This window comes from Kluyvera ascorbata (assembly GCF_023195735.1).
GTDB lineage: Bacteria > Pseudomonadota > Gammaproteobacteria > Enterobacterales > Enterobacteriaceae > Kluyvera > Kluyvera ascorbata.
Map to the genome: position 1 here is coordinate 4,365,406 of NZ_CP096201.1, position 57,671 is coordinate 4,423,076.

Sequence of the window (57,671 nt, forward strand, 5' to 3'; positions counted from 1 at the left end):
CGCCAAAGTGCGGCTACGCGCCGGGGACGAGATTGCCGATGTGGCCTACCAGAGCGGCTTCGCCGACCAGAGCCATTTCCACAAAACCTTCGTCAGCTACACGGCCGCCACGCCGCGTCAGTACGCGCTGGGTAGATCAATATCAGACAATAATTAACGCCTCTTCAGGCCTACGCTGACCTCACGCTTTTTATTGAGGTCGCTATGGAACAGGTCACCACACTCTTCCCTCCCGCGTTTCCCGCACTGGCACTCGCGCACTTTATGGCGCTGCTCAGCCCGGGGCCGGACTTCTTTCTGTTGGTAGGCTACGCGCTACGCTTTCGACTGCGCGGCAGCGTGGGCGTTTGCCTTGGCATTGCGGCGGGAAACGGGTTCTACATTCTGCTGGTCGTCATTGGCTCCGGGCTGCTGCGCCAGGCGCCGCTGCTTTTCACCGGTATCGAACTAATGGGCGCCGCGTACCTGCTTTGGGTGGGCCGCCAGCTGCTGAATAGCCGCGCCGGAACACGGGAGTGGCAACATACCGCATCGGCGCTGCCCTCGCTCACCCGACAGCTGCTGCTGGGGCTGGGCTCTTCACTGCTGAATCCGAAAAATGCGCTGTTCTATCTGGCGCTGATGACGGCGCTGCTCGGCCCGGATGTCACACTGGTACAGCAGGCCGTATGCGGAGTCTGGATGACCGGCGTCGTGCTGCTTTGGGATCTGCTGTTGATCGTACTGATCGCGCTGCCGCAGGTTCAGCGACGGCTCGGTAATCTGGTCTGGAAAATTGAACGGGCGGCTGGCGGCATATTGATCGGCTTCGGCGGCTGGATCTTATGGCAATTTATGTTGAGCTAAAACGCGGGCGGGCGACGTGTCAGGCACGTCGCCCGTATTTTTAACCCACTTCATCACGGCGCAGCCCAACGTCTTTCAACTGCTCATCGCTCATTCGCCGCAATACACGACGTGTTTGCTGCAAATGCCACCATTTTTTCATAAAGCGCCACAGTTGCACAAAGCCGATAAACGGCTGTTTTGCCCGGTTCTCGTGAAATTCCATACTTTACCTCCTCACCTTGCCAGAGGCTTTATCTTCGCGGATTTCCGGTCCTGCAATACAGATTCAAAAAATACTTTTCTTTAACATACAGATTCGCTAAAACGATATCTGCGTGCGGTTTTTATCGCCTGACTGTACTGGTTTTCTCATCTGTATGGCGATCACTGGGGATACAGCAATGACGCGTTACCAACATCTGGCCAACCTGCTGGCCGAGCGAATTGAACAAGGGCTGTATCGCCACGGCGAAAAGCTGCCCTCCGTGCGCAGCCTGAGTCAGGAGCACGGCGTCAGCATCAGCACCGTACAGCAGGCTTATCAGACGCTGGAACAGCGCCAGCTGATCACCCCACAGCCGCGCTCCGGCTACTTCGTCGCGCCGCAAAAAGCCCAGCCGCCGGTGCCACCAATGTCACGCCCGGTACAGCGCCCGGTGGAGATCACCCAGTGGGATCAGGTGCTGAACATGTTGGATGCCCGCAGCGACAAGTCGATCATTCCTTTCGGCGGCGGCTCACCGGACGTCACCCAACCCACCCTAAAACCGCTGTGGCGCGAGATGAGCCGCGTGGTGCAGCACAATCTCAGTGAGGTGCTGAACTACGATGAGCTGGCCGGCCGCCGCGAGCTGCGCGAACAGATCGCCCGCCTGATGCTCGACGGCGGATCGGTAGTCACCGCCAACGACCTGATCATCACCAGCGGCTGCCACAGCGCGCTGTCGCTGGCGCTGCTGTCGGTATGCCAGCCGGGCGATATTATCGCCGTGGAATCCCCAACCTATTACGGCACCATGCAGCTGCTGCGCGGCTTAGGGCTGAAGGCCATTGAGATCCCCACCGATCCCAACACCGGGATCAGCATCGAAGCGCTGGAACTGGCGCTGGATCAGTGGCCGATCAAAGGGGTGATCCTCGTCCCCAACTGCAACAACCCGCAGGGCTTTATCATGCCCGACGCCCGTAAGCGCGCGGTGTTGAGCCTCGCCCAACGCTACGATATCGTGATTTTTGAAGACGATATTTACGGCGAACTGGCCACCGACTACCCGCGCCCACGTACCATCCACTCGTGGGATATCGACGGCCGGGTGATGCTGTGCAGCTCGTTTACCAAAACCATCGCCCCCGGCCTGCGCATTGGCTGGATAGCACCCGGCCGCTACTACGACAAGCTGTTGCAAATGAAATACGCCGCCAGCGGCACCAACGTGCCGTCGACTCAGCTTGCCGCCTCGAACTTTATCCGTGAAGGCCATTACCACCGCCACGTCCGGCGGATGCGGCAGATCTACCAGCGCAATATGGAGATCTACACCTGCTGGCTGCGCGAGTTTTTCCCCTGCGGGATCTGTGTGACCCGCCCAACCGGCGGTTTTATGCTGTGGGTGGAACTGCCTGAGCAGGTAGATATGGTGTGCGTGGCGAAGCAGCTGTGCCGGATGAAGATCCAGGTGGCACCGGGATCGCTGTTTTCGGCGTCGGGGAAATACCGGAACTGCTTGCGGATCAACTGCGCGCTGCCGCCGATCGACAAGCACCGCGAGGTGATGGTGCAGCTGGGGACGGCGGTGAAGGTGGCGATGGAGCCAGAGTTATAGGGTGTAGCAGTCGGCCAGAAATTCCATCATCTCGGTGGCATCTTTACTGTGGTAGAAACGCACCATTTTACCGTTGAACTCCAGCGCGCGAGCAGCGGGAATGCTGATAGGATTATAGCCATGCATCATCAGCCAGCCATTCATCATATGGCGACTAGTGCGTTTGTTGCCGTCGAAGAAGAACTGGAAGTACGCACCGAACAGGAACATCGCCAGCCCGCCTTCGAACGGCGGCAGCGCTTTAATCTGGCTAACGCCCTCGGCAAAAATGCGGTTCAGCTCTGGTGCACCCGCTTCGGTTGCTGGCGGGAAATGCGTCCCCAGCTCCCCGAGATGGACGCGAGCGTTATAGTGCAGTTCCTCACCTTCCCCACGAAAGACGCCCCATTCCAGCGCTTCGTTACGCGCGATAATGCTATGCAGCAAGGTGAAGGTTTTTTTATCCAGCGCAAAACGCCCGGTTTGCACCAGCTCAATGAGTTTTTTACTGCTGTCGGCCAGATTCAATACCTGTTCGGTATCGCTGACCTTATGCCCACCCACGGTCACGCCGTCGAGAAGGGTTTTCACCTCGACAAAGGTGTACGGGTTGTTTTCCAGCTGCGCGGCATCCCAGACAAAGCTGGCGATATGGGTTTTGAAAGTGAACAGCGCTACGCGGGTGCCTGGATTCTGGACGGCAGGAACTACAGTGCTATCCCAAGTGAGTCCCAGCAGTTCGGTCGTCATGCGTTGAGTCCTTGTAACGGTTTTATGTGACAGTATTCCACAGTTTTGCCACAACGATAAAATAATCGTCAATACGGTGCTGATGGAGAGAGGGGGTTTTATCTGAGGGTTTGAAGCGGATCTTAATACAAGGTGCGTTTTTTTTAACTGGATTAGGCGGGTGTTACTGGTTATATTTACAGGTGTTTTTTTTTATCGCAAGACGCCCGTGGTGGAACACGAGCGCCTCGCTAATCACAATCACTATTCCAGGAGAATAGCAGTCATGACTGATACCCATTCTATTGCAGATCCATGCGTTCCAGAAGTCTCCCCAACAAATAACCGTCACTTAACCGTGAGTTATGCGAGCCGTTATCCGGATTATACCCGCATCCCCGCACTCACCATGAAGGGCCAGTGGCTGGAAGCCGCCGGTTTTGCCACCGGCACAGAAGTCGATGTGAAGGTGATGAACGGCTGTATTGTGCTGACGGCAAAACAGCCGGAGCCGGAACTGATGCAGTCGCTGCAGCAGGTCTGCAAGCTGTCGGCGCGTAAACAGCGTCAGGTGCAGGAGTTTATTGGGGTGATTTCAGGCAAACCGCAAAGACGGGAAGCGTAAATACCGCAGGTGAAAATCGCCGGGTGGCGTTGCGCTTACCCGGCCTACCGTTCGAGCGCTATGAAGCCGCGCTAACCGCCCCGTCCCCATTCGCCGCATCCTGCGGTTTTGACACCGTGCGGCTTTTGCTGCCATCCACCCCAACCGCAATCTCCCCTTCCACCGTTACCCGGCGCACCACGCGTGGCTGGGTGCCGTAGTCGTTGACCGCGTAGTGTTGGGTGCTGCGGTTATCCCAAATCACCACGTCGCCCTGCTGCCACTGCCAGCGCACGGTGTTATCGAGGCGGGTGATGCGGTTTTGCAGCAGCTCGAATAATTGTGCGGACTCCCGCGAGCTGAAGCCCACCAGCCGTTTGACAAAGTGCCCGAGCAGCAGCGCGCGTTCGCCGCTGACCGGATGGACGTGTACCACCGGGTGTTCGGCTTCCCATACCGAAGAGACAAATACCTTCTGGTGATGCGCCAGGCGGTGGCTTTCGACGACAACGCGTTCGGCGCCGTAGTCATAGTCGTTGCTGTGCACCGCGCGCAGGGTGTCGACGAAGCGCTTAAGCGTCTCCGGCAACTGTTCGTAGGCGCGGGCGGTGTTGGCCCACACGGTGTCGCCGCCGTATTCCGGGATAGTGACGCCGCGCAGGATAGAAATTTTCGGGAAGGCGTCAACGAAGGTGACGTCGGTGTGCCAGGAGTCGGCGCGGCCGCCGCCTTTGGAGGCGTCGAGTTCGAACAGTTTGGTGCCTTCCGGCGCAGGGACGGTGGGATGGGCGACAATCTTGCCAAAGCGTGCGCCGAAGGCCTGATGCTCGGCATCGGTCAGGTGACTTTGCTGGCGGAAGAACAGCACTTTGTATTTGACCAGCGCCGCGTCGAGCTGGGCGAAGGTGTCGGCATCCAGGTCGGCGGAAAGGCGAATGTCGCGGATCTCCGCGCCGATATTGCCCGCCACGCGGCGAAGATTTAATAAAGGAAAATCAGTATCAGCAGTGTTCACAGCAGTCATGATGGCGCCCCTTTAACATCGTCAGAAGCCCGAATATAGAAATATTCCAGCGGGTCACAAAGTCGAGTTTGTGATATTGATAGGTCGCAGATGGGATTGCATTATTCGGCATTGAGCCGCCCCGGGGAAAATACAGGAGCCACAATGACCACGGAAATCACCCTTACCCCCGCCGAGCGCGAGAAGCTGCGCGATCGGCTGACCGACTACTGCGCCAAACAGTTCGACCTCGATCTGGAACAGTTCGACGCGGAGTTCTTTATCGATTTTATTATCGAAAATCTGGGGCCGGCCTTTTATAACGCCGGGATTGATGAAGCGATTCGTACCCACTTTGCGTGGAGCGAGCGCATTCAGGAAGAGATGGATCTGAAGAAAATTCTATGAATTCACAGCACGTTATTCGTTCTTTACGCGACCATCCCGAGCAGATGGAGGCGGTTATCGCCTATTTCCAGCAGCAGTGGGCGTCGGAAGAATCAATGATGGTTTACGACGACGCGCTGCGCCGCTCACCGGGAGCGAAAAACCCGCTGCCGCAGTGGTACTGGTTGCAGGACGGCGAGCACATCATCGGCTGCGCGGGGTTGATTACCAACGATTTTATCAGCCGCGGCGAGCTGTATCCGTGGCTGTGCGCGCTGTACATCGAGCCGGAATACCGTCAGCTGGGGTTGGCCCGCCGGCTGATTGAGCATATCGCCCGGCACGCCCGCATGCTGGGGTTTAGCCAGCTGCATCTGTGCACCGACATCGACGGATTTTACGAGAAATCAGGGTTCATATTTAACGGGTTAGGCTACCATCCGTGGGGAGAATCTTCCCGGGTTTACAGCCGAGAGCTGGGGGTATGATCAACAAAACCCTATTTTAGATATGGGTATAATGGCGACTTATTTTATCGTCTCCCGTGTTACGGGGAAGGAAAATCATGTCGCTTATCACCGATCTACCCGCCATTTTCGATCAGTTCTCCGAAGCCCGCCAGAAAGGCTTTCTTACCGTCATGGATCTCAAAGAGCAGGGCACGCCGCTGGTCGGCACCTACTGCACCTTTATGCCGCAGGAGATCCCGATGGCGGCGGGCGCGGTCGTCGTGTCGCTGTGCTCTACGTCAGATGAAACCATTGAAGAAGCGGAGAAAGACCTGCCGCGCAACCTTTGCCCGCTTATCAAAAGTAGCTACGGCTTTGGCAAAACCGACAAATGCCCCTACTTCTACTTCTCCGATCTGGTGGTCGGTGAAACCACCTGCGACGGCAAAAAGAAGATGTACGAGTACATGGCCGAGTTTAAGCCAGTGCACGTAATGCAGCTGCCGAACAGCGCCGCCGACGCGGCTTCCCGCGCGCTGTGGAAGGCGGAAATCCTGCGTCTTCAGCAGGCGGTTGAAGCACGTTTTGGCACGCAAATTACCGAAGCATCGCTGCGCGAGGCGATCGCCCTCAAGAACCGCGAGCGCCGGGCGCTGGCCAACTTCTACCGCGTCGGGCAGCTCAATCCACCGGCGTTAAGCGGCAGCGACATTCTGAAAGTGGTGTATGGCGCAACCTTCCGCTTCGATAAAGAGGCGCTGATTGATGAGCTGAACGGCATGGCCGAGCGCGTGCGTCAGGAGTGGGAAAACGGCAAACGGCTGGATGCCCGCCCGCGCATTCTGATCACCGGCTGCCCAATTGGCGGAGCGGCGGAGAAAGTGGTGAAAGCCATCGAGGACAACGGCGGCTGGGTGGTGGGCTATGAAAACTGTACCGGCGCGAAGGCCACCGAACGCTGCGTGGACGAAGACGGCGACGTCTACGACGCGCTGACCGATAAATACCTCGCCATTGGCTGCTCGTGCATCTCACCCAACGACCAGCGCCTGACCCTGCTCAGCCAGATGGTGGAAGAGTATCAGGCCGATGGCGTGGCCGACGTGATTTTGCAGGCCTGCCATACCTATGCCGTTGAATCAATGGCCATTAAACGCCACGTACGCCAGCAGCACAACATTCCCTATATCGCCATCGAGACCGACTACTCGACCGCCGACATCGGCCAGTTGAGTACCCGTGTCGCGGCGTTTATTGAAATGCTGTAGGAGCGCTTGTGACGTTTTCGATAGGTATTGATTCAGGCTCCACTGCGACCAAAGGCATTCTGCTGGAAGACGGCGTGATTCGCCGCCGCTTCCTCGCACCCACGCCGTTTCGCCCCGCCGATGCGATTGTTGAGGCATGGGAAACGCTGCGCGCCGGGCTGGAAGTGCGGCCATTTTTGACGCTGACCGGTTACGGCCGCCAGCTGGTTAATTTTGCCGACAAGCAGGTGACGGAAATCTCCTGTCACGGGCGCGGCGCACGGCTGCTGCTGCCGGAAACCCGTACGGTGATTGATATCGGTGGTCAGGACAGCAAGGTGATCCAGTTAGATGACGACGGCAACCTCACCGATTTCCTGATGAACGACAAGTGCGCGGCGGGTACCGGGCGTTTTCTGGAAGTAATATCGCGCACGCTGGGGGCCAGCGTCGAGCAGCTTGATGCGCTGACCGCAGGCGTGGAGCCACACATGATTACCAGCATGTGCACGGTGTTTGCCGAATCCGAAGTGATTAGCCTGCGCTCCGCGGGCGTCCCGCCGGAGGCGATTCTGGCTGGGGTGGTTAACGCGATGGCGCGACGCAGCGCCAACTTTACCGGCCGACTGTCGGCACAGGGGCCGCTGCTGTTTACCGGTGGCGTTAGCCACTGCGCGGCGTTTGGGCGGATGCTGTCAGCGCACGTGAACATGCCGGTGCACACGCATCCCGACGCGCAGTTTGCCGGGGCGATTGGCGCGGCGATGATTGGGCAACGGGCGAGAAAATGACGGAGTATCTGTTTTTGTTCCACTCGACGCTGGGCGTGGTGCAAACCCGCAAGGCGCTCCAGGCCACAGAGATATCCTTCCGGGTGGCGGATATTCCGCGCCAGCTTCGCGGCGGCTGCGGGCTGTGTATTTATCTGCATTGCGAGGAAGGCAGCGAGTTACGCTGGGTGATGCCCGGCGCAACGGAGAGTATTTATCGCTGCGGCGAGGGGTTTGTATTGTTGCATACGTTCCCGGGGTAGTGCGGTGTTTTGCCGGGTGGCGGCTGCGCCTTACCCGGCCTACAAACTGCGGCGTAGGCCTGATAAGCGCAGCGCCATCAGGCAATTAACGGCACCACTTCTCCTGCTGAAGCTCCAGCAATAGCAGCATCATCAGCGCCTGGGCGTAGGGCACCGGAGCCATGGCGATATCGCAGTAATATTGCAGGTCCGGCCCGACCATCGTCCCTTTTGATGCTTCCAGTAAGATCCCATCGTCGATCCTGTCGCGCAGTGCATGCCAGGCGCGCATCGCGTGATCGGCCACCTTCTCGTCGAGGATCCCCATTCTTACACCGCGCAGCATGCCGTAGGCGATCCCGGCGGTGGCGGAAGATTCTTGCGGCGATAAAGGATCGTCGAGCAGCGTGTGCCACATGCCGTTGTCGGCCTGAAGCTCGCACAGGGTATTCACCTGGCGCGCGACCACCACCGAGAGGTAGCGCTTCACGCTGGCGTCGAGGCTGTCGCCGAGCAGGGCGATAAATTCCGGGATCGCCACGGTGATCCACGCGTTGCCGCGCCCCCAGAACGCGGCCGAGAAATGATGTTTACCGACAAACGTCCAGCCGTGATACCACAGGCCGCTCGCCGGTTCGCATAGGTAGCGGGTGTGCAGCAGGAACTGGTACGAGGCTTCGTCGATCAGGTCTTTGCGCTTCAGCACCACGCCCGCGGTACCAAGGAACAGACAGGTCATAAACAGCGTGTCGTCCCACAGATGACCGGTGTTCGGCTGCTCTTTCACCACATGCTGGAAGCCGCCCTCTTCGGTTTTTGGCAAGGTGCGTAACAGCGCGTCGGCCCAGTCGTTCACCACCTTCAGCAGATCGTCCCGCCCGGTGTGCCCGGCCACCAGCGCGAGGGTGATCATCGGCGCGGTGGTGTTGATCTGGATTTCAGGCAGCCCTTTCGCCAGTTGATCTTCATACCAGGTGAGGATCGACTGCTGGAGGCGAGCATCATTCTGCTGGCGCGCATACTGCCAGAAGCCGTACAGGCCGACGCCCACTTCCCATTCCCACTCTTCGAAGTGGATCGCAAAACCTTCACCGCCGCGGGTGCCGACTTCACCCATATTTTTCAGGCGGCAGAAGCCCTGAACCACCTGCTCCAGCAGGCCATTTAATGCTGCGTTGTTCATTGCGCGTCTCCTGACACCGTGACCTGAATTTCATTGCCCACCAGCGTCGGGAACGCGGCGGCCTTGCCGTTGTGCTGGCAGTTACCCTGCCCGTCGAGCTGCATAAGCGTGTGCTGGCTATCCATCACCCGCGCGACGTCGCCTTGATGTTCAATGCGCAGCGCCTGAACGCGCTGGCAGAAGGCGCTAAAATCACCCTCGCCCACTTCCAGCCACCACGCCACGCGGCGGCCTTCGGCGCGCACTTCATCGCCGTTGACGGTGAGCGGCTGCGAGCACAGCACGGCGGCAAACGCGTTGCCCGCCCGTACCACCACACCCTGTGCCAGCGAGCGCACCTCATCAAAGGCTTCAGCGTGAAGATGCAGATGTGTCCAGCCGAGCGCATCGCGCTCGTCCAGTTGCCACAGCAGCATCGCCTGATTTTCTACCTGCATCACACGCGGCAGCACGCCGTTGCCCGCCCAGAAGGAGGGACGCGCTTCGCTGCCCGGCGCCACATCACCCGGATGGTTCACCCACAGCCGCGCCTCGGGACGCGCGGCAAACTGCACATCCACCAGATGCTGCTGATGCCCGCGCTCGCCGCTGTGGTGATCCACGCAGCTCGAGAGACAGACCGTTGGCTGCTTCCACGCCACAATGCTGCCGCCACCGCACTGATAGTGGGCGCTGAGCGTACCGTGGGTTAAGCGCGCGTAGCGTGCCGATTCTAACGGCGGCACATAGTCGCTCAGGCAGAAGAACGGCAGCGAGGCGCACTTACGATTGACGTGCCCGCCGCCCCAGGCGACGTGGCCGAAGGCGGAAAGCTCGGTCATCTGGCCTGCCAGCAGCTCTTTTTCATACACCCGGCCCATGGTGCCCGCGGCAATGCCGGACTGATAATGCAGCGAACTGGTCTGCATCAGGCGGTCAATCAAGCGCTGGGCGCGCTGGCGCAGCGTGGCATCGTCGGCTAGCTGGTAGAGCGCGAACAGGCCGATGTAGTCCACCGGGTAGTAAGGCGCGGAGTTCCACTCAACAAAGCCCTGCTGCTCGACCGCATCGAACCAGGCGTTCAGGCGTTGAGCAGCCACCGCCTGTTGTTCGCGGCCCGTGCGGCCAGAAGCAATAAAGCGTTCCTCCGGGAACATCTGACCGGCGAGATACTGGGCGGTGTGGAAGCACAGCGCGTGGTTTTCGCTCCAGTACCACATCACGTCGTTGCCCAATTCGTCGTACCAGTAGCGATAGCCAACGATGGCGGAGCGCACGCGCTTCCACAGCACCGCCGGGAAGTGTTCGCCGTGGAAGTCATGCCAGATCCACAGCAGCGGTACCATCGAAAAATCCGAGCAGTCCTGGCGGGCGCTGATACGTTGCAGGGTGCGAATCAGTAATTCCTGCGCCTGCGGGCCGGTATCGCCCACGTGCAGCATGGCCAGCAAACGCCCGGTGCGCGGTACGCCGTGCTCGGCGATGTAGCTCAGGGCCACGCGTTTACGGGTCTCCAGCACGCCTTCGCCGCCGGGCAGCGCCTCATGGGGCAGCACGGTGACGCTAAGATGGCGACTCATGGTGACATCACCCAGCGAGGCGGTCAGCGTCAGGCGGTAGTGGCCCATGCCGATTGAGGCCGGAAGCGGGAGCGTTAGCTCGCCGCTGCCGGTGGCGAGCAGGCCGAAATCCAGCGGCGTCGTCGGGATGCCATCGTTGCCGAGGCTGTGGACCGCGCCGCGCAGCGTCAGGGTCATATTGGCCTGGCAGCCCAGCATCAGACGCTGGTCGCGGGCGGTGAGGGTCGCGGGCAGCCAGTCCATAAACTGCGCCAGCGCTTCCACATACGCCGTATCCATCGTCGGCAGCCCTGCCTCAAGCGGATGCTCACCAAGATAGATCATGCGAAAAGCAAAAATCGTGTCGCGTTCAAATAGCTCGTCAAGGTGGATCAGCAGCGCGTTCTCCCCCTGCTGAAGCGGAATCTCAACGGCCTGCGTTTGCAGCGTATTGCGCGTGAACGGCGTGAAGCAGGCGACCTGCTCGCTGCCGTTCCAGATACGCACGCCGCCGCAGGTGGCAATCTCGAAAGGATAGCGGCCGGTTTGCGGCGCACGCAGCGTCACGCGCAGCCAGCGCTGGCTGTGGGTGGCAACGGGCTGCACGCCCGAAAAGGTGACGGTATCGCTGTGTCCGGTCCAGGTGACCTCGCTTGCCGGTAACGCCTTCTCTGGTGACACGGCGCGCCTGGCGAAATCGCGACGGAAGATGCGCCGACAGAATGCGTCCTCCGCCGGGCCTTTACCGTTGCCGAACCGATAGTCCATCGGTTCATCGACCGCTTCGCCCGTGAAAAACTCTGCAAACCGCTCATTGTGCGGCAGTGACACCGTAAAACGCGTCAGCGCTTCGCCCGCAACCAGCCTCATCATGCTTTCCTCAATAACCGCTAAGTAATGGCTCGTTATTTTCTGGAAACGGTACGCCACAGGCTATGCGGATAAGCGCGGGGTTTTGCGGAACTGCCCGGTCATTCACAATCCTGACCGGGCGCGGGGATAAAACGTGATGAATATCACATGAGGATAGCTACCAGCCCATGGTGAAACGGGGAAATTCACGTTTTCCGGCAGTAGAGCGCGAAGGTGAAGCGATCGTCATCACACTTTACCCCTTCAACTGCGTCAGTTCGTGGCTCAGGCTGTCGGCCAGCATGCGCACACGGGTTGGATCGAACATCACGTGCAGCCCCGGTGAGGCGTCAGAGTGCTGGGCGCAGAAGCTGTCCATCTCCGCCGCGCAGCGGTACAGCTCCTGAATATTGACCTGGCAAATCTCGCGCATGCTCCAGCTGTTTTCCACCAGCCGCGCAAAGTGGAGAGTGAAGAAGGCTTTCTGGGCGTGGCGGAACAGCAGGCAGTAGAGGTCAAAGCCCTGCCACTCCTCCTGCCAGCGTTTTTGCAGCGAATACGGGAACGCCGCGCGTTCGGCAAAGGCGAGCGCCTGCTCGCGTAGCGTCACCGCCGCCTGCCAGGCACCGTCTTTCTCTTCGGCAATCAGCGACAGGTTGCGCCCGGAGGTCTCAACGTCGCTGGCGCTGAAGAAGATGTCGCGCTCAGAGCCCGGTAGCCAGTGGTTGCGGTTGAGCTGGCCGTACAGGCTCCACACCGCCTGACCGTAGCTTGCGGGTACCTGGCTGTGGCGATGGAAGACGTGGTCGCGTACGTAGATGGCCTGATACAGCACCTGCCCGGCCTGCGCCATCAGCGACTGAAACTCTTCGAACGTTGCCTCATCGGGCCGCCAGCCGTAGCATTCATCCAGCCAGTGGGTCAGCAGCGCCGCGCGGGTCAGATGTTCATCTTCGCGGGCGAGGATCTGACTACAGGCTACCAGGTTGCACTCGCTCAGCGTGCCGATGATCCAGTGGTTATCGACTCCTTCCCAGCTGGTTTTGCACACCGCGCCGTTGATGCTGGTGTTGCCACGGCACCACAGCAGACGCCCCTGTAGCTCGTCGATGCGCGGGAACGGAAACACGCCCCAACCCACCTCTTCGCCCACTAGATCCAGCTCCACCCAGACGTCGCGATTTTCCACGTCGAGCAGCGCCGGGTTATTGGGAAACGTTGGCCAGAAGCGTTCCGGCGTGAGTTTTATCGACACCGACACGCATTCCGGTAGGGTGCGAACCGCCTCCATCACGTTAGCGATATCGTGGTTGCCCGCCGGGAAGGCGCGCAGCACCAGATGTTTATTCTCCCGCATCATCGCCCGCGCCATGGCGCTAAAACACTGGGTGTAACGCGACAGGCTGCGTGGGTCAATATGCGGCGAGGGGTCGTCCTGACCGGTCAATTCCCAGTTGGGACGAGAGACCGGCAGCAGGCCGTCGGTATTAGAGAGCGCCACCAGCAGCCCGCTCATGGCGGGGATTTGCTGGCACAGTAGCGTGAGCTTATCCGCCAGATACTGACACCAGAATTCCACGTCAAAGCGGATGCTGCCGTCTTTATCAATCAGCTGCGGGTGCGCCGCCAGCAGGTCGGCGGGGAAGCTAAGCTCTTTAGCCTGAAGATAGAAACGCAGCCCCTGCTTGTGGCAGTAGCCCGCCAGGCGGTTGAGGTAGACGCAGCGGGCACGCTGCTGGCTGGAGAGGCGATCGTTGTACTGATGCGGCGTGTAGCCCTTTGGCGAGACCAGCTTGTCGAACAGGTCAACCTGCCCGACAATCACGGTATTAAAATCATGGCGGGCCGCCCACTCCACCAGCTCGCAGGCTTTCTCCCAGTTCCAGAACTCTTGATTATTCAGTTCCAGCGCACGCGTTTTCCACATCGTCTTCTCCCTCACGCCACCTCGGCGAGCGGCTATTGTTAGCACAAATAGGGGAGAACATTCAGCGTCCTGAAGTGCGCTACTTCACAATAAAGCGCGTTGGGGCGAAACAGTTGAGCAGGCGATGCAGGATAAACACCATCGTCAGGGTCGCCAGCAGCGAGATAGTCACCGAGGTGGCGCGATACACATCGCTGAAGACCAGGTCACCGTCCGGCTGTAGGTTCTGACCAAACATAATGCCGATGGTGGTGATACTGGCGAATCCGACGCCCGCCCCGACCTTCTCCATCACGTGCAGCCGTGCGCTGAACGCTAGCCCTAAGCCGATAAGCGGCATCATCAACAGCATATGGCTACTGTGATCGTAGAGGATCAGCTGTATCACCAGAATGTACAGACAGGCCAGCACGACGCCCGCTACGCGCCAGATTGAGCTGATCACCGCGCCACGATAGTGCATCGGGAAGAGGATCAGGATCCCCGCCATCAGCGCCGAGAGCGAGTCGCTCAGGTCGCTCACCTGGAAGACGATAAAGATAATCGTCGCCACCGTGCCCGACAGCAGCGATTCATGGCGCACTCGCGCCGCGTCCTTTTCAATCAGCGGCGGCGGCTTACGCGGTTCGGCATCCGGGATCAGGTAATGCATCAGCGCGCTCAATGCCACCGCCATCACGCTGGCCTCAATATTCGAAAACAGCAGCGTGTGCCAGTTCGCGGAAGGGTAGCTCATAAAGTTGAGCATCACGCTCTGGCAGACCACGCCCATCGAGCCAAACAGGAACAGCGGCCCCTGGCTCATAAAACGAAAACGCACCACGTACAGCGCAAACACTACCGCCGTCATGATGACCGGCCATTGGCTGAGATAGCCGATGATCAGTACCATTTCGAGGCAGTTCAACGACGCACTGAAGATAAATTGCTTGGCGACGTGGCGGTTAAATACCGGTACTAAAGACATTAACAGCAGCGGGTAAACGACGAAAAACACGCCGTAGTGAGTATCGTAAAACGTCGAGATACTCAGCGCCACCATACCGGCAAAGGCGATGCGCAAGGTCTGACGGAAATCATTCGCCGTGTAGACGATGTTGCCGTGAGGGGTAAAGACCTGCGCGAGGGTTTTAATAGACATAGTGCAGCCAGCTAATCAGGTGGATTTGCAGCCCTGAGAAGAAGCGGGCGAAGCCGCCCTCGCTGTTATACAGCTGTACCGTGGCGCGCGCGCCGGTCGGCAGGGTTTTATCCAGCGGTTCGTCGAGCGCCACGTGAATGCGCATACGCTGCGCGTCACGCACCCAGCGGGTGGATTGCTCCGGCTGCGACAGCTCACCGTTTACCGCTTCCTGGCCTGCGAGGATCCCCGCATCGCTGCTGGTCACCTTCGCGGCAAACACCTGGCCCGGCAGTGCATCAAACACTACCGCTGCGTCGGTACCCTGTTTGGTATGACGCAGGCTCTTCTCACGGAAGTCGGCCACGATATCGGTTTTCTGATTCACCACCGCCATCACCGCGCTGCCCGCTGAGGCATAAAGGCCAGGGCTGAGCTGGAGGTTACTGACGGTGCCGTCCGCTTCGGCGCGGATTTTCGTCCAATCGAGATTGAGCTGCGCTTCCCGCAGCGCCGTTTGGTACTGCTGAAGGGTAACGTTGCGATTATCGTCACGCTCGCCGCGCTGAATTTGCAGGTTGTGGATAGACGCACGAAGCGCGCTGACCGACTGCTCGCTGGTCTGCCAGGTGGTGCGGACTTTATCGAGGTCCGACTGCGAGACGTTCTGCATGCGGCTCAGGCTCTGGTAGCGATCGTAGGTCACGCGGTCGTTGCGGGCCGTGAGCTGCGCGGTCTTGAGATTCGCTTCAGCTGCGGCAATCTGGGCATCAAGCTGCTGATTGCTCAGCCTGGCCTGTGCCAGCGCCAGCGCGGCGGAATCGACCTTGTTCTGGAACGGCGTCGGGTCCAGCTCATACAGCAGGTCGCCCTTTTTCACCGTGCTGTTGTTATGCACGTAGACCTGCGAAACGTAGCCGGAGACGCGCGAAGAGATAGGCGTCACGACACGCATCACCGTAGAGTCCGGCGTCAGCGGGATCCAGATATCGGCAACGATAAAATAGAGAAACATCAGCAGGAAAGAGGCAATACTGACCCTTACCCAGCGGGCAAACTTCTGTTCTGGCGTCATCATGGTGTTTAGTCGGTTTTATTATTTTCTTCGCGGATATTCCGCAGATTGCAGGCAATTTGATTCAGGGTGTCGCTAAACTTCGCGATGTCGTCGGCGGGAATGCCGTTAGCGACGCGAGTCTGGAAGGCTTCAATCACCTGGTTTAGCCTTTTGAGTACGGCCCGACCTTCGTCGGTGAGCGTCAACAGACGTATGCGTTTGTCGTACGGTGAGACGGTGCGCTGCAGGTAGCCCTGCTGTTCCAGTAACGTGAGCGTACGCATCAGCGGCGGCAGTTCAATGCCCTGCATCTCCGCAAGCTCACTGACCGAAACGTTGTCACCCAACTGATGAAGCTGCATCAGCACCGTCCAGCTAGACTGGGTCAAGCCGGTATCGGTAATCGCGTGATCGATGATTGAACGCCACTGGCGTACCACCATCGCCATACGCATACCCATTGGGCGGCGGGCAAACAGTTCATCTTCGGTCATGACACTCTCCGATCGTTTCGTATCACTACGATAATACTTACCATGATAAGTATCAAGGAACGAAGAGGCTAAACCGCATGGATTGTAAAACGGGGCTATCTGGCCGCCATGTATTCCACGTCCATAGAAACGCAGTTAACAAAGCCAATACGCGCCAGCGACGTAATGGGGCCTCGTGCGGTGAAAGGAACCCGGTACTCTTCATCTTCGATAGTTACCTCACCGAAGCGAAGTTCGGGGGTCATCGTACCGAGCTGGCTTTTTTCCTGATACCAGCGCGGGAAGCGGCCGCGTAAATAGTCCTCTTTCACCCGCAGCAGCGCTTTTCGGGAAAAATCCGGACGACAGGCCGACGTCGTATCGGGGAAGGCTTCATGGACAACGCATATCGTCGAAATGCCCGCAGTCAGCAGGCCACAAAATAGTGCAATCACTAATAATGTCTTTTTCATGCTGAAGGTAGGTTATGTTGAGTTAATGTATTATCACGTCGGAGTATTCTAGAAACATAAGGGGGTATGTAAACCCGCTCGTTGGTATTGTTGCGTAAATATCGAATAAATAACTCAGTAAAAAAGATGAGTTACCGTAATATATTCATACTGATTGTCGATAATCTCCTTTAATTGTTTTATGTCGCCTCCATTCATAATAATTCCATTTATTTTTACACCATCAAAATAACGAAGTCTAATAACTCAGAAAGACAATTTTTATCTATTTCTGGGCACCTGCATTCAGAAATAACGTCGTTTCACGGTGAAGGGGTAGACAGCGCAGGCGGTTTGGTGGCAGGATAAAAAGATGAACACAAACGTGACCGTTATCCGCTCCAACCGTTGGTGGCTGCCTTCATAACAGGCGGCTCGGGTTACGTTATCTTTTTTCAAAGCCGCCGAAAGGCGGCTTTGTTGTTTCTCAGTCTCGTCTTTCGGCTTTATATCTCATAAGGAACGACTGATGAACACCACCCATACTATCCTGACCGGCGACCGTCCTACCGGCCAACTGCATCTCGGCCACTATGTCGGCTCTCTGCGCCAGCGTGTGCAATTACAGCATGAGCATCAGCAGTTTATTCTGATTGCCGACCTGCAGGGGCTGACCGACAACGGCAGCAATCCGCAAAAAATCAGCCACAATATTCTCGAGGTCATGGCCGACTATCTGGCGGTAGGTATTGACCCGAGTCGCACCACTCTCTGCCTGCAATCTGCTCTGCCTGCGCTGGCGGAACTGACCGCGCTGTATATGAATATCGTTACCGTTGCCCGTGTGGAGCGTAACCCGACGGTGAAAAACGAGATTGCGCAGAAAGGTTTCTCCCGCTCGCTACCGGTCGGCTTTATGGCCTATCCGATTAGCCAGGCCGCCGACATTACCGCTTTTAACGCCGATCTCGTGCCGGTGGGTGACGATCAGCTACCGATGATCGAACAAACCAACGAGATCGTGCACAAGATGAATAGCCTGACCGCCAAGCCGGTGCTGCGCCACTGCAAAGCGCTGCTGAGCGACGTGAGCCGCCTGCCATGCATTGATGGCAGCGCGAAGATGTCGAAATCGCTCGGCAATACGCTGACCCTTAGCGCCAGCGAGTCTGAAATCCATCAGGCGGTGAGCGCCATGTACACCGACCCCAACCACCTACGCGTAGCCGACCCAGGGCAAATCGACGGCAACGTGGTCTTCACCTACCTCGACGCATTCCATCCCGATAAAGCGCTGGTCGCGGACATGAAGGCGCACTACCAGCAGGGCGGACTGGGCGACCGACAGTGCAAAAACGTGCTGGAAGCGTGCTTACAGGAACTGCTGGCCCCTATTCGTGAACGCCGTGCGACCGTGATTCAGGATAAAGGCATGCTGCTGGAGCTGCTGCGTCAGGGCAGTGAACGGGCGCACGAGGTCACCCAGCAGACGCTGCACGCGGTCAAACGCGGGCTTGGGCTGCCGGTACTGTTCTGAGCGCCATGAGGGCACGGGAGCTGCCGCGCCCTCTTCTACTTTGATTAATTGTGTTAACGCTTCCGCAAACCCATGTTAACGGCATGGACATAATGAATGTCGGTGTTAGTATGACATTGACAGTAGCTATATTTATGCGTGTTTCATTTACGGCCAGGATTGCTGACGATGACCACATGAGTAGCACTCTTCACAGCATCCTTTCCTTTCTTTCAAGACGAAACGCGCGCACTCAGCAACAGGGAACAAAGCGGGTAGCGTATGGACAAATTCAAGCAGCATTGGGCCTGGTATATCGTCGGTATCGCGGTGGTGATTGCCGCCGTAGCGTGGTGGATGCTTCGCCCGCCGGGGCTGCCGGCAGGGTTCGCTAGCAGTAACGGCAGAATTGAAGCCACGGAAGTGGATATCGCCACCAAGACCGCCGGACGTATCGAGTCGATCGTCGTCAAAGAGGGGCAGTTTGTCCGCCAGGGTGACGTGCTGGCCCGCATGGACACGCGGGTGCTGAACGAGCAGCGCCTGGAAGCCGCCGCGCAAATTAAAGAAGCGCAAAGTGCCGTCGCCGCAGCCAAAGCCTTGCTGGATCAGCGTCAGAGTGAAATGCGCGCCAGCGAAGCCATCGTCAAACAGCGCCAGGCGGAGCTGGACTCCACCGCCAAACGTCACGCTCGTTCCAGCACGCTATCGCAGCGCGGCGCCGTTTCTGCCCAACAGCTCGACGATGACCGCGCCGCCGCCGAAAGCGGCAGGGCTGCACTCGAGTCCGCCCGCGCACAGGTCTCTGCCGCCCGTGCGGCAATAGAAGCCGCCCGCACCAGCATCATCCAGGCGCAAACCCGCGTCGAAGCCGCCCAGGCAACCGAACGCCGCATCATGGCCGATATCGACGATAGCGAACTGAAAGCCCCGCGCGATGGGCGCATTCAGTACCGCGTGGCCGAGCCGGGCGAAGTACTGGCCGCCGGTGGGCGTGTGCTGAATATGGTCGACCTCGCCGACGTCTACATGACCTTCTTCCTGCCCACCGAGCAGGCCGGGCTGCTAGCCATAGGCAGCGAGGTGCGCCTCATCCTCGATGCCGCGCCGGATCTGGTGATCCCCGCCAATATCAGCTTTGTGGCAAGCGTTGCCCAGTTCACGCCGAAAACCGTCGAAACCAGCGATGAGCGGCTCAAGCTGATGTTCCGCGTCAAAGCACGCATTCCGCCGGAACTGCTGGCCGAGCACCTTGAGTATGTGAAAACCGGCCTGCCAGGGATGGCCTACGTGCGTCTGGATAACCAACAGCCGTGGCCTGCCGCGCTGATGGTGAGGTTGCCGCAATGAAACAGGATATCCACCCCGCCGTCGCCAGACTGGAGCACGTCGGCCAGCATTTTGGCGCCACCGTCGCGCTGCGCGATATTTCGCTGACCATCCCCTCCCGCCGCATGGTGGGGCTGATTGGCCCGGACGGCGTGGGAAAATCGAGCCTGCTGTCGCTGATTGCCGGCGCGCGGGTAATTGAGCAAGGCAACGTGATGGTGCTGGGCGGCGATATGCGCGATGCCCGGCACCGCCGCGATGTCTGCCCAAAAATCGCCTGGATGCCGCAGGGGCTGGGTAAAAACCTCTATCACACGCTGTCGGTCTACGAGAACGTCGACTTCTTCGCGCGGTTGTTTGGTCATGATAAAAGCGAGCGTGAAGCGCGCATCGACGAGCTGCTGCAAAGCACCGGGCTAGCACCGTTCCGCGACCGCCCGGCGGGGAAACTCTCCGGCGGAATGAAGCAAAAGCTCGGCCTGTGCTGTGCGCTGATCCACGACCCGCAGCTACTGATCCTCGATGAACCGACCACCGGCGTTGACCCGCTCTCGCGCGCGCAGTTCTGGGAACTTATCGACAGCATCCGCGAGCGCCAGCCGGAGATGAGCGTGCTGGTCGCTACCGCTTATATGGAAGAGGCCGAACGCTTCGACTGGCTGGTGGCCATGAACGCCGGGGAAGTGCTGGCCACCGGCAGCGCGGAACAACTGCGCACCCACACCAATAGCCAGACGCTGGAACAGGCGTTTATCGCCCTGCTGCCGGAGGCGCAACGTAATGCACACCAGCAGGTTGTCATCCCACCGCGCGATACCCGCGAGGAGGAAATCGCCATTGAAGCGCGTGGGCTGACCATGTGCTTTGGCAACTTTGTCGCGGTGGATCACGTGAACTTCCGTATCGCCCGCGGCGAGATTTTCGGCTTTCTCGGCTCAAACGGCTGCGGTAAGTCCACCACCATGAAGATGCTGACCGGGCTGCTGCCCGCCAGTGAAGGGGAAGCCTGGCTGTTTGGTCAGCCGGTCGATCCAAAAGATATCGAGACTCGTCGTCGGGTCGGTTATATGTCACAGGCCTTTTCGCTCTACAGCGAGCTGAGCGTGCGTCAGAACCTGGAGCTGCACGCGAAGCTGTTCCACATTCCGGATGACGAGATCCCCGCACGAGTTGCCGAGATGAGCCAGCGCTTTATGCTCACCGAGGTGGAAAACGCCCTGCCCGCCGCGCTGCCGCTCGGTATTCGCCAGCGCCTGTCTCTGGCGGTAGCGGTTATCCATCGACCTGAAATGTTGATCCTCGACGAACCGACCTCCGGCGTGGATCCGGTGGCCCGCGATATGTTCTGGCAGCTGATGGTCGATCTGGCGCGGCAGGATAAAGTGACCATCTTTATCTCGACCCACTTTATGAACGAGGCGGAGCGCTGTGACCGCATTTCGTTAATGCACGCGGGCAAGGTGTTAGCCAGCGATACGCCGCAGGCGCTGGTTGAAAAGCGTGGTGCGGCCACGCTGGAAGAGGCGTTTATCGCCTACCTGCAGGAGGCTTCCGACCCTGTTCCGATTGCGGAGATGGTGGAAGCCCCCGCTAAACCCGAGAGCGATCCACCGCGTCAGGCCTTTAGCCTTCGCCGTCTGTTCAGCTACAGCCGGCGTGAAGCGCTGGAGCTGCGGCGCGATCCGGTGCGATCGACGCTGGCGCTGCTGGGAACGGTGATCCTGATGTTTATCATGGGCTATGGGATCAGCATGGACGTGGAGGATCTGCGCTTTGCGGTGCTCGACCGCGATCAAACGGTCAGCAGCCAGGGCTGGTCGCAGAACATTGCCGGTTCGCGCTATTTTATCGAGCAACCGCCGCTGCATAGCTACGATGAACTGGATCGCCGAATGCGCGACGGGGAGCTGGCGGTCGCCATCGAAATACCGCCAAACTTTGGCCGCGATATCGCCCGCGGCACGCCGGTGCAGATAGGCGTGTGGGTCGACGGCGCGATGCCAAACCGCGCGGAAACGGTACGCGGCTACGTGCAGGCGATGCACCTTTCGTGGTTACAGGAGATGGCCGGGCGACAGCCTTCTGCCAGCCGGGACACGTCGTTGATTTCTATTGAGACGCGCTATCGCTATAACCCGGATGTGAAGAGCCTGCCGGCGATCGTTCCGGCGGTGATCCCATTGTTGCTGATGATGATCCCAGCGATGCTTAGCGCGCTGAGCGTGGTGCGGGAAAAAGAGCTGGGTTCGATCATCAACCTGTACGTGACGCCCACTACTCGCACCGAGTTTTTACTCGGTAAGCAGATGCCTTACATCGTGCTCGGGATGTTCAACTTCCTGCTGCTCTGCGCGCTGTCGGTATTCGTTTTCGGCGTGCAGCATAAGGGAAGTTTCCTGACGCTGACGCTGGCGGCGCTGCTGTACGTGACTATCGCCACCGGGCTGGGGCTGTTGATTTCCACCTTTATGAAGAGCCAGATCGCCGCCATCTTTGGGACGGCAATTATTACGCTGATCCCGGCCACTCAGTTCTCCGGAATGATCGATCCGGTCGCGTCGCTTGAAGGGCCGGGGCGCTGGATTGGCCAGATTTACCCGACCAGCCACTTCCTGACCATCGCCCGCGGCACTTTCTCAAAAGCACTGGGGTTAGGTGACCTGTGGGCATCGTTTATTCCGCTGCTGATTGCCGTACCGCTGGTGCTGGGATTAAGCGTGTGGCTGCTGAAAAAACAGGAGGGATGATGCGCGGATTACGCAATATTTATAACCTCGGCGTGAAGGAACTGCGCAGCCTGTTGGGCGATAAGGCAATGCTGACGCTGATTGTGTTTGCCTTCACCGTTTCGGTCTACTCTTCGGCAACGGTGATGCCGGGCTCCCTGCATCTGGCACCGATTGCTATCGCCGATATGGATAAATCGCAGCTCTCATCACGGATTATCAACGGCTTCTATCGGCCGTGGTTCCTTGAGCCGGAGCTGATTACCGCCGACGAGATGGACGCGGGGCTGGATGCTGGGCGTTACACTTTCGCCATCAACATTCCCCCGAATTTTCAACGAGATGTGCTGGCAGGAAGGCAGCCGGATTTACAGGTTAACGTCGATGCCACCCGCATGAGTCAGGCGTTTACCGGCAATAGCTATATCCAGAATATTGTGACCGGCGAGGTGAACAGCTTTGTGGCACGGTATCGGGATAACAGCGCGTTGCCGGTGGAACTGGCGGTGAGGATGCGCTTTAACCCGAACCTTGAGCAGGCGCGTTTTGGCGCGGTGATGGCGATTATCAACAACATTACGATGCTGGCGATCGTGCTCACCGGGTCGGCGTTGATCCGCGAACGCGAACACGGCACGGTCGAACACCTGCTGGTGATGCCGGTGACGCCGTTTGAGATTATGCTCGCCAAAGTCTGGTCGATGGGGCTGGTTGTACTGGTGGTGTCGGGGCTGTCGCTGATGCTAATGGTGCAGGGGATCCTGCAGGTGCCGATAGAGGGATCAGTCCCGCTGTTTATGCTGGGGGTTGCGCTGAGTCTGTTTGCGACAACGTCGATCGGCATTTTTATGGGGACGATCGCGCGATCGATGCCGCAGCTTGGGCTGTTGATGATCTTGGTGCTTCTGCCGCTGCAGATGTTGTCCGGTGGTTCGACGCCGAGAGAGAGCATGCCGCAGCTGGTGCAGGACATTATGCTCACCATGCCCACGACGCATTTCGTGAGCCTGGCGCAGGCTATTCTCTATCGCGGTGCCGATTTTGCTATTGTCTGGCCGCAGTTTTTGACGCTGCTGGCAATTGGCGGGGCATTCTTCGGGATTGCGCTGGTGCGTTTTCGTAAGACGATTGGGGAGATGGCGTAAGGTTTGTAGGCCGGATAAGGCGTTTTCGCCGCCATCCGGCAGCGTGCTTTCCTTTTCTACACACGCAAAAAAGCCCATCCGTCAGGATGGGCTTCTTCACTAATTGATGCCTGGCAGTTCCCTACTCTCGCATGGGGAGACCCCACACTACCATCGGCGCTACGGCGTTTCACTTCTGAGTTCGGCATGGGGTCAGGTGGGACCACCGCGCTACAGCCGCCAGGCAAATTCTGTTATCAGACCGCTTTGTGCGTTCTGATGTCATCTGTAATCAAGCTGAAATCGATGTCTCTTCGCCAAAACATCTTCGGCGTTGTAAGGTTAAGCCTCACGGTTCATTAGTACTGGTTAGCTCAATGTATCGCTACACTTACACACCCAGCCTATCAACGTCGTCGTCTTCAACGTTCCTTCAGGACTCTCAAGGAGTCAGGGAGAACTCATCTTGGGGCAAGTTTCGTGCTTAGATGCTTTCAGCACTTATCTTTTCCGCATTTAGCTACCGGGCAATGCCATTGGCATGACAACCCGAACACCAGTGATGCGTCCACTCCGGTCCTCTCGTACTAGGAGCAGCCCCCCTCAATTCTCCAGCGCCCACGGCAGATAGGGACCGAACTGTCTCACGACGTTCTAAACCCAGCTCGCGTACCACTTTAAATGGCGAACAGCCATACCCTTGGGACCTACTTCAGCCCCAGGATGTGATGAGCCGACATCGAGGTGCCAAACACCGCCGTCGATATGAACTCTTGGGCGGTATCAGCCTGTTATCCCCGGAGTACCTTTTATCCGTTGAGCGATGGCCCTTCCATACAGAACCACCGGATCACTAAGACCTGCTTTCGCACCTGCTCGAGCCGTCACTCTCGCAGTCAAGCTAGCTTATGCCTTTGCACTAACCTCCTGATGTCCGACCAGGATTAGCTAACCTTCGTGCTCCTCCGTTACTCTTTAGGAGGAGACCGCCCCAGTCAAACTACCCACCAGACACTGTCCGCAACCCGGATTACGGGTCTACGTTAGAACACCAGCCATTAAAGGGTGGTATTTCAAGGTTGGCTCCACACGAACTGGCGTCCGCGCTTCAAAGCCTCCCACCTATCCTACACATCAAGGACCAGTGTTCAGTGTCAAGCTATAGTAAAGGTTCACGGGGTCTTTCCGTCTTGCCGCGGGTACACTGCATCTTCACAGCGAGTTCAATTTCACTGAGTCTCGGGTGGAGACAGCCTGGCCATCATTACGCCATTCGTGCAGGTCGGAACTTACCCGACAAGGAATTTCGCTACCTTAGGACCGTTATAGTTACGGCCGCCGTTTACCGGGGCTTCGATCAAGAGCTTCGCGTTGCCGCTAACCCCATCAATTAACCTTCCGGCACCGGGCAGGCGTCACACCGTATACGTCCACTTTCGTGTTTGCACAGTGCTGTGTTTTTAATAAACAGTTGCAGCCAGCTGGTATCTTCGACTGATTTCAGCTCCATGAGTAAATCACTTCACCTACATATCAGCGTGCCTTCTCCCGAAGTTACGGCACCATTTTGCCTAGTTCCTTCACCCGAGTTCTCTCAAGCGCCTTGGTATTCTCTACCTGACCACCTGTGTCGGTTTGGGGTACGATTTGATGTTACCTGATGCTTAGAGGCTTTTCCTGGAAGCAGGGCATTTGTTACTTCAGCACCGTAGTGCCTCGTCATCACACCTCAGCGTTAAAAGAAGTCCGGATTTACCTAAACTTCCCGCCTACATGCTTAAACCGGGACAACCGTCGCCCGGCTAACATAGCCTTCTCCGTCCCCCCTTCGCAGTAACACCAAGTACAGGAATATTAACCTGTTTCCCATCGACTACGCCTTTCGGCCTCGCCTTAGGGGTCGACTCACCCTGCCCCGATTAACGTTGGACAGGAACCCTTGGTCTTCCGGCGTGCGGGTTTTTCACCCGCATTATCGTTACTTATGTCAGCATTCGCACTTCTGATACCTCCAGCATCCCTCACAGGACACCTTCGCAGGCTTACAGAACGCTCCCCTACCCAACAACACATAGTGTCGCTGCCGCAGCTTCGGTGCACAGTTTAGCCCCGTTACATCTTCCGCGCAGGCCGACTCGACCAGTGAGCTATTACGCTTTCTTTAAATGATGGCTGCTTCTAAGCCAACATCCTGGCTGTCTGAGCCTTCCCACATCGTTTCCCACTTAACTGTGACTTTGGGACCTTAGCTGGCGGTCTGGGTTGTTTCCCTCTTCACGACGGACGTTAGCACCCGCCGTGTGTCTCCCGTGATAACATTCTTCGGTATTCGTAGTTTGCATCGGGTTGGTAAGTCGGGATGACCCCCTAGCCGAAACAGTGCTCTACCCCCGAAGATGAGTTCACGAGGCGCTACCTAAATAGCTTTCGGGGAGAACCAGCTATCTCCCGGTTTGATTGGCCTTTCACCCCCAGCCACAAGTCATCCGCTAATTTTTCAACATTAGTCGGTTCGGTCCTCCAGTTAGTGTTACCCAACCTTCAACCTGCCCATGGCTAGATCACCGGGTTTCGGGTCTATACCCTGCAACTTAACGCCCAGTTAAGACTCGGTTTCCCTGCGGCTCCCCTATTCGGTTAACCTTGCTACAGAATATAAGTCGCTGACCCATTATACAAAAGGTACGCAGTCACACCCCGAAGGATGCTCCCACTGCTTGTACGTACACGGTTTCAGGTTCTTTTTCACTCCCCTCGCCGGGGTTCTTTTCGCCTTTCCCTCACGGTACTGGTTCACTATCGGTCAGTCAGGAGTATTTAGCCTTGGAGGATGGTCCCCCCATATTCAGACAGGATACCACGTGTCCCGCCCTACTCATCGAGCTCACAACACATGCAATTTTGTGTACGGGGCTATCACCCTGTATCGCCGGCCTTTCCATACCGTTCCACTATCACACATGCTGATTCAGGCTCTGGGCTGCTCCCCGTTCGCTCGCCGCTACTGGGGGAATCTCGGTTGATTTCTTTTCCTCGGGGTACTTAGATGTTTCAGTTCCCCCGGTTCGCTTCATTACGCTATGTATTCACGTAATGATAGTGTGTCGAAACACACTGGGTTTCCCCATTCGGAAATCGTCGGTTATAACGGTTCATATCACCTTACCGACGCTTATCGCAGATTAGCACGTCCTTCATCGCCTCTGACTGCCAGGGCATCCACCGTGTACGCTTAGTCGCTTAACCTCACAACCCGAAGATGTTTCTTTCGATTCATCATCGTGCTGCAAAAATTTGAGAGACTCAAACACACCTCAGTCTGTTCTTATTACGGAGAACAGAGTTCAGTGTGCTGTTTCAATTTTCAGCTTGATCCAGATTTTTAAAGAGCAAAACTTCGCAGTGAACCTTTTCAGGTACACTCTGAAGTTTTCTTGGGTTTGTTGCAGTAAAGGATGGTGGAGCTATGCGGGATCGAACCGCAGACCTCCTGCGTGCAAGGCAGGCGCTCTCCCAGCTGAGCTATAACCCCATCGCAAAATGCTAATCTCTGTACCGACAATTCTTGCGAATTTGGTAGGCCTGAGTGGACTTGAACCACCGACCTCACCCTTATCAGGGGTGCGCTCTAACCACCTGAGCTACAAGCCTGCAGAGATTTTTACTGCTAATTTTCATCAGACAATCTGTGTGAGCACTTCAAAGAACGCTTCTTTAAGGTAAGGAGGTGATCCAACCGCAGGTTCCCCTACGGTTACCTTGTTACGACTTCACCCCAGTCATGAATCACAAAGTGGTAAGCGCCCTCCCGAAGGTTAAGCTACCTACTTCTTTTGCAACCCACTCCCATGGTGTGACGGGCGGTGTGTACAAGGCCCGGGAACGTATTCACCGTAGCATTCTGATCTACGATTACTAGCGATTCCGACTTCATGGAGTCGAGTTGCAGACTCCAATCCGGACTACGACATACTTTATGAGGTCCGCTTGCTCTCGCGAGGTCGCTTCTCTTTGTATATGCCATTGTAGCACGTGTGTAGCCCTACTCGTAAGGGCCATGATGACTTGACGTCATCCCCACCTTCCTCCAGTTTATCACTGGCAGTCTCCTTTGAGTTCCCGGCCGAACCGCTGGCAACAAAGGATAAGGGTTGCGCTCGTTGCGGGACTTAACCCAACATTTCACAACACGAGCTGACGACAGCCATGCAGCACCTGTCTCAGAGTTCCCGAAGGCACCAAAGCATCTCTGCTAAGTTCTCTGGATGTCAAGAGTAGGTAAGGTTCTTCGCGTTGCATCGAATTAAACCACATGCTCCACCGCTTGTGCGGGCCCCCGTCAATTCATTTGAGTTTTAACCTTGCGGCCGTACTCCCCAGGCGGTCTATTTAACGCGTTAGCTCCGGAAGCCACTCCTCAAGGGAACAACCTCCAAATAGACATCGTTTACGGCGTGGACTACCAGGGTATCTAATCCTGTTTGCTCCCCACGCTTTCGCACCTGAGCGTCAGTCTTTGTCCAGGGGGCCGCCTTCGCCACCGGTATTCCTCCAGATCTCTACGCATTTCACCGCTACACCTGGAATTCTACCCCCCTCTACAAGACTCTAGCCTGCCAGTTTCGAATGCAGTTCCCAGGTTGAGCCCGGGGATTTCACATCCGACTTGACAGACCGCCTGCGTGCGCTTTACGCCCAGTAATTCCGATTAACGCTTGCACCCTCCGTATTACCGCGGCTGCTGGCACGGAGTTAGCCGGTGCTTCTTCTGCGAGTAACGTCAATCACTAAGGTTATTAACCTTAATGCCTTCCTCCTCGCTGAAAGTACTTTACAACCCGAAGGCCTTCTTCATACACGCGGCATGGCTGCATCAGGCTTGCGCCCATTGTGCAATATTCCCCACTGCTGCCTCCCGTAGGAGTCTGGACCGTGTCTCAGTTCCAGTGTGGCTGGTCATCCTCTCAGACCAGCTAGGGATCGTCGCCTTGGTGAGCCATTACCTCACCAACCAGCTAATCCCATCTGGGCACATCCGATGGTGTGAGGCCCGAAGGTCCCCCACTTTGGTCTTGCGACGTTATGCGGTATTAGCTACCGTTTCCAGTAGTTATCCCCCTCCATCGGGCAGTTTCCCAGACATTACTCACCCGTCCGCCACTCGTCACCCAAGAGCAAGCTCTCTGTGCTACCGTTCGACTTGCATGTGTTAGGCCTGCCGCCAGCGTTCAATCTGAGCCATGATCAAACTCTTCAATTTAAGTTTGATGCTCGTGAATTAAACTTCGTAATGAATTACGTGTTCACTCAGAGACTTGGTATTCATTTTTCGTCTTGCGACGTTAAGAATCCGTATCTTCGAGTGCCCACACAGATTGTCTGATAAATTGTTAAAGAGCAGTGCAACACGGCTTTCGCTCACTGTTGCGAGGTGGCGTATATTACGCTTTCCTCTTTCAGAGTCAAGCGTTTAATTTCGCTTTTCTCTGTTGAGATTCTCAGGAGAATCTCGCTGACCCGGCGGCTTGCTTGCCGTTGTTCCGTCTCAGTGGGGCCGCATTATAGGGAGTTTCTTCAGCGCCGCAACCCTTAAATTGCAGAAAAATGACTGACTGCTGCAATCCCCAGCAGAACCCCGCCTTATACCCATTTACACACAGAGTTATCCACAAATCTCATCTATTCTTATCGTCTCTGCGTATCTCCCCCCTTCTTTATAGAGAGGGAAACGGCTTATCGCCCCACCCACTATTCAACAATACGCCCCGATTCGAGCTTGATAATCCGGTCCGCAAGGTGGAAATAGCGATCGTCATGGGTGACCGCGATAATGGTTTTCCCTTCAGCCTTCAGCGCCGGGAGGATTTCCTGGTAAAACACCGCTTTGAATTCCGGGTCCTGGTCAGCAGCCCACTCATCGAACAGGTAGATCGGCCGCGCTTCCAGCCAGGCCTGCAACAAAGCCAGCCGTTTGCGCTGCCCCTGAGAGAGCGCCGTCGTGGAGAAACGTCCGTCCGCAAACCGGACCTTATGGCCGAGCTTCAGCCGCTCGAGTAACTCCCCTACCTGTTCCGCCGTGCGTTCATGCACAAACGCCACGTTATCGAAAAGGAAGAAATCATTGAACACCACCGAGAAGCATTGCCGATATGCCTCCTGTTGATCATCGGCAATCAGCTGGCCGTTTAGGCGCAGCGCTCCGCTGTCGGGCGGATAGATCCCCACCAGCAGATTCGCCAGCGTCGTTTTCCCACTGCCGTTACCGCCGACGATAAAGACCAGCTCGCCCGGCGTAAACGTCAGGTCGAGCGGGCCAAGGGTAAAGCGTTCACCATCTTCCCCTTGATATTGATAACTCACCCGCTCCAGCGCCAGCGAGGTGAACGGCCCTTCTGGCAACGGACGCTGCGCCTGCTCCGGCGGCAGCGCCGCCTGAAGCTGCTGCACCCGCTGCATCGCCACCCGCGCGCTGGCGATAGTCGGTAGCGACGACAGCACGCCCTCAACGGGCACAATCATATAAAGGAAGATCATCACGTAGCCGGTAATCGCCGCCGGTTGCAGCGTTAACGCTTCGCGCAGGCCAAACAGCACCAGGCCGATAAACACAAAGAACAGAATGCTGCCCCAGCTCGTCGCCAGCCCATACAGGATATAGCCCCGCGTCCGCTCCCGGCGCACAGCTTCAATATTCTCCGCCAGTTCGCCGTCCACAAAATGCCGCCGACGCGCGGCGTTAAGCCGATATTCACGCCCGCCGTCGAACAACGTTTTGCACTGCTGAATGAGCGTGTCTTCTCGTCGCCGGGATTGTCGCAGTAGCCCAAGCGCACGCCCGTGTGCCGCCTGATACCCCAACGTGCCGAGCGCAATCGCCAGCAGCGCCAACCCAAGCACACTCAGAGACAGCGTCGCCAGGTAAATCAGGCACCCGAGGATCACCGCGCTATAGATGAAGAGATTCGGCAGGTTGACGAAAAAGACCACTAGCGTATCGAGATCCTGCGTCAGCACCGAAATAGTCCGCGCCATTCCGGAACGTTCCAGCTGTAGCCAGCGGGTTTCACTCACCCGATGCGTCAGCTCACTACGCAGCCGCGCTTTTACCTTCTGCCCAAGGTACATAAAGGTGGTTTGCGAGATAACGCGGGTTGCCAGCATCAGGCAGGCCAGCAGCGCAAACTGTATTCCCGGCGCCAGCCAGCCGTGTACAGGCGGCAGATTCAGGCTGTGGTTAATCATCGCCAGCAGCGACGCATTGCTCAGCCCGCTAATCAGCCCGGCAACCACGGCCAGCAGCAGCCAGCCGCCGACCATCCGAAACAACATCAACAACAACGACATGCCCGTTCCTTTTTTATAGTTTGCTTCTTTATTACATCTGATGAGATGACGGTCTGTTTCTGCCACGAATCAGCGGCCAGACCAGCAGCGGTACGCCGATGAGCGATGCCACCAGCCCCACCGGTAGCTGGCGCGGATAGAGCGCATTGCGCCCCAGCCAATCAGCAACGGTCATAATGCAGGCAGAAAGCAGCACCGCGGTGTAGAGCTGCGCCAGTACGCCTTTCACGCCAACCCGGCGCGCCAGATGCGGACCCAGCAGTCCGATAAACGACACCGGCCCCACCAATAAAGTGGCAAGCCCGGTCATCAGCGCCGCCAGCGCCAGCACACCGAAACGGGCACGCGGCAGCGAGATGCCAAGCGAACCGGCCACGCTGCCCATTGGCAGCAGCACCAACCAACGACGAAACAGCGGGGTTATCGCCAGTAGCACCAGCGTGGCGATAAACAGCACCTGCGCCAGAGAGGCGCTGATGTAGTAGGTACTGCCGGTCATCAGCGGCAGCAGCACCGCGCTGGCCGAAAGGTTATTGAGCATCACAATGCTAACGGCGGCCTGACATAGCGCATTCAGCGCCAGCCCGTTAAGCAACACGCGTTGAGGGTTAAACGCGCTGCGTCGGCTATTCCACATCGTCAGTAGCAAACTAATAAGCGCACCTACCAGGCTGCTTAATAGAAGAAAGGCGGTGCCCTGAGTGGGAAACAACAGGATATAGACGGTGACGCCCATCGCCGCGCCGCCGCCGATGCCCAGCACCTCCGGGCTCGCCAGCGGGTTGCCGCTCACGCGTTGCATCAGTACTCCCGCGCCCGCTAACAGCGCCCCGGCGCTGATGGCGGCCAGCAGGCGCGGAACCCTGAGCGGCAGCAACTGCGTCAGCTCCTCATAGCTTGCCCAATGCCAGTGGCCGAGTCCGAGCCCAAGACAGAGTGAAACCACAATGGTGATAAGCAGTACGGCAACGGCAAACCACGGTACCCAGAGGTGGGTTGAGGCATCCGCCGTCAGCGGCGACGGGGAAGTATCCGGAACATGCTGCCGGGCATGGCGCGCCAGCAGGATTAGCAGCGGCCCGCCGGTAAGCGCGGTCAGCATGCCTACGGGCAGCAACTGGCCATTCAATAGCGAAACTCGGGACACGCAGAGGTCGGTAAACCACAGCAACCCCGCCCCGGTGAGCGCACTGTGCAGCATCAGCTGGCGCGACGTGCGTGCGCCGCCAAAGCGGGCAAGATGCGGCGCGGCCAGGCCGATAAAACCGATCACCCCGACGGCATTAACCACCAGCGCGCTCATCACCAGCGCCAGCAACACCGCAGCGCTGCGAATTTTCAGCGGCGACGCGCCCAGGCTACTGACCATGGTTTCCGGCAGTTGCAACAGCTCCAGCGGTCGCCACAAAAAAGCCATCGCCAGCAGGCAAAGCGCTAGCCAGGGCAGCAGCGACATCAGCAGATGGCTGTCCTCCTGCGCCAGCGAGCCGCCGCCCCACATCAGCACGGTCAGCAGAAAACGATCGTTGATGATGGCGATAAGCATCGTCAGCGCGCCGCACCACAGGTTGATCATCATCCCGGCCTGGATCATCACTAAAGGCGAGAGCCGCTGCCGCCAGCTCAGCGCAAGCACCAGCAGCAGTGCGGCCAGCTCGCCCACCACCACCACCGCCATTTTGGCGTCGGTCAGTAATAGCGGAAACCAGAGCGATGTCAGCCCCAGCGCCAGCGTCGCGCCGGAAGTCATCCCGAGCGTAATCGGCTCCGCCAGCGGGTTGCGCAGCGCCCGCTGCATCAGCCAGCCGCAGAGGCCAAGCGTCGCCCCGCCGACAATCGCCATACCCTGCCGCGGCAGCCACATGCTGTGCAGAATAATCGCCGAGGGCTGGAGGTTATTGGCATACAGCAGCGCGCGCAGGCCGCCTTCGCGCAGCACGTCGCTACCGGCGAGCAATAGCGCCGCCAGCCACAGCAGCGTGATGAGCCCCCATGAGAGGCGGCGGGAATAGGGTTCATGCATCGCGCCACCCCGCGACAAAGGGATAGAGGATATCGGCGAAGCGTCCGGCGGTGATGAGCGCGCCGGTATCGCTAATCGGCTGTTCAATCACCGCCATCGGATGCTGCGACGTTACCGGCAGGCGCTGCCACAGCGCGCTTTGCCGCCAGCGGACAACGGCGTCACGCTTGTCGTCATCGACCAGTAAGATAAGCCGGGCATCCACCGTGGCGATACTCGTTAACTCTATCAGCACCGTCCCTTCCGCCCCACGGCTCCCCTGCCAGGCATGACGCAGGCCGCAAGCGGCCAGCACATCGCCGGGCAAACTTCCCGGGACATAGAGCCGCAGATGCAGCGCATCGACGGGCGTGGCGCAGAACGCCGGTTGCCGCACCGTCTGGGCAACCTTGCGCACTCGGGCTATCTGCGATTGCAGATTATTGAGCAACACCTGCGCCTGCGTTTCCCGTCCGAAGACATCACCAAGCTGGCGCGTCGCTTGTATAAAGGAGGTAAGCCCGTGCGTTGGCAGCGTTAGCGTCGGCGCAATTTTTTCCAGCGCGGGCTTCAGCAACGTATGCTGGGGAGTTATCACAATGCGGTCAGGCTTTAAGGCGTACAGCGTTTCGAGGTTCGGCTGAAACAGCAGCCCTAAATCCTGCACCGTGGAAGGCAGCGCAGGCTGCGGGATCAGTTTGCGATACCAGTCGGGCGCCGAGACGCCGGCAGGCGTGATACCGAGAGCCAGGATCATCTCCGTCAGCCCCCAGTCCAGCACCGCCAGCTTCTGCGGGGCCGCAGCGCTCCCGGCCCACGACATCGCGGGAGCCAGCAGCGCTGCGGTTAATAACGTGCGTCGTGAGAGCATCGTTACCACTTGTAGCTAACGGTTGCCGTCAGCTGACGTTTCATCGCGTATTCACAGCCGTTGTTCTGGCAGGTGGCGAGGTAGGTTTTGTTGGTCAGGTTCGCGGCGTTCAGCGCAACGCCCCATTCATGCCAGTCGTAGCCCAGGCGCGCATCGTAGACCGTGGCCGCCGGTACCTTCAGACTGTTGTCGGTATTGGCGTAGCTGCTGCCGACATAGCGCACGCCGCCGCCGATGGAGAAGCCGTCCAGCGGGCCGCTCAGCGCATACTGCGTCCACAGCTTGGCGCTGTTGCGCGCAATGCCAACTGGATGTTTGCCTTCGGTGCCGTCGTTCGCGCTGATCACTTCCGGATCGGTTAACGCGTAGGAGGCCAGAACCGACCAGGCCGGGGTGATGTTGATCTTGCCGTCCAGTTCGATCCCGCGAGATCGGATCTCACCGGTCTGCACGCTGTAGTTGGCGTGATCCGGGTCCGGCGTCGCGACGTTGGTTTCTCGCAGGTTAAACAGCGCCAGCGTAAACAGCGCATCCAGCCCAACCGGATCGTACTTCAGGCCCATTTCCGTCTGCTTGCCTTCCGTCGGCTTAAAGCCGTGACCGTAAAAATCGGTCGTGCTGCTTGGCACGAACGAGGTCGAGTAGCTGACGTACGGCGCTAAACCGTTATCGAAGTGGTACAGCAGCCCGGCGCGCCCGGTGGTCGCATAGTCGTTGCTTTCGGTACGCGCGTCGGTCAGCAGGTTGGTGCTCTTGGTTTTTGCCGCATCATAACGCCCGGCGAGGTTCATTATCCAGTTTGCCCATTCAAGCTGATCCTGCAGGTAGAACCCGGTTTGATCGAGCGTGGAGTGGGTGCTGCTGGTGAAGGCAGGCACTTCAACCGGGGTGCTGTAATCCGGATTGAGGTAGTTGATCGGGCTCGCATCACCGTAGCCTGCGCGGCTGCGCACCGAGCTGTGCATCCGGTCAATCCCGGCCAGAAGCGTATGCTGCACCGGGCCGGTTTGCAGATGGAACTCCGCCTGGTTATCCACGGCGAAGTTGACCATGGTCTCCTGCAGGTTCATCGAGTAACGGTCGATCAACGGCGCATCGGCATGGACGCCCCATGGGTAGACCATCAGGTAATCGCCGGTGCTGCTGATATAGCGCAGGTTCTGGCGGAAGGTCACCGTGTCGTTAAAGTCGTGGCGGAACTGATAGCCGATGCTGCCCTGCTTGCGCTCATAGCTGTCAAAGCCCGGCTGACCGCCGTAGAACTTGCTGGAGATCTGCCCGTTCGGGTTATAGGTCAGCGTGCCGGAGGTGGGCATCTGGTTGTAGAAGCCGCTGTCCGGGTCTTTACGCAGCTGCGCCAGCACCGTCAGGCTGGTGCGATCGCTCGGCTGCCAGGTGAAGGATGGCGCAATGTCATAATGCTGATAGCGAGTGTGGTCGACCTGCGTTTCGGTATCGAAGAAGGTTCCCGCCACGCGGCCAAGCAGCGTGTTGTCATCGGTCAGCGGGCCGGTGACATCAAAGCCGGTGCCAAACAGGCTGTTGTTGCCGGTGGACATATACACTTCCCCGCCAGGCTGGGCCTGCGGGGTTTTGCTCACCATATTGATCACCCCGCCCGGGTTGGCCTGGCCGTACAGTACCGACGATGGGCCTTTCACCACCTCAATGCGCGACAGCAGGAACGGGTCCCACGCCGGGCGGCTCCACCAGGCTTCACGCGGCAGACGCAGGCCATCGAGATATTCGTCGGCTTCAAAACCACGCACCACGATGGTGTCAAAACGGGTATCCGGCCCGGCGTTTTCCGATGCCACGCCGGAGACATAGCGCAGCGCCTCCGGAATGGTTTTCGCCGCCTGCGCCGCGATTTGCGCTTGGGTAACCACGGCGATACTTTGCGATGTGCGGCTTATCGGCTGGCTGGATTTCGTTCCGGCAGTCGCGTTATGCGCCACCAGTGAACTCTCATCATCCTGCCCCTGCGACGGTGCCGCGGCGGTGACCACTATTGTCTGTTCTTTTGTGCTATCGTGACCGTTATCCGCAGTGAACGCTTGCCCGCTGTACCCTGCGATGATCGTACATGCCAGTACTTTCAACGGTTTATCCCTGAAAAGCTTGCCAACCTGATTCATAGCATTTCCGACTGTTATTAGAATTGGATGGAAATGATAATTATTCAAGTTTAAAAGAGAAGCCCGTCCGTGGCAGAATGGCGTTACTGGCCACCAGGATGTCGCCATACGGACAAAAGTTGTCTCTAAACGCAGCAGTAAGCATAAATGGTGAGAATCAGACAGAGGGCAGGTGAAGATGACCATTCCGAACGCGATTGAAGGGCTGCGCCAGCTCAAATACGCACCGGGCAGCGAAGAGCCGGTTCACCAGCACGAACAGGGGCAGCTGATTTATCCGCTGAGCGGCGTGGCGAAAATCGTCACTCCGCAGCATATCTGGCTGCTGTCGCCCGGCCGCGCAATCTGGCTACCCGGCGGGCTGCCGCACGGGCTCCAGGCCGTGGATCGCGTGGTGACGCAGAACTTGTACCTTAGCCCGCAGGCGTCACGCCTGTTTGGCAATCAGTGTCGCGGCCTGGCCGCCACTCCCCTACTCCACACCCTGATTGATGCCGGGCTTGAAGATGCCATTCCCCCTGAGCGGATGGTCCTGCTTCAGGCGCTACTGGCCGACGAGCTACAGCGACTCCCCGCCGCCGCGCTGTGCCACGTGACCCTCCCGAGCGACCGCCGGGTGCGTCAGGTCTGCGATACGCTGTGCCGCGAGTTGGATCATACCGCGACTCTCGCCTGGTGGGGACAAAAGGTCGGAGCCAGCGAACGCACGCTGGCACGCCTGTTCCGCGAAGAGACGCACCTGAGTTTTTCCGAATGGCGACAACAGATTCGGCTGCTAGAGGCGGTGTGTAATCTGGCGCGCGGCGTGGCGGTGAATACGCTGGCGCAGGAGCTGGGCTATGCCAGCGCGAGCGCGTTTATTGCGATGTTCAGAAAGAAGCTGGGGGTGTCGCCGCAGCGGTATATTCAGGCGGCGATGGTGATGTCGTGATTTTTCGGTTATCTATTTTCATTATTAATACGGAGACTGTTTTTAATAGATAATATTAATAATGGTTTCCGGTTTTATATTTAATAGCGTTTATTACGTTTTATTTTCGGCTGGCTTTTATTTTCTATACTGGTTATATTTACAGGTGTTATTTTGCGCGATGCGGGTATGCGCCAACACGCCCGCATCGCTAATCACAATTACTATTTAAAAGGAATAGTAACCATGACTGACGTCGATTGTATTGTAGATTCGTTTGAACCAGAAGTAGTGGATGGAAATAAGCGGAATTTAACCGTGAGTTATGCGAGCCGCGCGCCAGATTATCATCGCGTTCCGGCGGTGATGATGAAGGGGCAATGGCTGGAAGCAGCAGGGTTTGCCACCGGCACGAAGGTTGAGGTGCGGGTGATGAAGGGATGTATGGTGCTGACGGCGGTGGAAGCCGAGGCTGACGAGGTGCTGGAGACGGCGCGGGTGGTGGGGAAATTGTCGGTGAGGAAGCGGAGGCAGGTTAGGGAGTTTATTGGGGTGATTGGGGGATATGCATGTATGCTTGATACCAAGAGTAATAGATAAGTTTTAAACTACGCTCAAAAATGTAAAGGCATCCCCCAAAGAGATGCCTTTACATATGTCATGCTAATATACAGCTATAACCATATTTCTCATTCATATATCTTTTATAATCGGATACATCATAGCCACAATACTTAAGCATTTCCATCATTTGATTTGCATATTTTTCCAACTCATCTGGCTGTCCGTCCAAATAATCATCAACATCCAGGCTATTACTTAAACGATTTATTGCAGACATTGCTACACTATCGAACACAATGGGTTCAGCTTTATTTTTTGCATTAACAATGTTAATCAAATCTGGAAGAATGCTTTCTTCTTTTTCGAAAGAAAAAACAAAGGAATGCATATCACACTCTCTGTTAAATAAATCGACTGAGTACTTAAAACTACTTTTAAGCTCAATTTTATTTTCTCTAGCAATAGCTGACTTCAGTATCCATAGAACTAAACAAATTTGTAATATTTGATTTAATAAAGATTTATTTTCAGCACTTTCTATATTATCGATAGATTTCATGCAATCATATGCTTCAGAGAAGCATTCTTTGATTTTTTCGCAAATAGCTCCACCTTCCATCACTTCTGAAATAACAGCATGGAATTTTTCAATAACATTACGGTTAGAGCTATCTCTATTTAATCTTGTTGTGATACACAATAACCATGGAACGCCAATAACACGCTGCATTTGATATTCTAGAATTAAGTGAATTGGCGGTAAAGTTTTCTCAGTTAGAACATTATTGCAGAAATCAAGATTAATAAAATGGTACGTCCCGAAGCGTTTTATTCTTGACCATGCTTCAGAGTTAGGTTTATTAAGATCCTCAAAATTAAAATAATCTAATCGAGATTGTTTAGAAATATCATCCTTATCTAATAATTTAGATAATTCACCTTGAGCCTTTTTATAGTCATCAGAATTATTAATAAAACCATGAAAACCAAGTTTTTTCCCCGAATAACTCGAGGTTTCTTGCAAGCCTTTATATATATAATTTATGTCAAGTAAATCCCCACCAGGCAAACCAAAATAATTTATAACCTCAACACTTTTATATTTATTAAGCCTAACTAAACGAATTAAGTGCTCAACCCATTGCTTATCCCTTATGTATTGTTTTCGTGGCTTGTGCCAAGGCATAAACTCGTTTTTAGGTTGTTGAGATACTTTACCTAAAACATCATCTGGATTAAAAAGTGAATTATCATCTTCAAAATTATAAAGGCTCATTTTATACCTCAACACTTAATACTTCAATTAAGTCTAAAACTAAGCTTTCTTGTTTTTCAACTGTTAGATTTTCTAAAAGATTATATGAATCTAGTATTTGCAGGATAGCTTCAGAACGAGATATTAAATTTTTCTGTTTTACTTTTTGTTTTTTGTTTGGAACAAAAACCTCATCTAATTTAGACTGGGATATTATAAAACTATCGAAGACTTCCTCTAAATTTCTCGGTATCAACCCATCATTTTTAAATTCACCAGTGTTCTTCCCACTCGCCCCATCAGAAAAACCGCTTCCATCATTTAAAAGAACAAGACTGGCTCTTTCATCTGGGTCTTTAAAGTTACTAATATAAGACCTTTCGACAATCTTACTTAGTGATTCGGTAAACGCATCCTCAATATCAGTATTTGCTGTAGTTCTTACTTCTCTTTTGATTTGCTTATATCTATTTACAACTTGTCTTATTGCACTATGCAGCCAACGCATAACAATTTTATAATGAGGATGCGCAATATTGAACGATTCGCGATCAATATTTAAAGCAGAATCTAGGCCCTTGCTAACAAATATTTCCGCAGTAAGTTGACTTTTTATTGTATGTTCTGCAACTTGATGCTTCATAAATGTTTCATCAAATAGAATTCCTGATGCATCGTGAATTCTTATTAATGAACCATTGTGATCCTTAGGACTAACTTTTGGGGACCATAATATATATGCTTCAAATTCTAAGGCACCACCGGACTCTGTAACATCAAAAGATGATAAATTAGGCTTATACTTCCCAATGAACATGATCGGCTTCTTGACCATTGCTTTTGATTCTGGAAGGTCTGTGTATTTAATAGGCCTAAATAACTTAACTCCATCAACATACACATTAAAATCATATTTTCTGTTATGCGAAGAAAAGCCTACAATATCACCTATTTGAGTCTTTTTACTTTCATCATCAACGATGATGCGATCAGCTTGCCCCTTACTTTTATTACTTAAAACATATACATCTGGCATTTCATTTAGGTTTATTCCGAAAGGGTGTTTTTCAATATATTCCAACGGAATTGATAACCCTAACGTCCAGATCATATTTAAATAGTTATCCAAAATTAAATTCAATTTAGGACTTACTGCATTTTTCGTTTTATTTAATATAGCTTCGTAGAGATTTAAGAATTTTTTTTCTGAAGCAGTACTTTCGTCCCAAGGAAGTGATGGTTTTCGATCTTTATCATCGGTATATGTATCGGTACCATCTTTATCACTGCAAAGATATCCAACATGAAAATCAGGTAATATTGCTTTAGAAGAGTCTGATTTATCATCATTCTCATGTTCATCATCATCAGGAACAGTTTCATTCTCGGTCTGCCCCCATATATCAACACTTCGTAACTGATCTTTTGTGCTTTTCTTTATGTTATGTAATAAAATGTCAGTTCCATGTGCATCAATATTTTTTGTTTTTTCTATCCATATATCAACATTTCCTGTCTGGAAACTTTTCCCTCTATCATCATCTAATTTCTTATTATTTGGAATATCATCAGAATAATTGAACAGCCTAACTTTCGCCCTCAGGTAATAATCATTCCCTTTCTGCTTTGTAATTATCTCAAAATCTCTTGTCAGCTGAGCCGGTAATGACTCCAACTTATTGATAGTGTTTTATGTTCAGATAATGCCCGATGACTTTGTCATGCAGCTCCACCGATTTTGAGAACGACAGCGACTTCCGTCCCAGCCGTGCCAGGTGCTGCCTCAGATTCAGGTTATGCCGCTCAATTCGCTGCGTATATCGCTTGCTGATTACGTGCAGCTTTCCCTTCAGGCGGGATTCATACAGCGGCCAGCCATCCGTCATCCATATCACCACGTCAAAGGGTGACAGCAGGCTCATAAGACGCCCCAGCGTCGCCATAGTGCGTTCACCGAATACGTGCGCAACAACCGTCTTCCGGAGCCTGTCATACGCGTAAAACAGCCAGCGCTGGCGCGATTTAGCCCCGACGTATCCCCACTGTTCGTCCATTTCCGCGCAGACGATGACGTCACTGCCCGGCTGTATGCGCGAGGTTACCGACTGCGGCCTGAGTTTTTTAAATGGCGGAAAATCGTGTTGAGGCCAACGCCCATAATGCGGGCGGTTGCCCGGCATCCAACGCCATTCATGGCCATATCAATGATTTTCTGGTGCGTACCGGGTTGAGAAGCGGTGTAAGTGAACTGCAGTTGCCATGTTTTACGGCAGTGAGAGCAGAGATAGCGCTGATGTCCGGCAGTGCTTTTGCCGTTACGCACCACCCCGTCAGTAGCTGAACAGGAGGGACAGCTGATAGAAACAGAAGCCACTGGAGCACCTCAAAAACACCATCATACACTAAATCAGTAAGTTGGCAGCATCACCAGCTGAGCCACACTAAATAAACCAATTCCTATTTTTCCTATTAATTTACGTTTTTTTATAGCACTTAATGAAGTATCATCCTCATCAGTAACCTTTAATGAAATACCTTTTTCTGTTCTCTTTGCACTTCCACCAATGTGGCGAAGCATATTAACTAACGTGTTTACTGACATTCCACTTCCGTCATCACGTATCGTCATTGAGTTAAAACGCGGAACATCCGTATCAACATACACATTTTCTGCATCAGCATCATAAGCATTCGAAATTAATTCACGAATTGCAGAACCCGGCAATCGATAAATACCATCAGTGACCCTGGCTAAAACTTTATCATCAGTTTCTAACTTGGTAGATTGAAGAATCCCTTTACTTATATTTGTTATAAGTTTTTGTTCAATTTCAATATCTGAAGTTGTCATAGTCCGACCTTAATAAGAGGAGTCTATCTTTTTTAACATATACCCTAAAGCTTCACCAAGCAGTGGTGGTACTGCATTACCAACCTGTGTATACCTAGGACATTCTTTAGTTCGTCGCTCACCACCTGTTGTATATTTTCCCAATATATCAAAATTATCCGGGAACGATTGAATTCTCGCCATTTCTCTAACTGTCAATATTCTAGGCTCAGAGTAATGCAGAAGATCATCAGGTAATGTAGTTAATGTTTTTGATGGTTTGTTAGGATTTAACACTGTTATTGCTTGTTTTTTAGTGCCTACCTGAAGCCGCATATTATCATTAAGACTAACTCCCGGCTCACATATTTCTTGAATCAACTTGAATTTATTGATAGTTTCAGGTTTATGCCTTGCTAATCTCAAACTATTTGGTTTTTTATTTAAAGAATTTTTTCTTATATATTTCAAGTATGCTGATTGTTTTTCAGGGGAAATATAATCGATTTTTTTGAACCCATTTGATGCACTACCTGAATGATGAACCAGGTTATTATTACTGATGAGAAGATCATCGATAGCATCGCTAACACTTATAGGATGCAGAGGTAATTGTTTACTTATAAGAAAATCATTACGTAAATCCAACAACGTATTAAAAGGATTTAGAGCTAAGACATCATTATTAATAATATCTTTTCTTATGCCAACCATAATAAATCTAGTTCTACTTTGTGGAACACCAAAACTAGAGCTACAGACAAAGTCAGTGAATATTTTATATCCTATTCTTTCTAACTTTTCCTTTACTATTATGGAATATGGTTTTCTTACTTCCTCCCCAGCAATCGCCTTAAAAGAAGAATTAAAACCTCTCACATTCTCAAGTAAAATATATTTAGGTCTGATAATATCAACCATCCTAACATATTCATTTGACAGTTTATTTCTTGGGTCTTTTATGTCTCTTCGACCCGCAAGTGAAAATCCTTGGCAAGGAGGCCCTCCAGCAATTAGATCAACATGCCCCTGTAAGAGTAGTAAGTTTTCTTTATGATTTACGAGCAGATCCTGAATTGTTGTTTCTTTCTTCGGTAACCATGTAGGCCAATTAAAATGAGAGTGTTTACTATCAACTAGATTGTGCCTAAACGTTGAAAATGCCATTGGATCTTTTTCAACCGCAAATAGCCCTTTCCATCCCGCTTGCCCTAGACCCAATGATAGCCCACCACATCCAGAAAAGAGATCAATATAGATATTTTCTTTTTTCATTCCAAAATCATTTAACATTTATAATGATTCTCATCCTACTCATTTTAATAATATTAAAGTTACAATCAAAAGAAATAAAATAATAAATTCTATAATTTCATAATAAATACTTGCATCATTTCAACCTGAATATACACAAAATACTTTCTAGTTCAGTTGGCAGTAAATGTCAAGAGATAAATTTATTTTTTCCGTACCGCAAGTTTCCATAAATGCTAAAACCAATCATGTTCATAAAAATTTAGCCAAATCAACGTAATGCTATAATGAATTAAACAAAAATGGGTCAATTTAACCCTACATGGAGGTTACAAAATAAGATTAAAGACACAATCGGAAATGGAAGTTGATTTGGGTGTAACCATCTCAGTTGAGAGAAAAATAAAAAAAGCCACCTGAAGGTAGCTTTGAGTTACATATCAATGGTGCCGAAGGCCGGACTCGAACCGGCACGTATTTCTACGGTTGATTTTGAATCAACTGCGTCTACCGATTTCGCCACTCCGGCACGGAAAGGTATGCGGAAAACGTTGTGGATTATACCTGTCACGCGCCACCATGCAAGCGTCAGTAACCTACTCTCCCACTAAGTGTCTAAAAAAACATCGCCTCCCCCTCAAAACCCTTAACTACCGCTAACTCCGCCCCCAGTCAGCGCTTTTTCCCGGAATCCACCTCGCAAAAAAATGCAACGTGACCGGGTCGGTTTACATTTGCCCTCGTTTGATATGAGATCGCGTTACTGAATCTCGTAACAACGGCCATTGTGCTCAGGGCATCGCTATGCGCTTCTATCAGGTTGAACCTACGCTGGAGAACTACTGGCGCGGGATTATTCTCTTCGGCAAAAACGTCGCGTCCTATAAGTTCGCGCTGGCGCATGCGCTGTACGATCTCAAACCTGAAGGCAGCGATCTGATCTTGCTGGACGATCTGGCGGTGCCGTTCAGCGCTCATCTCTGTCGCCATCTGCAACATGCACCGAAGCAGATAACCTCGCGTAGCAGCCAGTTTATTGCCGCCTGTTCGCAGTTCAATGCGGGGGAAATCACCCGCGATGCGTTAACCGCCATTACGGTGCGTCAGGGGTTCAACAACGTGATTGATGCCTTCCACAATGTGAATCAGGGCGAGATTGAGAAACGCTTTTTTATCGATGAACGCAAAACCCATAAAGGCATCCGCCTGACGGAGAATTTTTACCGTCTGGGTGAGCGGCTGCAGTATCAAAACCTCAGCTTTGAAACCAACGCGCGCTGGAGTCTGGTCGAGCAGGCGTGGGCGATGAATATCTCCAGCCAGCTTATCAACATGGAGTACGACGGTAACGATCAGATGCTGTTTAGCCGCAGCAGCGATCGCCGCGTGGCCATCTCGAGCTGTCGCGATAGCCTCAACGGCTACCAGAAGGGGCGCTGCTTCTACTGCTATGCGCCCATCAGCCTGAAGCCGGACGATGAACAGTTTGCTGACGTTGACCACTTTATCCCATGGAAGGCGCGTGAGCAGGTGCGTAACGTGAATGGCGTCTGGAATCTGGTGCTGGCATGTAAGGAGTGCAACCGGGGCGAGAAAGGCAAGTTCGCGCGTCTGCCGTCCCGCAAGCTGCTTCAGCGCCTGCACGATAGAAACGAGTACTTTATCAATAGCCACCTGCCGCTGCGCGAAACGTTGATTCGGCAAACCGGAACAGCTACGGCACTGCGCGAGAAATTCCTGGCCACCAGCTGGAATGATGCGCTACAAGTCCTTTTTCACCAATGGGAACCTGCCGCACAGGGAACGGATACTTTCTGATGACGCTTGAATATTACCAACACCACGCCGACGATTTTTTTAACTCGACGGTAAACGTTGATATGTGTTCGCTCTATACGCCTTTTCTGGAGCACGTTCCAAAAGGTGGCTGGATACTGGATGCCGGATGCGGCTCCGGGCGCGATAGCAAAGCGTTTTTACAGCAGGGCTATCAGGTTGAAGCCTTTGACGCGACGGCTGAAATGGCAAAGCTTGCCAGCCAGCATACCGGGCTCTCGGTTAAGCAAATGACCTTTAGCGACGTCAATGCCGTTAATCGTTACGACGGCATCTGGTGCTGTGCTTCGCTGCTGCACGTCAGCGCTACCGAGTTGCCGGATGCCATGGCAAAACTGGCGCGGGCGCTTAAGCCTGGCGGTATCTGGTACGTATCCTTTAAATATGGCGACGGCGAGCGGGTCAAAGATGGCCGCCATTTTACCGATCTTAACGAGCAAGGGTTGAATGCTCTGCTGACAGAGCTTGCAGGCATCACGCTTGTCGGTCACTGGATAACGGAAGACAAGCGTCCCGATCGCTGCGAGATGTGGTTAAACGCACTGTTACATAAGCGCTCTTAATCCCCCCTTCCGCCAAGCGCCCCGTCCCCACATGCTCTACACTCTCAGTTCAACACCACACTGAGAGATACACGATGTCCATAATAAAAAGCTACGCCGCGAAAAATGCCGGGGCAGAACTGGAAGTCTGGGAATACGATGCCGGGGAGCTGCTGCCGGAAGACGTTGAGGTGAAGGTAGATTACTGCGGGATCTGCCACTCGGACCTATCGATGATCGACAACGAATGGGGGTTCTCTCAATATCCGCTGATTGCTGGCCACGAGGTGATTGGTCACGTGGTGGCGCTGGGCAGTGCAGCGCAGAGTAAAGGGCTGAAGATTGGTCAGCGCGTGGGCATTGGCTGGACGGCACGAAGCTGCGGCCACTGCGATGCCTGTATCAATGGCAACCAGATTAACTGTACCGAAGGCTCGGTGCCGACTATCCTCAACCACGGCGGCTTTGCCGATAAGCTGCGTGCCGACTGGCAATGGGTTATTCCGCTGCCGGACAACATTGATATCGAAACCGCAGGCCCGATGCTGTGCGGCGGGATCACCGTCTTTAAACCACTGCTGATGCATCACGTTACCGCAACCAGCCGCGTGGGGGTGATTGGGATTGGTGGTCTGGGGCATATCGCTATTAAGCTGCTGCGCGCGATGGGCGCTGAGGTGACAGCGTTCAGTTCCAATCCGTCGAAAGAGCAGGAAGTGCGGGCGATGGGTGCGGACCACGTGGTTAATAGCCGTTCGCCGGAAGCGCTCAAAGAGCTGGCGGGCCAGTTTGATCTGATCATCAACACCGTCAACGTCGACCTGAACTGGCAGCCGTACTTCGAAGCGCTGGCCTCGGGCGGCAACTTCCACACCGTCGGTGCGGTGCTGACGCCGCTGCCGGTACCGGCATTTACCCTGATTGGCGGCGACCGCAGCGTCTCCGGTTCGGCGACGGGTAACCCATTCGAACTGCGTAAGCTGATGAAGTTTGCTGGCCGCAGCAAAGTCGCGCCAATCACCGAGCTGTTCCCGATGTCTAAAATCAACGACGCCATCCAGCACGTGCGTGACGGTAAAGCCCGTTACCGCGTGGTGCTGAAAGCTGATTTCTGATGTCACTCCGGCGGCGTTCTGCCGCCGGTTTTTCTCTTCGTTGTTAAGCTTTTGCGAAGGCTTCGAAGACTTCCGCGACGGCAACGGCACCTGGGTCCGGCACGCCGTTCAGGTTGTCACTGTTCACGTACGACGCGCGCCCCGCTTTCGCTTTCTGCATCGTCGCCGTGCTGTCAGCGCCCTGCTGCGCCGCCGTAATCGCTTCTGGCAGTCCCTTATCTCGCAGTGCTTCCAGCGCTGGTTGCAAGGCGTCGATTAACGTACGGTCGCCGGGTGCGGCACCGCCGTAGAACTTCATCTGCTTTAACCCCGCCAGTAGCGCATTTGCCAGCGGTTCGCCCTGTGTCAGCGCCTGCCCGGCGGCGGTAAAGAACAGCGACATCAGCACGCCGCTGGAACCACCCATCACGGTTGCCAGACGCTCGCCAATCAGCTGTAGAAGCTGCGCCGGGTTGTTCAGCGGCAGCGCGTTCTGCTTAAGCAGCGTGGCGATATCCTGCGCGCCTAGCGCAAAGGTGGAGCCGGTATCGCCGTCGCCCACTTTGGCATCCAGCGCGTTCAGGCGGCTCTCTAACCCCAGCAACGTCTGGGTAGCCTGTGCCACCAGCGCATACACCTGTGGGTTCTCCGACGGCTGCGCTTCCAGCGCGTCGTGCACTTTGGCATGCGTCAGGGTTCTCAGCGGCGCAAAGGCCACCGCTTTTACCCAACCGCTGGTCTCTACGTCTGCCAACAGCGCCTCTTCAATGGCCTGATTCAGGATGATTAACGATAGCGAGAAGCCCTTCATATCGAGCGAGCTGACCAGCGTCGCCGGGCCAATCAGATAGGCTATCTGCTCGCGCAGCACGGAATGCGCCAACTCTTTGGCGAGCAGCGCCATCTCAAGCTCCGACACGCCGCCCAGGTTGTTGATCAACACCGCCACGCGGTTATCACCCACAGAGACTTTCAAGGCCTCAACCAGCGTGCCGATCAGCTGTTTGCTGTTATGGCTGCTGACCGTCGAAGCACCGGGCTCACCGTGAATGCCAAGTCCCAGCTCTACCTGGTCGGGCTTGATGCGATCTTCGGTCTCACCGCCGGGCAGATTGCAGGTCTCCATCGCCAGTCCAAGGCTGAACACGCCGCGACTAGCCTGTTGAGCTATCTCGTGCACTTCGCTGAGCGATTTCCCCTGTTCAGCCGCGTAACCCGCCACTTTATGCACCAGCGCCGTGCCCGCAATACCGCGCGGCTGTTTGTTATCCGGCAGCGCAACGTCGTCGGCGACAATCACCATCTCCACCTTCAGGCCGTAGCGCTTGGCCTTCTCGGCGGCGAGGCCGAAGTTGAGGCGGTCGCCAGTGTAGTTTTTGACGATCAGCAGGCAGCCGCGATCGCCCGTTACCGCCACGATGGCGTTCAGCACCGCATCGACGCTCGGTGAGGCAAAGAGATCGCCGCATACCGCGGCGGTGAGCATGCCCCTGCCAACAAAGCCCGCGTGCGCCGGTTCATGGCCAGAGCCGCCGCCGGAGATAATCGCCACCCGGCTTTTATCCCAGTCGCTGCGGGCGACGATACGAATCGCCGGGTCGATATCCAATCGCACCAGGTTCGCGTGAGGTGCGGACAACACTAAGCCTTCAAGCGCATCATCCACAAGGTATTTGCGCTCGTTAAAGAAGAATCTGGACATAACATTCCAAAAAAAAGAAAACCGTATGCAAAGCATAGTCCGCACTGGATAAAGCGCCGCAAAACAGACAATTTACTGCCGCGAGATGTCGTTGTTTTGCCTATACTCGACGCAGAATAAATGGAGGATTACCCATGAGCGCACCCTTGCTTATTGCACGCACCCAGGACAAGCAGTTTGAACTGCTGCCCAATATGGCCAACCGTCACGGGCTGATTACCGGCGCCACCGGCACCGGGAAAACCGTTACCCTGCAAAAGATGGCCGAGTCGTTCTCGGAGATTGGCGTGCCGGTCTTTATGGCAGATGTCAAAGGCGACCTGACCGGCGTGGCAGAGGAAGGTCAGGCCTCTGAAAAGCTGATGACGCGCCTGAATAATATCGGTGTGACCGACTGGGAGCCGCATGCTAACCCAGTGGTGGTGTGGGATATCTTCGGTGAGAAAGGTCACCCGGTTCGCGCTACGGTCTCAGACCTCGGTCCGCTGCTGCTGGCCCGCCTGCTGAACCTTAACGAGGTGCAGTCCGGGGTGCTGAACATTATCTTTCGCATCGCCGACGATCAGGGCCTGCTGCTGCTGGACTTCAAAGACCTGCGGGCCATCACCCAGTACATCGGCGATAACGCCAAATCCTTCCAGAACCAGTACGGCAATATCAGCACCGCTTCCGTCGGTGCCATCCAGCGCGGGCTGCTGACGCTGGAACAGCAAGGTGCCGAGCATTTCTTCGGTGAGCCGATGCTCGATATCAAAGACTGGATGCGTACCGACAGCAACGGTAAAGGCATCATCAATATCCTCAGCGCTGAGAAGCTCTATCAGATGCCAAAGCTCTACGCAGCCAGCCTGCTGTGGATGCTCTCCGAACTTTACGAGCAGTTGCCGGAAGCGGGCGACCTCGAAAAGCCAAAGCTGGTGTTCTTCTTCGACGAAGCGCACCTGCTGTTTAGCGATGCACCGCAGGTGCTGCTGGATAAAATCGAGCAGGTGATCCGCCTGATCCGCTCCAAAGGTGTGGGCGTCTACTTCGTGTCGCAGAACCCGTCGGATATTCCCGATGCGGTGCTGGGTCAGTTGGGTAACCGCGTGCAGCACGCGCTGCGTGCCTTTACGCCGAAAGATCAGAAAGCGGTGAAGACGGCGGCGCAGACCATGCGGGCCAACCCGGCGTTTAATACCGAGCAGGCGATTCAGGAGTTGGGCACCGGTGAGGCGCTGATTTCGTTCCTCGATGCCAAAGGCAGCCCGTCCATCGTTGAGCGAGCGATGGTTATCGCACCGTGTTCACGCATGGGGCCGGTGACCGACGACGAGCGTAACGGTCTTATTAATAACTCACCGCTCTACGGCAAGTATGAAGATGAAATCGACCGTGAGTCGGCGTTCGAGATGCTGCAAAAAGGAGTGCAGAACAGCGCGGGCCAGGCGGATGCGCCGCCAGCCAAAGGACAGCAAAGCGCTGATGACGGCATCCTTGGCGGGCTGAAAGATATTATCTTCGGTACCACCGGGCCGCGCGGCGGCAAGCACGATGGTCTGGTGCAAACAGCGGCGAAAAGCGCCGTGCGTCAGGTGACGAACCAGATTGTGCGTGGGATGTTGGGTAGTCTGCTGGGTGGGCGGCGACGTTAGTTCGTCATCGCCGGTTTGCCGGATGGCGGCGTAAACGCCTTATCCTGCCTACAACTCATAGCCCGTGCGAGCGCAGCGACCACGGGATAGCGCCGATATTCAAAGGGAAGACAGCAAATTTCAGGCATAAAAAACCCGGCGTCGCATTCGCTCGGCCGGGCTACAAGAAAGGTTAGGCTTTTCGCATCATTAGCCAGAGGCTTATCAGGAAGAAGCTGGCGCTTGGCAGCAGCGCCCCGATAATCGGCGGGATACCGTATACCAGCGTCAGCGGGCCGAAGATCTGGTCGAGGACGTAGAATACGAAGCCGAAGCTAATCCCCGTCACCACACGCATACCCATCGGTACGCTGCGCAGCGGGCCAAAGATAAACGACAACGCCATCAGCATCATCACCGCCACGGACAGCGGCTGGAAGATTTTGCTCCACATGTTGAGCTGGTAGCGGCCTGGGTCCTGGCCGCTGGCCTTCAGATACTTCACGTAGTTATACAGACCGCTGATAGACAGCGCATCCGGGTCCAGTGCCACCACGCCAAGCTTATCCGGCGTCAGCGTGGTTTTCCAGGTCCCGCTCACGGTCTGCGAACCGGTAATTTGTTTTGGGTCAGTCAGATTGGATTCATCAACCTGTGACAAACGCCATTCCTTCAGCTCCGGATCAAATTTCGCGCTCGCGGCGTAGCGTACAGACTGCAAACGACGTTCATTATTGAAGGAATAAATACTCACACCGCCGAGTTCATCGGTGCCCTTCAGACGTTCGATATAGACGAAGCTGTGGCCGTCTTTCGCCCACATGCCCTGCTGTGTAGAAAGCAAAGAGCCACCGTACATCTGCTGAGCACGGTAGTTACGCGCCATCTGCTCACCCTGCGGAGCTACCCACTCGCCCATCGCCATGGTCAGCAGCACCAGCGGGATGGCAGTTTTCATCACCGACAGCGCCACCTGCATACGGGTGAAGCCGGAAGCCTGCATCACTACCAGTTCGCTACGCTGAGCCAACATCCCCAGCCCCAGCAGCGCGCCGAGCAACGCCGCCATCGGGAAGAAGATCTGTACATCTTTTGGCGCACTCAGCAGAGTATAGAGACCTGCGCCCAGCGCGTCATAGCTCCCCTGCCCGGCCTTTTTCAACTGGTCAACGAACTTGATAATGCCAGACAGAGATACCAGCATGAACAGCGTCATCATGATGGTGGTGAAAATGGTTTTGCCGATATAGCGGTCAAGTACACCAAATGGCTGCATTATACCGCTCCTTTATGCATGAAACGGGCGCGGAAACGGCGCATCGGCACGGTATCCCAGAGGTTTAGCACCACGGCCAGCGCGATATACGCCAGGTTGACCGTCCACATCCATATCGCCGGGTCGATTTTGCCTTTGCCCGCATTCGACTTCAGCGAGGTTTGCAGCAAGAAGAACACCAGATACAGCAGCATGGCTGGCAGCATAGAGAGTACGCGGCCCTGACGTGGGTTTACTACGCTGAGCGGCACGACCATCAGCGCCATGATAAAGACCGTCAGTATCAGCGTTAAGCGCCAGTGCAACTCCGCGCGGGCACGGTCGGTATCCGTCTTCCACAGCGTACTCATATTCATCTGCTCGGTATCAGTCGGGTCCGATGCCACCGCTTGATGGCCAACGATCGCCTGATAATTTTTGAAATCGGTAATGCGGAAGTCACGCAGCATGGCGGTCCCTTCAAAGCGCGTTCCCTGATTTAAGGTCACCACCTGAGAGCCGTCTTTACGCTGAGAGAGCTGGCCGGTATCGGCCACCACCACGGAAGGACGCGCAGAACCTTTCGGGCGAAGCTGCGCCAGGAAGACGTCATGGAAGTTTGCACCATTCACGCCTTCAATGAATAACACGGCGTTACCGTCGGTAGACTGCTGAAACTGGCCCTGCGCCAGCGCCGCCATGCCGGGGTTCGCTTTAGCCTCGGCCAGAACTTCATCCTGATGGCGAGACGACCACGGCCCAGCCCACATGACGTTAACGGCCGCGACAATACCGGTGAACAAGGCGAGTACCATCGCCGCTTTCACCAGCACCGCTTTACTCAGGCCGCAGGCGTGCATCACCGTGATTTCACTTTCGGTATACAGTTTACCCAGCGTCATCAGGAGACCGAGGAACAGGCTCAGCGGCAGGATAAGCTGCGCCATTTCAGGCACGCCGAGCCCGAGCAATGAGAGCACGAGGTTTGTCGGGATATCACCATCGACCGCCGCGCCGAGGATCCTCACCAGTTTCTGACAGAAAAAGATCAAAAGCAGGATGAAGAGGATGGCAAGCTGGCTTTTTAGCGTCTCCCGCACCAGATATCGTATGATTATCACTATAAATACGCCCGTAAAAACCCGTCTTATTGCAGGAAAATAGCTTGTTTCATGGCTTAAACGTCATTTATTCTCTTGAGTCGTCGAAAACATCGCTAAGATTAAATGACTCAGCGGTTTCACGTTTCAGGACATCGTCTGACGTGCCAGGACCGTAATAACGTTAAGATTAACACGAAGTCACCGCAACAGCGGAAATGAGTTACGTAAGCTTGCAATTCTATCCGTAGCCACCGCCGTTGTCTTTAAGATTCAGGAGCGTAGTGCATGGAGTTCAGTGTAAAAAGTGGTAGCCCGGAGAAGCAGCGGAGTGCCTGTATCGTCGTGGGCGTATTCGAACCACGCCGGCTTTCTCCCATCGCCGAACAGCTCGATAAAATCAGCGACGGCTATATCAGTGCGCTGCTGCGTCGCGGCGAACTGGAAGGCAAACCGGGGCAGACCTTATTGCTGCACCACGTACCGAACGTGCTGTCAGAACGCATTCTGCTGATTGGCTGCGGCAAAGAGCGCGAGCTCGACGAACGCCAGTACAAGCAGGTCATTCAGAAAACCATCAACACCCTGAATGACACCGGTTCAATGGAAGCCGTCTGCTTCCTGACCGAACTGCACGTTAAAGGCCGCAATAACTACTGGAAAGTACGCCAGGCGGTTGAGACGGCAAAAGAGACGCTGTACAGCTTCGACCAGCTCAAAACCAACAAAAGCGAGCCGCGTCGCCCGCTGCGTAAAATGGTCTTCAACGTGCCAACCCGCCGTGAACTGACCAGCGGCGAACGTGCTATCCAGCACGGTCTGGCGATTGCTGCCGGTATCAAAGCGGCGAAAGATCTCGGCAACATGCCGCCAAACATCTGTAATGCGGCTTATCTGGCCTCTCAGGCGCGTCAGCTTGCGGACAGCTACAGCAAAAACGTCATTACCCGCGTCATCGGCGAACAGCAGATGAAAGAGCTGGGTATGCACTCCTACCTCGCGGTCGGCAACGGTTCGCAGAACGAATCCCTGATGTCGGTCATCGAGTATAAAGGCGTGGCTTCCGAAGACGTTCGTCCTATTGTGCTTGTCGGTAAAGGCCTGACCTTCGACTCCGGCGGTATCTCCATCAAGCCTGCCGAAGGCATGGACGAGATGAAGTACGACATGTGCGGCGCAGCGGCGGTGTACGGCGTGATGCGGATGGTCGCGGAACTGCAATTGCCAATCAACGTTATCGGCGTGCTGGCGGGCTGTGAAAACATGCCTGGCGGACGCGCGTATCGTCCGGGCGACGTGCTGACCACCATGTCCGGCCAGACCGTTGAAGTGCTGAACACCGACGCCGAAGGCCGTCTGGTGCTGTGCGACGTGCTGACCTACGTTGAACGCTTCGAGCCGGAAGCGGTTATCGACGTGGCAACGCTGACCGGTGCCTGCGTGATTGCGCTGGGCCATCACATCACCGGGCTGATGTCGAACCATAACCCGCTGGCGCACGAGCTGATTGGCGCGTCCGAGCAGGCAGGTGACCGCGCGTGGCGTCTGCCGCTGGGCGATGAGTATCAGGAACAGCTGGAGTCTAACTTCGCGGATATGGCGAATATCGGCGGCCGTCCTGGCGGTGCGATCACCGCGGGTTGCTTCCTGGCGCGCTTTACCCGTAAGTACAACTGGGCGCACCTGGACATCGCCGGCACCGCATGGCGTTCCGGCAAGGCCAAAGGCGCAACCGGTCGTCCGGTGGCGCTGCTGTCGCAGTTCCTGCTGAACCGTGCGGGTTTTAACGGCGAAGAGTAAGGCACAACCCCCTCACCCTAACCCTCTCCCCACTGGGAGAGGGGAATGACCTTCCCCGCTTTCGGGAAGGGGGTCAGGGGGCGATTTAAATCCATCACAAGAAGCCCCATATATGAAGAATGCGACGTTCTATCTTCTGGACAATGACACCACCGTCGACGACCTCAGCGCCGTCGAGCAACTGGTGTGTGAAATTGCCGCAGAACGTTGGCGCGCGGGCAAGCGCGTGCTGATCGCCTGCGAAGACGAGCAGCAGGCCATTCGCCTGGATGAAGCCCTGTGGAGCCGTCCTCCGGACAGTTTTGTGCCGCATAATCTGGCGGGCGAAGGCCCAAGAGGCGGTGCGCCGGTGGAGATAGCCTGGCCTGCCAAGCGCAACAGCAGCCCACGGGATATATTGATAAGTCTGCGGGTAAACTTTGCAGATTTTGCCACCGCTTTCACAGAAGTGGTAGACTTCGTCCCTTACGAAGAAACTTTGAAACAACTCGCCCGCGACCGCTACAAAGCCTACCGCGTGGCTGGTTTTAACCTGAATACGGCAACCTGGAAATAATGGAAAAGACATATAACCCGCAAGATATCGAACAGCCGCTTTACGAGCACTGGGAACAGCAGGGCTATTTCAAGCCTAACGGCGACGAAAGCAAAGAGTCCTTCTGCATCATGATCCCGCCGCCGAACGTCACCGGCAGTTTGCATATGGGTCATGCTTTCCAGCAAACCATCATGGACACCATGATTCGCTACCAGCGCATGCAGGGTAAAAACACCCTGTGGCAGGCCGGTACCGACCACGCGGGTATCGCAACCCAGATGGTGGTTGAGCGTAAGATTGCCGCTGAAGAAGGTAAAACCCGTCACGACTACGGTCGCGATGCCTTCATCGACAAAATCTGGCAGTGGAAAGCGGAATCCGGCGGCACCATTACCCGTCAGATGCGCCGTCTCGGCAACTCTGTTGACTGGGAGCGCGAGCGCTTCACCATGGACGAAGGCCTTTCCAATGCCGTGAAAGAAGTCTTTGTTCGCCTGTACAAAGAAGACCTGATTTACCGTGGCAAGCGCCTGGTAAACTGGGATCCGAAACTGCGCACCGCCATCTCTGACCTGGAAGTGGAAAACCGCGAGTCTAAAGGCTCGATGTGGCACATCCGTTATCCGCTGGCCGACGGCGCGAAAACCGCAGACGGTAAAGATTACCTGGTCGTGGCGACCACCCGTCCGGAAACCATTCTGGGCGATACCGGCGTAGCCGTGAACCCGGAAGATCCGCGTTATAAAGATCTGATCGGCAAATTCGTCATGCTGCCGCTGGTTGACCGCCGTATTCCTATTGTCGGCGACGAACACGCCGATATGGAAAAAGGCACCGGCTGCGTGAAGATCACCCCTGCGCACGACTTTAACGACTATGAAGTCGGTCGTCGTCACGCCCTGCCAATGATTAACATTCTGACCTTTGATGGCGACATCCGCGAAACCGCGGAAGTGTATGACACCAAAGGCGAAGAGTCTGACGTTTACTCCAACGCTATCCCGGCTGAATTCCAGAAGCTGGAACGCTTTGCCGCGCGTAAAGCGATCGTCGCTGCCATCGATGCTATGGGCCTGCTGGAAGAGATCAAACCTCACGATCTGACCGTTCCTTACGGCGACCGTGGCGGCGTGGTTATTGAGCCAATGCTGACCGACCAGTGGTACGTCCGTGCTGACGTACTGGCGAAACCGGCGGTAGAAGCAGTTGAGAACGGCGACATTCAGTTCGTACCGAAGCAGTACGAAAACATGTACTTCTCCTGGATGCGCGATATCCAGGACTGGTGTATCTCCCGTCAGCTGTGGTGGGGTCACCGTATCCCAGCATGGTACGACGAAGCAGGTAACGTCTACGTTGGCCGCACCGAAGACGAAGTGCGTCAGGAAAACAACCTCGGCGCCGATGTTGCGCTTCGTCAGGACGAAGACGTTCTGGATACCTGGTTCTCCTCCGCGCTGTGGACCTTCTCTACCCTCGGCTGGCCGGAAAACACCGACGCGCTGCGTCAGTTCCACCCAACCAGCGTGATGGTTTCCGGCTTCGACATCATCTTCTTCTGGATTGCCCGCATGATCATGATGACCATGCACTTCATCAAAGATGAAAACGGCAAGCCGCAGGTTCCGTTCAAGACCGTCTACATGACCGGTCTGATCCGTGACGACGAAGGCCAGAAGATGTCCAAGTCCAAAGGTAACGTTATCGACCCACTGGATATGGTCGACGGTATCTCCCTGGCAGACCTGCTGGAGAAACGTACCGGCAACATGATGCAGCCACAGTTAGCTGAGAAAATTGCCAAACGTACCGAGAAACAGTTCCCGGACGGCATCGAGCCACACGGCACCGACGCCCTGCGTTTCACCCTGGCGGCGCTAGCCTCTACCGGTCGCGACATCAACTGGGATATGAAGCGTCTGGAAGGTTACCGTAACTTCTGTAACAAGCTGTGGAACGCCAGCCGCTTCGTGCTGATGAACACCGAAGATCAGGATTGCGGCTTCAACGGCGGCGAAATGACCCTGTCTCTGGCGGACCGCTGGATCCTGGCTGAATTCAACCAGACCGTTAAAGCGTACCGTGAAGCACTGGATAACTTCCGCTTCGACATCGCTGCAGGCATCCTGTACGAGTTCACCTGGAACCAGTTCTGCGACTGGTATCTGGAGCTGACCAAGCCTGTTATGACCGGTGGTTCCGAGTCTGAACTGCGCGGCACCCGTAATACGCTGGTGACCGTGCTGGAAGGTCTGCTGCGCCTGGCGCATCCGATCATTCCATTCATTACCGAAACCATCTGGCAGCGCGTGAAAGTGATTTGTGGCAACACCGCAGATACCATCATGCTGCAGCCGTTCCCGGAATATAACGCGGCTCAGGTAGACGAAGCGGCGCTGGCCGATACCGAATGGCTGAAGCAGGCGATTGTTGCCGTACGTAACATCCGCGCGGAAATGAACATCGCCCCGGGCAAACCGCTGGAGCTGCTGCTGCGTGGTTGCAGCGCTGACGCAATGCGTCGCGTGAACGACAACAAGAGCTTCCTGCTGAACCTGGCGCGTCTGGAAAGCATCACCGTGCTGCCAGCCGATGACAAAGGTCCGGTCTCCGTGACCAAAATCATCGACGGCGCCGAGCTGCTGATCCCGATGGCTGGCCTCATCAACAAAGAAGATGAGCTTGCGCGTCTGGCAAAAGAAGTCGCGAAAATCGAAGGTGAGATTGCCCGTATCGAAGGCAAGCTCTCCAACGAAGGTTTCGTTGCTCGCGCACCGGAAGCGGTAATCGCCAAAGAGCGTGAGAAGCTGGACGGTTACGCGGAAGCCAAAGCGAAGCTGATTGAGCAGCAGGCGGTCATCGCCGCGCTGTAAAAATCGTACCCGTACGTTTGCCGGATGGCGCTACGCTTATCCGGCCTACGGTTTCGAGTAGCCCGGACGAGGCGCGTCAGCGCCGACTCCGGGTTATCCACGGTACGGTTCCAACCTCCTGAATTATCCTCGCTTGCACTCCCCCTCCCCGCAGTGTTATTAACTGCATATGTTCCACGTTTATGTCATGAGTTCGCTATGAGTGTCATTACCCCTGTCTCTGCGACGCTGCGTCGCCTTACGGCCGACGACAACGCCGCGATTGCCAACGTTATCCGCCAGGTCTCCGCCGAGCACGGCCTGACCGCCGATAAAGGCTACACGGTGGCCGACCCCAATCTGGATGAGCTGTTCCAGGTTTACAGCCAGCCGGGCGCGGCCTACTGGGTGGTTGAGCAGAATGGTCAGGTGGTAGGTGGCGGCGGCGTTGCGCCATTGGGCTGTAGCGAACCGGATATCTGCGAGCTGCAAAAGATGTACTTCCTGCCGAGCGTACGCGGTCAGGGGCTGGCGAAAAAGCTGGCACTGATGGCGCTTGAGTACGCCCGTGAGCAGGGGTTTAAGCAGTGTTATCTTGAAACGACGGCGTTTCTGACCGAAGCCATTCGCCTCTATGAACATCTGGGATTCGAACATATCGCCGAACCGCTGGGCTGCACCGGGCATGTCGACTGTGAAGTGCGGATGTTAAAACCCCTTTAAGCGCACTCAAAGGGGCATTTGATTTACTGCATCTCGGGTGAGACGGCAAGACGAATCACGCCAGCCGCGTTGGCTGGCGGCAATGCCACA

The 57,671-nt window shown here is 55.5% G+C and carries 46 protein-coding genes, 3 tRNA genes and 3 rRNA genes (2 of these 52 only partly in view); 23 read left to right on the plus strand and 29 right to left on the minus strand.

The features are described 5' to 3' along the window. Together MY052_RS20850 and MY052_RS20855 are read left to right on the plus strand one after the other, a co-directional pair. Positions 1-157, plus strand: the final stretch of a protein-coding gene (locus MY052_RS20850) for a helix-turn-helix transcriptional regulator (RefSeq protein WP_248537775.1). 587 nt of this gene lie to the left of the window's left edge; only the last 157 of its 744 coding nucleotides appear in the window; the start codon falls outside the window, past its left edge; it ends in the stop codon at positions 155-157. 47 nt (positions 158-204) lie between these two features. After that, positions 205-846, plus strand: coding sequence for a LysE family translocator (locus tag MY052_RS20855; protein WP_248537776.1), 642 nt, complete (start codon positions 205-207; stop codon positions 844-846). A gap of 40 nt (positions 847-886) precedes the next feature. Here MY052_RS20855 and MY052_RS20860 read toward each other — a convergent pair whose 3' ends face one another. Beyond that, the gene (locus MY052_RS20860) at positions 887-1,051 is read right to left on the minus strand and encodes a DUF1127 domain-containing protein (protein ID WP_072011371.1); all 165 of its coding nucleotides are present in this window, start codon (positions 1,049-1,051) and stop codon (positions 887-889) included. 178 nt (positions 1,052-1,229) lie between these two features. Here MY052_RS20860 and MY052_RS20865 point away from each other — a divergent pair, with 178 nt between their 5' ends. After that, on the plus strand, positions 1,230-2,651 hold the full coding sequence (locus MY052_RS20865; RefSeq protein WP_248537777.1) for an aminotransferase-like domain-containing protein: 1,422 nt from the start codon (positions 1,230-1,232) through the stop codon (positions 2,649-2,651). On the opposite strand, the gene MY052_RS20870 is transcribed toward MY052_RS20865, so the two are convergent. After that, positions 2,646-3,380: a Fic family protein gene (locus MY052_RS20870; RefSeq protein ID WP_248537779.1), complete on the minus strand. Its 735-nt coding sequence runs from the start codon at positions 3,378-3,380 to the stop codon at positions 2,646-2,648. The two genes, MY052_RS20865 and MY052_RS20870, sit on opposite strands and share 6 nt — an antisense overlap. A 265-nt stretch (positions 3,381-3,645) precedes the next feature. Here MY052_RS20870 and symE (MY052_RS20875) point away from each other — a divergent pair, with 265 nt between their 5' ends. Beyond that, positions 3,646-3,984, plus strand: coding sequence for an endoribonuclease SymE (gene symE, locus MY052_RS20875; RefSeq protein WP_248537780.1), 339 nt, complete (start codon positions 3,646-3,648; stop codon positions 3,982-3,984). Between the two features lie 58 nt (positions 3,985-4,042). Here the strand turns inward: symE (MY052_RS20875) and MY052_RS20880 are convergent, their stop codons facing one another. Then, complete coding sequence (locus MY052_RS20880) at positions 4,043-4,987, minus strand: TauD/TfdA dioxygenase family protein (RefSeq protein ID WP_248537781.1); 945 nt, start codon at positions 4,985-4,987, stop codon at positions 4,043-4,045. Positions 4,988-5,131: 144 nt separating this feature from the next. On the opposite strand from MY052_RS20880, the gene MY052_RS20885 reads away from it, so the two are divergent. From MY052_RS20885 to MY052_RS20905, 5 genes are all read left to right on the plus strand, one after another. Beyond that, the gene (locus tag MY052_RS20885) at positions 5,132-5,374 is read left to right on the plus strand and encodes a DUF2164 domain-containing protein (RefSeq protein WP_182929539.1); all 243 of its coding nucleotides are present in this window, start codon (positions 5,132-5,134) and stop codon (positions 5,372-5,374) included. After that, entirely contained in the window at positions 5,371-5,841 is a 471-nt protein-coding gene (locus tag MY052_RS20890) for a GNAT family N-acetyltransferase (RefSeq protein ID WP_248537783.1), read from the plus strand. The genes MY052_RS20885 and MY052_RS20890 overlap by 4 nt, the downstream gene beginning before the upstream one ends. A gap of 77 nt (positions 5,842-5,918) precedes the next feature. After that, complete coding sequence (locus tag MY052_RS20895; RefSeq protein ID WP_248537784.1) at positions 5,919-7,070, plus strand: double-cubane-cluster-containing anaerobic reductase; 1,152 nt, start codon at positions 5,919-5,921, stop codon at positions 7,068-7,070. A gap of 8 nt (positions 7,071-7,078) precedes the next feature. Continuing rightward, positions 7,079-7,840 (plus strand): acyl-CoA dehydratase activase, encoded by a 762-nt coding sequence (yjiL, locus tag MY052_RS20900; RefSeq protein WP_248537785.1) that lies wholly within the window; start codon positions 7,079-7,081, stop codon positions 7,838-7,840. Then, on the plus strand, positions 7,837-8,082 hold the full coding sequence (locus MY052_RS20905; RefSeq protein ID WP_248537787.1) for a putative Se/S carrier protein: 246 nt from the start codon (positions 7,837-7,839) through the stop codon (positions 8,080-8,082). Before yjiL ends, MY052_RS20905 begins: the two co-directional genes overlap by 4 nt. 85 nt (positions 8,083-8,167) lie before the next feature. Here the strand turns inward: MY052_RS20905 and bglB are convergent, their stop codons facing one another. The 7 genes from bglB to MY052_RS20940 all read right to left on the minus strand — a co-directional run bounded on the left by bglB (position 8,168) and on the right by MY052_RS20940 (position 16,684). Continuing rightward, entirely contained in the window at positions 8,168-9,244 is a 1,077-nt protein-coding gene (bglB, locus tag MY052_RS20910) for a beta-galactosidase BglB (RefSeq protein WP_248537789.1), read from the minus strand. Beyond that, positions 9,241-11,655, minus strand: coding sequence for a hypothetical protein (locus tag MY052_RS20915; protein ID WP_248537791.1), 2,415 nt, complete (start codon positions 11,653-11,655; stop codon positions 9,241-9,243). The genes bglB and MY052_RS20915 overlap by 4 nt, the downstream gene beginning before the upstream one ends. Positions 11,656-11,890: 235 nt before the next feature. Continuing rightward, positions 11,891-13,561: a hypothetical protein gene (locus MY052_RS20920; protein ID WP_248537793.1), complete on the minus strand. Its 1,671-nt coding sequence runs from the start codon at positions 13,559-13,561 to the stop codon at positions 11,891-11,893. Between the two features lie 79 nt (positions 13,562-13,640). Then, positions 13,641-14,702 carry a DUF2955 domain-containing protein gene (locus MY052_RS20925; protein ID WP_123651571.1) on the minus strand — a complete coding sequence of 354 codons (1,062 nt, stop codon included), beginning with the start codon at positions 14,700-14,702 and terminating at the stop codon, positions 13,641-13,643. After that, positions 14,692-15,759 (minus strand): HlyD family secretion protein, encoded by a 1,068-nt coding sequence (locus tag MY052_RS20930; RefSeq protein WP_123651572.1) that lies wholly within the window; start codon positions 15,757-15,759, stop codon positions 14,692-14,694. Before MY052_RS20930 ends, MY052_RS20925 begins: the two co-directional genes overlap by 11 nt. 5 nt (positions 15,760-15,764) lie before the next feature. Then, positions 15,765-16,232 carry a MarR family transcriptional regulator gene (locus tag MY052_RS20935; RefSeq protein WP_373240460.1) on the minus strand — a complete coding sequence of 156 codons (468 nt, stop codon included), beginning with the start codon at positions 16,230-16,232 and terminating at the stop codon, positions 15,765-15,767. Between the two features lie 95 nt (positions 16,233-16,327). Then, a complete protein-coding gene (locus MY052_RS20940; protein ID WP_115074833.1) occupies positions 16,328-16,684 on the minus strand; it encodes a YebF family protein in 357 nt (118 codons plus the stop codon). Positions 16,685-17,192: 508 nt separating this feature from the next. Here MY052_RS20940 and trpS point away from each other — a divergent pair. From trpS to MY052_RS20960, 4 genes are all read left to right on the plus strand, one after another. After that, a complete protein-coding gene (trpS, locus tag MY052_RS20945; RefSeq protein ID WP_248537796.1) occupies positions 17,193-18,200 on the plus strand; it encodes a tryptophan--tRNA ligase in 1,008 nt (335 codons plus the stop codon). A 261-nt stretch (positions 18,201-18,461) separates the two neighbouring features. Further along, the gene (locus MY052_RS20950; protein WP_248537798.1) at positions 18,462-19,529 is read left to right on the plus strand and encodes an HlyD family secretion protein; all 1,068 of its coding nucleotides are present in this window, start codon (positions 18,462-18,464) and stop codon (positions 19,527-19,529) included. Continuing rightward, positions 19,526-22,255 (plus strand): ribosome-associated ATPase/putative transporter RbbA, encoded by a 2,730-nt coding sequence (gene rbbA, locus MY052_RS20955; protein WP_248537800.1) that lies wholly within the window; start codon positions 19,526-19,528, stop codon positions 22,253-22,255. Before MY052_RS20950 ends, rbbA begins: the two co-directional genes overlap by 4 nt. After that, the gene (locus MY052_RS20960; RefSeq protein WP_123651576.1) at positions 22,255-23,379 is read left to right on the plus strand and encodes an ABC transporter permease; all 1,125 of its coding nucleotides are present in this window, start codon (positions 22,255-22,257) and stop codon (positions 23,377-23,379) included. The genes rbbA and MY052_RS20960 overlap by 1 nt, the downstream gene beginning before the upstream one ends. A gap of 108 nt (positions 23,380-23,487) precedes the next feature. Here the strand turns inward: MY052_RS20960 and rrf are convergent. From rrf to MY052_RS21005, 9 genes are all read right to left on the minus strand, one after another. Beyond that, positions 23,488-23,603: ribosomal RNA gene (gene rrf / locus MY052_RS20965) — 5S ribosomal RNA — on the minus strand. A 93-nt stretch (positions 23,604-23,696) separates the two neighbouring features. Next, positions 23,697-26,604, minus strand: a 23S ribosomal RNA gene (locus MY052_RS20970). A 210-nt stretch (positions 26,605-26,814) separates the two neighbouring features. Next, positions 26,815-26,890: transfer RNA gene (locus tag MY052_RS20975), tRNA-Ala, on the minus strand. Positions 26,891-26,932: 42 nt separating this feature from the next. Beyond that, positions 26,933-27,009 (minus strand) — tRNA-Ile (locus MY052_RS20980). 69 nt (positions 27,010-27,078) lie between these two features. Continuing rightward, positions 27,079-28,618 (minus strand): 16S ribosomal RNA (locus MY052_RS20985). Together the 16S, 23S and 5S rRNA genes with 2 tRNA genes alongside form the textbook arrangement of a ribosomal RNA operon. 488 nt (positions 28,619-29,106) lie before the next feature. Next, positions 29,107-30,702 (minus strand): cyclic peptide export ABC transporter, encoded by a 1,596-nt coding sequence (locus MY052_RS20990; RefSeq protein WP_248537802.1) that lies wholly within the window; start codon positions 30,700-30,702, stop codon positions 29,107-29,109. Between the two features lie 31 nt (positions 30,703-30,733). Then, positions 30,734-32,725, minus strand: coding sequence for a Fe(3+)-hydroxamate ABC transporter permease FhuB (gene fhuB / locus MY052_RS20995; protein ID WP_248537804.1), 1,992 nt, complete (start codon positions 32,723-32,725; stop codon positions 30,734-30,736). Beyond that, positions 32,718-33,575 (minus strand): iron-siderophore ABC transporter substrate-binding protein, encoded by an 858-nt coding sequence (locus tag MY052_RS21000; RefSeq protein ID WP_248537806.1) that lies wholly within the window; start codon positions 33,573-33,575, stop codon positions 32,718-32,720. The genes fhuB and MY052_RS21000 overlap by 8 nt, the downstream gene beginning before the upstream one ends. Before the next feature lie 2 nt (positions 33,576-33,577). Next, positions 33,578-35,713: a TonB-dependent siderophore receptor gene (locus MY052_RS21005; protein ID WP_248537808.1), complete on the minus strand. Its 2,136-nt coding sequence runs from the start codon at positions 35,711-35,713 to the stop codon at positions 33,578-33,580. Between the two features lie 178 nt (positions 35,714-35,891). On the opposite strand from MY052_RS21005, the gene MY052_RS21010 reads away from it, so the two are divergent. Next, a complete protein-coding gene (locus MY052_RS21010) occupies positions 35,892-36,644 on the plus strand; it encodes an AraC family transcriptional regulator (RefSeq protein ID WP_248537809.1) in 753 nt (250 codons plus the stop codon). Positions 36,645-36,869: 225 nt separating this feature from the next. Continuing rightward, complete coding sequence (symE, locus tag MY052_RS21015; protein WP_248537810.1) at positions 36,870-37,223, plus strand: endoribonuclease SymE; 354 nt, start codon at positions 36,870-36,872, stop codon at positions 37,221-37,223. Between the two features lie 58 nt (positions 37,224-37,281). Here the strand turns inward: symE (MY052_RS21015) and MY052_RS21020 are convergent, their stop codons facing one another. From MY052_RS21020 to MY052_RS21045, 6 genes are all read right to left on the minus strand, one after another. After that, positions 37,282-38,463, minus strand: a complete 1,182-nt coding sequence (locus MY052_RS21020; RefSeq protein WP_248537811.1) for a PP_RS20740 family protein — start codon at positions 38,461-38,463, stop codon at positions 37,282-37,284. 1 nt (position 38,464) lies between these two features. Beyond that, positions 38,465-40,117: a hypothetical protein gene (locus MY052_RS21025; protein ID WP_248537812.1), complete on the minus strand. Its 1,653-nt coding sequence runs from the start codon at positions 40,115-40,117 to the stop codon at positions 38,465-38,467. 1 nt (position 40,118) lies between these two features. Next, positions 40,119-40,816, minus strand: a protein-coding gene (locus MY052_RS21030; protein ID WP_095033700.1) for an IS1-like element IS1B family transposase whose coding sequence is annotated in 2 segments (ribosomal slippage) — positions 40,119-40,567 and positions 40,567-40,816 — 699 coding nt in all. Because the reading frame shifts where the segments join, the coding sequence is not laid out codon by codon here. Positions 40,817-40,849: 33 nt separating this feature from the next. Beyond that, positions 40,850-41,293, minus strand: coding sequence for an ATP-binding protein (locus MY052_RS21035; RefSeq protein WP_248537813.1), 444 nt, complete (start codon positions 41,291-41,293; stop codon positions 40,850-40,852). Positions 41,294-41,302: 9 nt separating this feature from the next. Then, positions 41,303-42,547: a DNA cytosine methyltransferase gene (locus tag MY052_RS21040; RefSeq protein ID WP_248537814.1), complete on the minus strand. Its 1,245-nt coding sequence runs from the start codon at positions 42,545-42,547 to the stop codon at positions 41,303-41,305. A gap of 423 nt (positions 42,548-42,970) precedes the next feature. After that, positions 42,971-43,055 (minus strand) — tRNA-Leu (locus tag MY052_RS21045). A 275-nt stretch (positions 43,056-43,330) separates the two neighbouring features. Here MY052_RS21045 and MY052_RS21050 point away from each other — a divergent pair. From MY052_RS21050 to ahr, 3 genes are all read left to right on the plus strand, one after another. Next, a complete protein-coding gene (locus MY052_RS21050) occupies positions 43,331-44,344 on the plus strand; it encodes an HNH endonuclease (RefSeq protein WP_248537815.1) in 1,014 nt (337 codons plus the stop codon). Beyond that, on the plus strand, positions 44,344-44,925 hold the full coding sequence (locus MY052_RS21055; RefSeq protein WP_248537816.1) for a class I SAM-dependent methyltransferase: 582 nt from the start codon (positions 44,344-44,346) through the stop codon (positions 44,923-44,925). The genes MY052_RS21050 and MY052_RS21055 overlap by 1 nt, the downstream gene beginning before the upstream one ends. Before the next feature lie 74 nt (positions 44,926-44,999). Continuing rightward, positions 45,000-46,019 (plus strand): NADPH-dependent aldehyde reductase Ahr, encoded by a 1,020-nt coding sequence (gene ahr, locus MY052_RS21060; protein WP_248537817.1) that lies wholly within the window; start codon positions 45,000-45,002, stop codon positions 46,017-46,019. Between the two features lie 43 nt (positions 46,020-46,062). Here ahr and MY052_RS21065 read toward each other — a convergent pair whose 3' ends face one another. Continuing rightward, the gene (locus MY052_RS21065; RefSeq protein ID WP_248537818.1) at positions 46,063-47,700 is read right to left on the minus strand and encodes a dihydroxyacetone kinase subunit DhaK; all 1,638 of its coding nucleotides are present in this window, start codon (positions 47,698-47,700) and stop codon (positions 46,063-46,065) included. A 134-nt stretch (positions 47,701-47,834) separates the two neighbouring features. On the opposite strand from MY052_RS21065, the gene MY052_RS21070 reads away from it, so the two are divergent. Further along, a complete protein-coding gene (locus MY052_RS21070; RefSeq protein ID WP_248537819.1) occupies positions 47,835-49,334 on the plus strand; it encodes a helicase HerA-like C-terminal domain-containing protein in 1,500 nt (499 codons plus the stop codon). Positions 49,335-49,506: 172 nt separating this feature from the next. On the opposite strand, the gene lptG is transcribed toward MY052_RS21070, so the two are convergent. Then, positions 49,507-50,589 (minus strand): LPS export ABC transporter permease LptG, encoded by a 1,083-nt coding sequence (gene lptG, locus MY052_RS21075; RefSeq protein ID WP_035892789.1) that lies wholly within the window; start codon positions 50,587-50,589, stop codon positions 49,507-49,509. After that, positions 50,589-51,689: an LPS export ABC transporter permease LptF gene (gene lptF, locus MY052_RS21080; RefSeq protein ID WP_035892788.1), complete on the minus strand. Its 1,101-nt coding sequence runs from the start codon at positions 51,687-51,689 to the stop codon at positions 50,589-50,591. Before lptF ends, lptG begins: the two co-directional genes overlap by 1 nt. Before the next feature lie 267 nt (positions 51,690-51,956). Between lptF and pepA the strand changes: the two genes are divergently transcribed. The 4 genes from pepA (at position 51,957) to MY052_RS21100 (ending at position 57,581) form a co-directional block, all read left to right on the plus strand. Continuing rightward, on the plus strand, positions 51,957-53,468 hold the full coding sequence (pepA, locus tag MY052_RS21085) for a leucyl aminopeptidase (RefSeq protein WP_035892787.1): 1,512 nt from the start codon (positions 51,957-51,959) through the stop codon (positions 53,466-53,468). A gap of 112 nt (positions 53,469-53,580) precedes the next feature. Beyond that, positions 53,581-54,024 (plus strand): DNA polymerase III subunit chi, encoded by a 444-nt coding sequence (gene holC / locus MY052_RS21090; protein ID WP_035892786.1) that lies wholly within the window; start codon positions 53,581-53,583, stop codon positions 54,022-54,024. Further along, positions 54,024-56,879, plus strand: coding sequence for a valine--tRNA ligase (locus MY052_RS21095; protein WP_035892785.1), 2,856 nt, complete (start codon positions 54,024-54,026; stop codon positions 56,877-56,879). Before holC ends, MY052_RS21095 begins: the two co-directional genes overlap by 1 nt. A 198-nt stretch (positions 56,880-57,077) precedes the next feature. Continuing rightward, complete coding sequence (locus MY052_RS21100; RefSeq protein WP_035892784.1) at positions 57,078-57,581, plus strand: GNAT family N-acetyltransferase; 504 nt, start codon at positions 57,078-57,080, stop codon at positions 57,579-57,581. A gap of 23 nt (positions 57,582-57,604) precedes the next feature. Here the strand turns inward: MY052_RS21100 and MY052_RS21105 are convergent, their stop codons facing one another. After that, positions 57,605-57,671, minus strand: partial view of a topoisomerase II gene (locus MY052_RS21105; RefSeq protein ID WP_248537820.1) — the end only. It continues 764 nt past the right edge of the window; 67 of the gene's 831 nt are visible here — the last part of the coding sequence; the start codon falls outside the window, past its right edge — the gene reads right to left on this strand; it ends in the stop codon at positions 57,605-57,607.

Excerpts from the sequence above, each read along its gene's own strand:
- MY052_RS20855 (WP_248537776.1), top strand. The coding sequence starts at position 205 with ATGGAACAGGTCACCACACTCTTCCCTCCCGCGTTTCCCGCACTGGCA.
- MY052_RS20860 (WP_072011371.1), bottom strand. The coding sequence starts at position 1,051 with ATGGAATTTCACGAGAACCGGGCAAAACAGCCGTTTATCGGCTTTGTG.
- MY052_RS20865 (WP_248537777.1), top strand. The coding sequence starts at position 1,230 with ATGACGCGTTACCAACATCTGGCCAACCTGCTGGCCGAGCGAATTGAA.
- MY052_RS20870 (WP_248537779.1), bottom strand. The coding sequence starts at position 3,380 with ATGACGACCGAACTGCTGGGACTCACTTGGGATAGCACTGTAGTTCCT.
- symE (WP_248537780.1), top strand. The coding sequence starts at position 3,646 with ATGACTGATACCCATTCTATTGCAGATCCATGCGTTCCAGAAGTCTCC.
- MY052_RS20880 (WP_248537781.1), bottom strand. The coding sequence starts at position 4,987 with ATGACTGCTGTGAACACTGCTGATACTGATTTTCCTTTATTAAATCTT.
- MY052_RS20885 (WP_182929539.1), top strand. The coding sequence starts at position 5,132 with ATGACCACGGAAATCACCCTTACCCCCGCCGAGCGCGAGAAGCTGCGC.
- MY052_RS20890 (WP_248537783.1), top strand. The coding sequence starts at position 5,371 with ATGAATTCACAGCACGTTATTCGTTCTTTACGCGACCATCCCGAGCAG.
- MY052_RS20895 (WP_248537784.1), top strand. The coding sequence starts at position 5,919 with ATGTCGCTTATCACCGATCTACCCGCCATTTTCGATCAGTTCTCCGAA.
- MY052_RS20905 (WP_248537787.1), top strand. The coding sequence starts at position 7,837 with ATGACGGAGTATCTGTTTTTGTTCCACTCGACGCTGGGCGTGGTGCAA.
- bglB (WP_248537789.1), bottom strand. The coding sequence starts at position 9,244 with ATGAACAACGCAGCATTAAATGGCCTGCTGGAGCAGGTGGTTCAGGGC.
- MY052_RS20915 (WP_248537791.1), bottom strand. The coding sequence starts at position 11,655 with ATGATGAGGCTGGTTGCGGGCGAAGCGCTGACGCGTTTTACGGTGTCA.
- MY052_RS20920 (WP_248537793.1), bottom strand. The coding sequence starts at position 13,561 with ATGTGGAAAACGCGTGCGCTGGAACTGAATAATCAAGAGTTCTGGAAC.
- MY052_RS20925 (WP_123651571.1), bottom strand. The coding sequence starts at position 14,702 with ATGTCTATTAAAACCCTCGCGCAGGTCTTTACCCCTCACGGCAACATC.
- MY052_RS20930 (WP_123651572.1), bottom strand. The coding sequence starts at position 15,759 with ATGATGACGCCAGAACAGAAGTTTGCCCGCTGGGTAAGGGTCAGTATT.
- MY052_RS20935 (WP_373240460.1), bottom strand. The coding sequence starts at position 16,232 with ATGACCGAAGATGAACTGTTTGCCCGCCGCCCAATGGGTATGCGTATG.
- MY052_RS20940 (WP_115074833.1), bottom strand. The coding sequence starts at position 16,684 with ATGAAAAAGACATTATTAGTGATTGCACTATTTTGTGGCCTGCTGACT.
- trpS (WP_248537796.1), top strand. The coding sequence starts at position 17,193 with ATGAACACCACCCATACTATCCTGACCGGCGACCGTCCTACCGGCCAA.
- MY052_RS20950 (WP_248537798.1), top strand. The coding sequence starts at position 18,462 with ATGGACAAATTCAAGCAGCATTGGGCCTGGTATATCGTCGGTATCGCG.
- rbbA (WP_248537800.1), top strand. The coding sequence starts at position 19,526 with ATGAAACAGGATATCCACCCCGCCGTCGCCAGACTGGAGCACGTCGGC.
- MY052_RS20960 (WP_123651576.1), top strand. The coding sequence starts at position 22,255 with ATGCGCGGATTACGCAATATTTATAACCTCGGCGTGAAGGAACTGCGC.
- MY052_RS20990 (WP_248537802.1), bottom strand. The coding sequence starts at position 30,702 with ATGTCGTTGTTGTTGATGTTGTTTCGGATGGTCGGCGGCTGGCTGCTG.
- fhuB (WP_248537804.1), bottom strand. The coding sequence starts at position 32,725 with ATGCATGAACCCTATTCCCGCCGCCTCTCATGGGGGCTCATCACGCTG.
- MY052_RS21000 (WP_248537806.1), bottom strand. The coding sequence starts at position 33,575 with ATGCTCTCACGACGCACGTTATTAACCGCAGCGCTGCTGGCTCCCGCG.
- MY052_RS21005 (WP_248537808.1), bottom strand. The coding sequence starts at position 35,713 with ATGAATCAGGTTGGCAAGCTTTTCAGGGATAAACCGTTGAAAGTACTG.
- MY052_RS21010 (WP_248537809.1), top strand. The coding sequence starts at position 35,892 with ATGACCATTCCGAACGCGATTGAAGGGCTGCGCCAGCTCAAATACGCA.
- symE (WP_248537810.1), top strand. The coding sequence starts at position 36,870 with ATGACTGACGTCGATTGTATTGTAGATTCGTTTGAACCAGAAGTAGTG.
- MY052_RS21020 (WP_248537811.1), bottom strand. The coding sequence starts at position 38,463 with ATGAGCCTTTATAATTTTGAAGATGATAATTCACTTTTTAATCCAGAT.
- MY052_RS21035 (WP_248537813.1), bottom strand. The coding sequence starts at position 41,293 with ATGACAACTTCAGATATTGAAATTGAACAAAAACTTATAACAAATATA.
- MY052_RS21040 (WP_248537814.1), bottom strand. The coding sequence starts at position 42,547 with ATGAAAAAAGAAAATATCTATATTGATCTCTTTTCTGGATGTGGTGGG.
- MY052_RS21050 (WP_248537815.1), top strand. The coding sequence starts at position 43,331 with ATGCGCTTCTATCAGGTTGAACCTACGCTGGAGAACTACTGGCGCGGG.
- MY052_RS21055 (WP_248537816.1), top strand. The coding sequence starts at position 44,344 with ATGACGCTTGAATATTACCAACACCACGCCGACGATTTTTTTAACTCG.
- ahr (WP_248537817.1), top strand. The coding sequence starts at position 45,000 with ATGTCCATAATAAAAAGCTACGCCGCGAAAAATGCCGGGGCAGAACTG.
- MY052_RS21065 (WP_248537818.1), bottom strand. The coding sequence starts at position 47,700 with ATGTCCAGATTCTTCTTTAACGAGCGCAAATACCTTGTGGATGATGCG.
- MY052_RS21070 (WP_248537819.1), top strand. The coding sequence starts at position 47,835 with ATGAGCGCACCCTTGCTTATTGCACGCACCCAGGACAAGCAGTTTGAA.
- lptG (WP_035892789.1), bottom strand. The coding sequence starts at position 50,589 with ATGCAGCCATTTGGTGTACTTGACCGCTATATCGGCAAAACCATTTTC.
- pepA (WP_035892787.1), top strand. The coding sequence starts at position 51,957 with ATGGAGTTCAGTGTAAAAAGTGGTAGCCCGGAGAAGCAGCGGAGTGCC.
- holC (WP_035892786.1), top strand. The coding sequence starts at position 53,581 with ATGAAGAATGCGACGTTCTATCTTCTGGACAATGACACCACCGTCGAC.
- MY052_RS21095 (WP_035892785.1), top strand. The coding sequence starts at position 54,024 with ATGGAAAAGACATATAACCCGCAAGATATCGAACAGCCGCTTTACGAG.
- MY052_RS21100 (WP_035892784.1), top strand. The coding sequence starts at position 57,078 with ATGAGTGTCATTACCCCTGTCTCTGCGACGCTGCGTCGCCTTACGGCC.